Annotated in this window: 46 protein-coding genes (2 of these 46 running past the window's edge); 21 read left to right on the forward strand and 25 right to left on the reverse strand. The window is 69.8% G+C overall.

The genetic code is table 11. The features are described from left to right. The 4 genes from ACT3CF_RS07210 to ACT3CF_RS07225 all read left to right on the forward strand — a co-directional run. Positions 1 to 1066: the final stretch of a S8 family serine peptidase gene (locus tag ACT3CF_RS07210; RefSeq protein WP_478421560.1), read on the forward strand. 1205 nt of this gene lie to the left of the window's left edge; only the last 1066 of its 2271 coding nucleotides appear in the window; its start codon lies beyond the left edge, outside the window; it ends in the stop codon at positions 1064 to 1066. Between the two features lie 155 nt (positions 1067 to 1221). Further along, positions 1222 to 3501: a nitric-oxide reductase large subunit gene (locus ACT3CF_RS07215; protein ID WP_478421562.1), complete on the forward strand. Its 2280-nt coding sequence runs from the start codon at positions 1222 to 1224 to the stop codon at positions 3499 to 3501. Positions 3502 to 3583: 82 nt separating this feature from the next. Next, positions 3584 to 4783: an NnrS family protein gene (locus ACT3CF_RS07220; protein WP_478421563.1), complete on the forward strand. Its 1200-nt coding sequence runs from the start codon at positions 3584 to 3586 to the stop codon at positions 4781 to 4783. Positions 4784 to 4791: 8 nt separating this feature from the next. Beyond that, positions 4792 to 5451 carry a NifU family protein gene (locus ACT3CF_RS07225; RefSeq protein WP_478421565.1) on the forward strand — a complete coding sequence of 220 codons (660 nt, stop codon included), beginning with the start codon at positions 4792 to 4794 and terminating at the stop codon, positions 5449 to 5451. 30 nt (positions 5452 to 5481) lie between these two features. Here the strand turns inward: ACT3CF_RS07225 and fixJ are convergent, their stop codons facing one another. Beyond that, positions 5482 to 6093, reverse strand: a complete 612-nt coding sequence (gene fixJ, locus ACT3CF_RS07230) for a response regulator FixJ (protein ID WP_478421566.1) — start codon at positions 6091 to 6093, stop codon at positions 5482 to 5484. After that, positions 6083 to 7606, reverse strand: a complete 1524-nt coding sequence (locus ACT3CF_RS07235; protein ID WP_478421568.1) for a PAS domain S-box protein — start codon at positions 7604 to 7606, stop codon at positions 6083 to 6085. Before ACT3CF_RS07235 ends, fixJ begins: the two co-directional genes overlap by 11 nt. Before the next feature lie 119 nt (positions 7607 to 7725). Between ACT3CF_RS07235 and ACT3CF_RS07240 the strand changes: the two genes are divergently transcribed. Together ACT3CF_RS07240 and ACT3CF_RS07245 are read left to right on the forward strand one after the other, a co-directional pair. Next, positions 7726 to 8415 carry an alternative oxidase gene (locus ACT3CF_RS07240; RefSeq protein WP_478421569.1) on the forward strand — a complete coding sequence of 230 codons (690 nt, stop codon included), beginning with the start codon at positions 7726 to 7728 and terminating at the stop codon, positions 8413 to 8415. A gap of 54 nt (positions 8416 to 8469) precedes the next feature. Beyond that, the gene (locus tag ACT3CF_RS07245) at positions 8470 to 8853 is read left to right on the forward strand and encodes a response regulator transcription factor (protein ID WP_478421571.1); all 384 of its coding nucleotides are present in this window, start codon (positions 8470 to 8472) and stop codon (positions 8851 to 8853) included. A 14-nt stretch (positions 8854 to 8867) separates the two neighbouring features. On the opposite strand, the gene ACT3CF_RS07250 is transcribed toward ACT3CF_RS07245, so the two are convergent. Next, positions 8868 to 9365, reverse strand: a complete 498-nt coding sequence (locus tag ACT3CF_RS07250) for a hypothetical protein (RefSeq protein ID WP_478421572.1) — start codon at positions 9363 to 9365, stop codon at positions 8868 to 8870. Positions 9366 to 9449: 84 nt separating this feature from the next. On the opposite strand from ACT3CF_RS07250, the gene ACT3CF_RS07255 reads away from it, so the two are divergent. Further along, the gene (locus tag ACT3CF_RS07255) at positions 9450 to 10178 is read left to right on the forward strand and encodes a Crp/Fnr family transcriptional regulator (protein WP_478421573.1); all 729 of its coding nucleotides are present in this window, start codon (positions 9450 to 9452) and stop codon (positions 10176 to 10178) included. 121 nt (positions 10179 to 10299) lie between these two features. Next, on the forward strand, positions 10300 to 11385 hold the full coding sequence (gene nirK / locus ACT3CF_RS07260) for a copper-containing nitrite reductase (protein ID WP_478421575.1): 1086 nt from the start codon (positions 10300 to 10302) through the stop codon (positions 11383 to 11385). A 347-nt stretch (positions 11386 to 11732) separates the two neighbouring features. Here nirK and ACT3CF_RS07265 read toward each other — a convergent pair whose 3' ends face one another. Continuing rightward, a complete protein-coding gene (locus ACT3CF_RS07265) occupies positions 11733 to 12200 on the reverse strand; it encodes a pseudoazurin (RefSeq protein WP_478421576.1) in 468 nt (155 codons plus the stop codon). A 185-nt stretch (positions 12201 to 12385) separates the two neighbouring features. Here ACT3CF_RS07265 and ACT3CF_RS07270 point away from each other — a divergent pair, with 185 nt between their 5' ends. Further along, complete coding sequence (locus ACT3CF_RS07270) at positions 12386 to 14665, forward strand: adenosylcobalamin-dependent ribonucleoside-diphosphate reductase (RefSeq protein ID WP_478421578.1); 2280 nt, start codon at positions 12386 to 12388, stop codon at positions 14663 to 14665. A 5-nt stretch (positions 14666 to 14670) separates the two neighbouring features. Next, the gene (locus ACT3CF_RS07275) at positions 14671 to 16062 is read left to right on the forward strand and encodes an alginate export family protein (RefSeq protein ID WP_478421580.1); all 1392 of its coding nucleotides are present in this window, start codon (positions 14671 to 14673) and stop codon (positions 16060 to 16062) included. A 232-nt stretch (positions 16063 to 16294) separates the two neighbouring features. Here ACT3CF_RS07275 and ACT3CF_RS07280 read toward each other — a convergent pair whose 3' ends face one another. The 9 genes from ACT3CF_RS07280 to ACT3CF_RS07320 form a co-directional block, all read right to left on the reverse strand. Then, positions 16295 to 16759, reverse strand: a complete 465-nt coding sequence (locus tag ACT3CF_RS07280; RefSeq protein ID WP_478421581.1) for a hypothetical protein — start codon at positions 16757 to 16759, stop codon at positions 16295 to 16297. A 5-nt stretch (positions 16760 to 16764) separates the two neighbouring features. Further along, positions 16765 to 16950, reverse strand: a complete 186-nt coding sequence (locus tag ACT3CF_RS07285) for a hypothetical protein (protein WP_478421583.1) — start codon at positions 16948 to 16950, stop codon at positions 16765 to 16767. A gap of 2 nt (positions 16951 to 16952) precedes the next feature. Next, on the reverse strand, positions 16953 to 17147 hold the full coding sequence (locus ACT3CF_RS07290) for a DUF4238 domain-containing protein (protein ID WP_478421584.1): 195 nt from the start codon (positions 17145 to 17147) through the stop codon (positions 16953 to 16955). Between the two features lie 283 nt (positions 17148 to 17430). Further along, positions 17431 to 18588 (reverse strand): PepSY-associated TM helix domain-containing protein, encoded by a 1158-nt coding sequence (locus ACT3CF_RS07295; protein ID WP_478421585.1) that lies wholly within the window; start codon positions 18586 to 18588, stop codon positions 17431 to 17433. Between the two features lie 18 nt (positions 18589 to 18606). Further along, entirely contained in the window at positions 18607 to 20703 is a 2097-nt protein-coding gene (locus ACT3CF_RS07300; RefSeq protein ID WP_478421586.1) for a TonB-dependent receptor, read from the reverse strand. Between the two features lie 171 nt (positions 20704 to 20874). After that, positions 20875 to 21717 (reverse strand): DUF6671 family protein, encoded by an 843-nt coding sequence (locus ACT3CF_RS07305; RefSeq protein WP_478421587.1) that lies wholly within the window; start codon positions 21715 to 21717, stop codon positions 20875 to 20877. Further along, positions 21714 to 22100, reverse strand: coding sequence for a P-II family nitrogen regulator (locus ACT3CF_RS07310; RefSeq protein ID WP_478421588.1), 387 nt, complete (start codon positions 22098 to 22100; stop codon positions 21714 to 21716). The genes ACT3CF_RS07305 and ACT3CF_RS07310 overlap by 4 nt, the downstream gene beginning before the upstream one ends. 24 nt (positions 22101 to 22124) lie before the next feature. Beyond that, the gene (locus ACT3CF_RS07315; RefSeq protein WP_478421589.1) at positions 22125 to 24761 is read right to left on the reverse strand and encodes a putative inorganic carbon transporter subunit DabA; all 2637 of its coding nucleotides are present in this window, start codon (positions 24759 to 24761) and stop codon (positions 22125 to 22127) included. After that, positions 24758 to 26152, reverse strand: a complete 1395-nt coding sequence (locus tag ACT3CF_RS07320) for a proton-conducting transporter transmembrane domain-containing protein (RefSeq protein WP_478421590.1) — start codon at positions 26150 to 26152, stop codon at positions 24758 to 24760. The genes ACT3CF_RS07315 and ACT3CF_RS07320 overlap by 4 nt, the downstream gene beginning before the upstream one ends. 105 nt (positions 26153 to 26257) lie before the next feature. On the opposite strand from ACT3CF_RS07320, the gene ACT3CF_RS07325 reads away from it, so the two are divergent. Further along, the gene (locus ACT3CF_RS07325; RefSeq protein WP_478421591.1) at positions 26258 to 27121 is read left to right on the forward strand and encodes a LysR substrate-binding domain-containing protein; all 864 of its coding nucleotides are present in this window, start codon (positions 26258 to 26260) and stop codon (positions 27119 to 27121) included. Positions 27122 to 27136: 15 nt separating this feature from the next. Here ACT3CF_RS07325 and pyrC read toward each other — a convergent pair whose 3' ends face one another. From pyrC to ACT3CF_RS07340, 3 genes are all read right to left on the reverse strand, one after another. Next, the gene (pyrC, locus tag ACT3CF_RS07330; RefSeq protein WP_478421592.1) at positions 27137 to 28213 is read right to left on the reverse strand and encodes a dihydroorotase; all 1077 of its coding nucleotides are present in this window, start codon (positions 28211 to 28213) and stop codon (positions 27137 to 27139) included. A 127-nt stretch (positions 28214 to 28340) separates the two neighbouring features. Next, positions 28341 to 29783 carry a M16 family metallopeptidase gene (locus tag ACT3CF_RS07335; RefSeq protein WP_478421593.1) on the reverse strand — a complete coding sequence of 481 codons (1443 nt, stop codon included), beginning with the start codon at positions 29781 to 29783 and terminating at the stop codon, positions 28341 to 28343. Then, positions 29783 to 31171 (reverse strand): M16 family metallopeptidase, encoded by a 1389-nt coding sequence (locus tag ACT3CF_RS07340; protein WP_478421594.1) that lies wholly within the window; start codon positions 31169 to 31171, stop codon positions 29783 to 29785. The genes ACT3CF_RS07335 and ACT3CF_RS07340 overlap by 1 nt, the downstream gene beginning before the upstream one ends. Before the next feature lie 136 nt (positions 31172 to 31307). Here ACT3CF_RS07340 and ACT3CF_RS07345 point away from each other — a divergent pair, with 136 nt between their 5' ends. From ACT3CF_RS07345 to ACT3CF_RS07360, 4 genes are all read left to right on the forward strand, one after another. Continuing rightward, positions 31308 to 32222, forward strand: coding sequence for an ROK family protein (locus ACT3CF_RS07345; protein ID WP_478421595.1), 915 nt, complete (start codon positions 31308 to 31310; stop codon positions 32220 to 32222). Between the two features lie 112 nt (positions 32223 to 32334). Beyond that, entirely contained in the window at positions 32335 to 33585 is a 1251-nt protein-coding gene (locus ACT3CF_RS07350) for a putative DNA modification/repair radical SAM protein (protein ID WP_478421596.1), read from the forward strand. A 2-nt stretch (positions 33586 to 33587) separates the two neighbouring features. Continuing rightward, complete coding sequence (locus tag ACT3CF_RS07355) at positions 33588 to 35003, forward strand: UdgX family uracil-DNA binding protein (protein ID WP_478421597.1); 1416 nt, start codon at positions 33588 to 33590, stop codon at positions 35001 to 35003. Between the two features lie 80 nt (positions 35004 to 35083). Continuing rightward, positions 35084 to 36079, forward strand: a complete 996-nt coding sequence (locus tag ACT3CF_RS07360) for a bile acid:sodium symporter family protein (RefSeq protein ID WP_478421598.1) — start codon at positions 35084 to 35086, stop codon at positions 36077 to 36079. 16 nt (positions 36080 to 36095) lie between these two features. On the opposite strand, the gene ACT3CF_RS07365 is transcribed toward ACT3CF_RS07360, so the two are convergent. From ACT3CF_RS07365 to ACT3CF_RS07380, 4 genes are all read right to left on the reverse strand, one after another. Next, a complete protein-coding gene (locus ACT3CF_RS07365) occupies positions 36096 to 36599 on the reverse strand; it encodes a hypothetical protein (protein ID WP_478421599.1) in 504 nt (167 codons plus the stop codon). Positions 36600 to 37258: 659 nt separating this feature from the next. Then, positions 37259 to 39361, reverse strand: a complete 2103-nt coding sequence (locus ACT3CF_RS07370) for a TonB-dependent receptor (protein WP_478421600.1) — start codon at positions 39359 to 39361, stop codon at positions 37259 to 37261. A gap of 100 nt (positions 39362 to 39461) precedes the next feature. Further along, positions 39462 to 39899, reverse strand: a complete 438-nt coding sequence (locus tag ACT3CF_RS07375; protein WP_478421601.1) for a hypothetical protein — start codon at positions 39897 to 39899, stop codon at positions 39462 to 39464. 215 nt (positions 39900 to 40114) lie between these two features. Next, positions 40115 to 41002, reverse strand: a complete 888-nt coding sequence (locus tag ACT3CF_RS07380; RefSeq protein ID WP_478421602.1) for a DUF1521 domain-containing protein — start codon at positions 41000 to 41002, stop codon at positions 40115 to 40117. 193 nt (positions 41003 to 41195) lie between these two features. Between ACT3CF_RS07380 and ACT3CF_RS07385 the strand changes: the two genes are divergently transcribed. The 3 genes from ACT3CF_RS07385 to ACT3CF_RS07395 all read left to right on the forward strand — a co-directional run bounded on the left by ACT3CF_RS07385 (position 41196) and on the right by ACT3CF_RS07395 (position 45799). Further along, positions 41196 to 42164 (forward strand): Tle-like phospholipase domain-containing protein, encoded by a 969-nt coding sequence (locus ACT3CF_RS07385; RefSeq protein ID WP_478421603.1) that lies wholly within the window; start codon positions 41196 to 41198, stop codon positions 42162 to 42164. Positions 42165 to 42261: 97 nt separating this feature from the next. After that, positions 42262 to 43131 (forward strand): hypothetical protein, encoded by an 870-nt coding sequence (locus tag ACT3CF_RS07390; RefSeq protein ID WP_478421604.1) that lies wholly within the window; start codon positions 42262 to 42264, stop codon positions 43129 to 43131. Between the two features lie 205 nt (positions 43132 to 43336). Then, on the forward strand, positions 43337 to 45799 hold the full coding sequence (locus ACT3CF_RS07395) for a TonB-dependent receptor (protein WP_478421605.1): 2463 nt from the start codon (positions 43337 to 43339) through the stop codon (positions 45797 to 45799). Between the two features lie 134 nt (positions 45800 to 45933). Here ACT3CF_RS07395 and infA read toward each other — a convergent pair whose 3' ends face one another. Together infA and ACT3CF_RS07405 are read right to left on the reverse strand one after the other, a co-directional pair. Further along, positions 45934 to 46194: a translation initiation factor IF-1 gene (gene infA, locus ACT3CF_RS07400; protein ID WP_478421606.1), complete on the reverse strand. Its 261-nt coding sequence runs from the start codon at positions 46192 to 46194 to the stop codon at positions 45934 to 45936. Between the two features lie 10 nt (positions 46195 to 46204). Further along, complete coding sequence (locus ACT3CF_RS07405) at positions 46205 to 46378, reverse strand: hypothetical protein (protein WP_478421607.1); 174 nt, start codon at positions 46376 to 46378, stop codon at positions 46205 to 46207. 407 nt (positions 46379 to 46785) lie between these two features. Between ACT3CF_RS07405 and ACT3CF_RS07410 the strand changes: the two genes are divergently transcribed. Together ACT3CF_RS07410 and ACT3CF_RS07415 are read left to right on the forward strand one after the other, a co-directional pair. Further along, on the forward strand, positions 46786 to 49107 hold the full coding sequence (locus ACT3CF_RS07410) for a methyl-accepting chemotaxis protein (protein WP_478421608.1): 2322 nt from the start codon (positions 46786 to 46788) through the stop codon (positions 49105 to 49107). A gap of 198 nt (positions 49108 to 49305) precedes the next feature. Beyond that, a complete protein-coding gene (locus tag ACT3CF_RS07415) occupies positions 49306 to 50226 on the forward strand; it encodes a hypothetical protein (protein WP_478421609.1) in 921 nt (306 codons plus the stop codon). Positions 50227 to 50278: 52 nt separating this feature from the next. Here ACT3CF_RS07415 and ACT3CF_RS07420 read toward each other — a convergent pair whose 3' ends face one another. From ACT3CF_RS07420 to ACT3CF_RS07430, 3 genes are all read right to left on the reverse strand, one after another. Further along, on the reverse strand, positions 50279 to 51715 hold the full coding sequence (locus ACT3CF_RS07420; protein WP_478421610.1) for a glucoamylase family protein: 1437 nt from the start codon (positions 51713 to 51715) through the stop codon (positions 50279 to 50281). An 81-nt stretch (positions 51716 to 51796) separates the two neighbouring features. Continuing rightward, positions 51797 to 54868, reverse strand: a complete 3072-nt coding sequence (locus tag ACT3CF_RS07425; RefSeq protein WP_478421611.1) for a TonB-dependent receptor domain-containing protein — start codon at positions 54866 to 54868, stop codon at positions 51797 to 51799. Then, a complete protein-coding gene (locus tag ACT3CF_RS07430) occupies positions 54865 to 55857 on the reverse strand; it encodes a LacI family DNA-binding transcriptional regulator (protein ID WP_478421612.1) in 993 nt (330 codons plus the stop codon). The genes ACT3CF_RS07425 and ACT3CF_RS07430 overlap by 4 nt, the downstream gene beginning before the upstream one ends. 217 nt (positions 55858 to 56074) lie before the next feature. Between ACT3CF_RS07430 and ACT3CF_RS07435 the strand changes: the two genes are divergently transcribed. Then, on the forward strand, positions 56075 to 57671 hold the 5' portion of the coding sequence (locus ACT3CF_RS07435) for a glycoside hydrolase family 3 N-terminal domain-containing protein (protein WP_478421613.1). Its footprint extends 689 nt past the window's final position; 1597 of the gene's 2286 nt are visible here — the first part of the coding sequence; its start codon is at positions 56075 to 56077; its stop codon lies beyond the right edge, outside the window.

Genomic DNA, 57671 nt, shown 5'->3' on the forward strand with positions numbered 1-57671 from the left:
GAGCCTGCAGGCATCGGTCATGGCCGTGCCGGAGGCGATGCGCATCACCGCGCTGCGCGCGGCGCTGTCGCACGTCACCGTGCTCGACGAATATGGTCGCGACTTCAGCGGTTCGATTGCGGGCATGGTGCTGCAGCCGCACGGCGCGGGCGATCGCCGGATGGAGCGGCGCGTCCGGCAACTGGGCAACCAGACCGCGCTCGCGTTCGGCGGCTTCACGGGCAATCTCGGTTTCGCCGCCTGGCGCGTCGGACCGGGGCGCGACGATGTGCGCACCGCGCCGCTTGCCGGCAGCTTCGGCTATGCGGCCGACGGGTTCGGCGTGCGCGCCGCGTGGAACGCGGCGGACTCGCTTCAGTCGGACATCATGGGGCTCGCCCCGTTCGCCGACGGCGTGCTGGCCTATGTGCCGCAGGCGGATACCAGCCTTGCCGTCGACCGCTATTTCCGGGACGGGCGGCTCAGCCTGACGGTCAACACCGGCCGCAATGCCGGAAGCCGCGCGCAGGCAGTGTCGCTCGGCTGGTCGCGCGGGCGGACCGACCTGCGTGTCGCGCTGATCGACGAGAGCGGGACGCTGATGGGCGTGCCGACCGGCACCGGGGCACTCCGGCTGGGACGCGGCGCCAGCACGGTGATGGTAGAGGCGCACCGTTCGTTCGCGATCGCCGACCGCTGGTCGATCGAGGGTTACGGCTCGCTGGGCTTCACCCGGCTGAAGATCGACCCGCAATCGTTGGTCACCGCGGCGTCGCCGATCCTCGGCAGCCGGCTCGGCATCCAGGCGAACGGGGCGATATGGGGCGGCCTGTTGAGCTTCGGTGTCGCCCAGCCGCTGATGATCGAGGCGGGCGACGCGCGGCTTACCTATGGCAACGGCTATGACCTTCAGCTGCGGGCGCTCACCTATGCCACCGCGCGGGCCAGCCTGACCGGCGAGCGACGGCTGCAGTTCACCGCAGGCTATGCCGCGGGCGGTCCCGGCGCCTCGTTCCGGTTGGGCGTCATGCAGGACGTGCGCGACGGCAGCACGAGCGCGCTTGCCGGCTGGTCGCGGCGCTTCTGATCGCGCACGCCATGGGGATCGCGGCCGGGCGATCCGGCGGCACGCCTATGGGACTTCCCCTCCGGCATGCACCCTAGGTCGCGCTCCCGAATGGTGGCGGCGGCGCGCCGATCCTACCCGAATGCCTCCTCAATCGCTGCAATGGGGGCATCAAGATGATCCACTCCAAAAAGCTGTGGCTGTGGCTGGGAGCGATATTCCTGCTCTCATTCGCGGCCCTCGGCCTGATCGGCCGGGAAATCTATGTGAAGGCACCGCCAGTGCCCGAAACGGTCGTGATCACGAACGGCCAGACCGTCTACACGCGCGCCCAGATCGAATCCGGGCGCGAAGCCTGGCAGACGCTGGGCGGGATGGAACTGGGCTCCGTCTGGGGCCATGGCGGCTATGTCGCGCCCGATTGGGGCGCCGACTGGCTGCACCGCGAATCGATGGCGTTGCTCGACATCTGGGCTCGGCATGACGCCGGCAAGCCCTTTGCGGCGCTCGACGCCGAACGCCAGGCGGCGCTGACGGCGCGGCTGCGCGACGAACTGCGCACCAACCGCTATGACCCGGCAACGGGCGCCATCACCGTGTCGCCCGAGCGCGCCGCGGCGATCGCGCAGGTGGCCGATCACTATGCCCGGCTGTTCAGCAGCGATCCGGCGCTGCGCAAGCTGCGCACGCAATATGCGATTCCCGAACGCTCGCTGACCAACGCGCAGGATCGTTCGGATCTGGGCGCCTTCTTCTTCTGGACCGCCTGGACCAGCGTCACCAACCGTCCGGGCGAGACGATCAGCTATACCAACAACTGGCCGCACGATCCGCTCGTCGGCAACACGCCGTCGGCGGCGCTGGGCATCTGGTCGATCGCCAGCGTCCTGTTCCTGATCGCGGGGGTGGGCTGGCTCACCTGGTATCAGGCGCGTCAGGGCGAGGAAGCGCATGTCGCCGCGCCGGCGGCCGATCCGCTGTTCGCGATGAAGCCGACCCCTTCGATGAAGGCGACGACCAAGTATTTCGTCACCGTCATCGGCCTGTTCCTGACGCAGGTACTGCTCGGCGCGATCACGGCGCACTATGCGGTCGAAGGCCAGGATTTCTATGGCATCGCCATTTCCGACATCATTCCCTACGCGCTCACCCGCACCTGGCACACCCAGCTCGGCATCTTCTGGATCGCGACGGCGTGGCTGGCGACCGGGCTTTACGTCGCGCCGATGCTGTCGGGCCATGAACCGCGCTTCCAGCGGCTCGGCGTCAACCTGCTGTGGGTCGCGCTGCTCGTCGTCGTGATCGGCTCGTTCGCGGGCGAATGGATGGGCATTCAGCAAAAACTCGGCCATGGCGCGAACTTCTGGTTCGGCCATATGGGCTATGAGTTCGTCGATCTCGGCCGTTTCTGGGCGATCCTGCTCTTCGCAGGGCTGATGATCTGGCTGACGCTGGTGGGGCGTGCGCTGTGGCCCGCGCTCAAGACGCCGTCCGAAAGTCGCGGCCTGATCGGCATGGTGTTCGTTTCGACGATCTGCATCGGGCTGTTCTTCGGCGCGGCGCTCACCTGGGGACGGCATAGCCCGTTGTCGCTGATCGAGTATTTCCGCTGGTGGGTCGTCCATCTGTGGGTCGAAGGCTTCTTCGAGGTGTTCGCGACCGCCGTGATCGCGCTCATTTTCGCAGGGCTCGGACTGGTGCGCGCCCGTGCGGCGAACACGGCGGTGATCTTTTCGACCGCAGTGTTCCTGACCGGCGGCATCCTGGGGACGCTCCACCACCTCTACTTCGCCGGCACGACCACGCCGATCATCGCCTGGGGCGCCATGTTCTCCGCGCTCGAAGTGGTGCCGCTGGCGCTGCTGGGGGTGGAGGCGCTCCACAACTATCGCATGACCAAGGCGGCGCCGTGGGTTCAGACCTACAAATGGCCGATCCTGTTCTTCGTCGCGGTGTCGTTCTGGAACCTGGTGGGCGCGGGCATCCTGGGTTTCTCGATCAACCCGCCGATCTCGCTCTACTACATCCAGGGCCTCAACATGACGCCCAGCCACGGCCACGCCGCGCTGTTCGGGGTCTATGGCATGCTCGGCATCGGTCTGATGCTGTTCTGCCTGCGCACCGGCTTCCGCGAGGCCGCCTGGTCGGACGCGCTGCTCAAGCCGACCTTCTGGGCGCTCAACCTGGGGCTCGCCATGATGGTGTTCCTCAGCCTCGTCCCCTCGGGGCTCTACCAGGCCTATCAGAGCGTCACGCACGGCTTCTGGTACGCCCGCTCGCCCGCCGTGGTGCACAGCCCGGTGATGGAGACGCTGGTGTGGATGCGCGTGCCCGGCGACATCGTCTTCGGCATCGGCGCGGTGCTGCTGGCGCTGTTCGTCACCCGACTGCTCGTCGGCGGTCGCCGCACCCGCACCGCCCGCTATCCGCGGCCCGTCCTCGCCCCCGCCGAGTGACGCCGCGGCCGGGGTCGCCCGCGCCACGGCGTGCGGGCGGCCCCGGACCCCTTTCTTTTCGCGACCATTGGGACTTTTCGAAATGCACCCCGAAAGCGAACGCCACCAACGCCTGATGCGGCTGCCGCCATTGCTGCGCGGCGGCTTTCGTCCATTTTTCCTCGGCGGCGCGCTGTGGGCGGTGCTTGTCGTCGCCCTGTGGGTGCTGGCGCTGGGCGGCCAAGTCACCCTGCCGACCGCAATGGATCCGCTCGCCTGGCACCGGCACGAGATGCTGTTCGGCTATCTGGGGGCGATCGTCGCAGGGTTCCTCCTTACCGCCATCCCCAACTGGACCGGCCGCCTGCCCGTTTCGGGGACGCGCCTCGCGCTGCTCGCCGGACTATGGCTGCTCGCGCGCGGGGCGGTGCTGTTCTCGGCGCTGACCGGGCCGATCGTGCCGGCGCTGCTCGACATCGGTTTCCTCGCCACCATGACCATCCTCGCGGCGCGCGAGGTGATCGCGGCGAAGAACCGCAACGTGCCGATCGTGGTCGCGATGGCGCTGTTCACCACCGCCAGCGCGATCGACCAGGCTGAGGCGCTCGGGCTCACCGCGCCCGCCGGTCATGGCTGGCGGCTGGGGGCGGCGGTCGTGTTGCTGCTCGTCGCGCTGATCGGCGGCCGGATCATCCCTTCGTTCACGCGCAACTGGCTCGGCCGGCAGGGCGTGCAAACGGGGCTGCCCGAACAGCCCGGCCGGTTCGACATCGCGACGCTGGGGGCGACCGCGCTGGCGCTGGCGGTCTGGGTCGCCGCCCCGGGCTCGGCGGCCGCAGGGGCGCTGCTGGTGGCAGCCGGCCTCCTCCAGGCGGTGCGGCTGGCGCGCTGGCGCGGGCACCGGACGCTGGCCGAGCCGCTCGTGTTCATTCTTCACCTGTCCTACGCGTGGTTGCCGCTGGGCCTGCTGCTGCTCGGCGGGAGCAGTTTTGTCTGGTGCATTCCGGCGTCGGCGGCGTTCCATGCGCTGGCGGCGGGGGCGATGGCGTCGATGACGCTGGCGGTGATGACGCGTGCGACGCGCGGGCATACCGGGCGGACGCTGACCGCCGACCGCGGCACCCGGGCGATCTATGCGCTGGTCACGCTGGGGGCGCTGGTGCGCGTCTTTGCGCCTGCCCTGCCCCTTGACTACGGCACCACGATCGCGGTCGCGGGGCTGTTGTGGGGCGGTGCTTTCCTGCTGTTTGCCGTGCTTTACGCGAAAATGCTGGTTGGACCGCGGCCCGATGGTCGGCCATGAGCGCCGGCATGACCCCGATCGAGTTCGAATCCACGCCCAACCCCGACGCGCTGCGCGTGCGGGCGCCGGGGGTCGGCGCGCCCGGCGCGCCGCGCAGTTTTCTGGCCGGAACGCGGGTCGCCGACCCGCTTGCGGCGGCGCTGCTGGACGTGCCCGGGCTCGTCCGCGTGATGATCGCGCGCGATTTCTTGACGGTCATACGGCGCAGTTCGAAGGACGAATGGGCCCCGATCCGCGCAAAAGTCGCGCTGATCCTTGCCGATGCGGGCGAAAAAGCCGCCGTTGGCGAGACGCCGATGACGGACCCCCTTTTGTCGACTGCACCGCAGCATGAAAGGGGCGAGATCGAGGCGCAGATCGAGCAGGTGCTCGACCGCTGGGTCCGCCCGCTGCTCGCGGCCGACGGCGGCGAGGCGGTGCTCGTCCGCTTCGATCCCGAGGACGGCACCGCCTGGGTGCGGATGGAAGGCGCGTGCGGCGGCTGCCCGTCGGGCGCGATCACGCTCAAGCGCGGGATCGAGCAGGCGATCCGCCGCTGGGTTCCCGAAGTCACCGCCGTCCGGGCGGCCAAGGCCGACGATGCCGACGAGGACGACGACCTCCCCCGCGACCCCCGCGCGCGCTTCCGCGCCTGGATCGCCGCCAAATGGGGCGGCCGAAAGGATTGAGGGCCGAGCCGAAGCCGGCGGCCGGCAAGTTCAGGCGAGGCGGGCGATCATCACCATGCGGACGAGTTCGGAGAGCGTGCGCGCGCCGAGCTTGGTCATCACATTGGCGCGATAGACCTCGACCGTCCGCGCGCTGATGTCGAGATCATAGGCGATCACCTTGTTCGCCTTGCCCTCGATCAGCCCCTCCATTACCTCGCGTTCGCGGCCCGACAGCGTTGCGATCCGCGCGACGATCTGGTCGCGCTCGACCGCGATCTGGTCGCGGTCCTGCTGCTTGGCGAGCGCGGCGCGAACCGCGAGCAGGATCGCCTCGTCGCTGAACGGCTTTTCGATGAAGTCCGACACCCCGGCATGGAGCGCCTGGATCGCCATCGGCACGTCGGCATGGCCGGTGATGACGATCACCGGATCGGGCACGCCCATCGCCTTGAGCTTGTTGAGCAGTTCCATCCCCGACATTTCGGGCATGCGGACATCGGTGATGATGCAGCCATGCACCATGTCGGGCACGGCGCGCAGGAAATGGACGGCCGATTCATAGGTGCGCGTGGCGATTCCCGAACATTCGAGCAGGAAGGCGAGCGACCCGCGCACGCCGTCGTCGTCGTCGATCACATGAACCACCTGCTCAACCGCCATCGTACACATCCTCCCTGCCCACGCTGGGCACGGTAAAGTTGAACACCGCGCCGCCCCCGGCCGCCGGCTCTACCCAGATTCGTCCGCCATGTGCTTCCACGATCGTCCGGCAAATGGAAAGCCCCACCCCCATTCCCGTGCGCTTCGTCGTGACGAAGGGCTGGAAGAGCTGGTCGGCGACGTCGGCACGGATGCCGGGGCCGGTATCGGCCACCGTCACCAGCGCCATTTCGTCGGGGTGCGGCGTCACGCGCACGGTGAGTTCGCGCGCGCCGTCCCATTCGCCCATCGCGTCGACCGCGTTGCGGATCAGGTTGAGCAGCACCTGCTGCACCTGGACCTTGTCGACGAGCACCAGATCGACCTCGGCGCTGAGGTCGAAGCGCACGCGGATGCCGTGTTCCTTGGCGCCGACCAGCGCGAGCGCGCTCGCCTCCTCGATCAGCTTGGGCAGGCTTTCGACGCTGCGTTCGGTCTCGCCGCGCGAGACGAAGTCGCGCAGCCGCCGGATGATCTGGCCCGCGCGCAGCGCCTCCTTGCTCGCCAGCTCGACCGCCGAGGCCACCGTCTCGTGCGGGACCACCTCGCGTTCGAGCAGCATCTTGCTGCCCATCAGATAATTGCCGATCGCGCTCAGCGGCTGGTTGAGCTCGTGCGCGAGCGCCGACGCCATTTCGCCGAGCGCGGTGAGGCGCGAGACATGGACCAGCTCGGTCTGAAGCTCCTGCAGCCGCGTCTCGGTCTTTTGCCGTTCGGTCAGGTCGCGGACGAAGCCGGTGAAGAAGCGCCCCTCGGGCAGCCGCATCTCGCCCACCGCGAGTTCCATCGGAAAGGTCGAGCCGTCCTTGCGCTCCCCCACCACGACGCGCCCGACGCCGATGATCCGCCGCTCGCCCGTGCGGTAATAGCGCTGGAGATAGCCGTCATGCGCCTCGCGATAGGGCGAGGGCATCAGCATGTTGACGTTGCGCCCCGTCACCTCCTCGGCGGTCCAGCCGAACTGGCGCTCGGCGGTGTCGCTGAAGTCGCGGATCAGCCCCGCCTCGTCGATCACGATCATCGCGTCGGGCACGGTCTGAAGGATCGAGGTCAGATGCGCCTCGCGCTGCGCCAGTTCGCGCGTGCTGGCGGCGGCGCGGACGCGCACGCGCTTCAGCCACGCGCCGCCCGCCGCGATGACGGTGCCGATGAACAGGAACACCGTCACCGCGATCCAGTCGCCGAACAGCACCTGGCCGGTGAGCCCGTCGGCGAGCGTGCCGGCGAGCGCGGCGGCGACGGTGACGATCAGCGCGGGCCAGAAGCCGCCGAGCGCGCCCGCGACCACGCCGGGGACGAAAAAGATGAAGGTCGCGCGCCGTTCGAGCAGCGCGTCGAGCCCCATGCGCGCGGCAAAGCCCAGCCCGACCACGACGAGCCCGACGATCGTCGCCGTCGCCGCGTCGATCCGTTCGACGAGCAGCGGGCCCGCCCGCCCGCGCAGCGCCGGTTCGAGCGTCCGCCCTTCCGGCATCTCACTTCCGGTACGTGCCGTAGGATGAAGACCCAAGTTCCCGCCCTCCTGCGCGAAGCCTAGATTCCGGCGGAACGAAGCAAGTCGCCGAAGTGGCGCAGCGACGGAGAATTTTCAACATGATCCAGCATCTGACGCAAGCGGGCGTCCACCATCGCCCGCGCGGGGTTTCGGACCGCATCGCCTTTGGTTTCACCAAGATGCTGCGCTGGGTTGCCGACACGTTTTTCGCCAAGCGTTACGGCCATCGCGCCGTCGTTCTGGAAACCGTGGCGGCGGTGCCCGGCATGGTCGGCGCGACGATCACGCACCTGCGCTGCCTGCGCCGCATGTGCGACGACCGCGGCTGGATCCGCACGCTGATGGACGAGGCCGAGAACGAGCGGATGCACCTGATGACCTTTATCGAGGTGTGCCGGCCGACCTGGTACGAGCGCGCGGTGATCCTGGGCGTGCAATGGGTGTTCTACCTCGCCTTTTTCGCGCTGTACCTCGTCAGCCCGCGCACCGCGCACCGCGTCGTCGGCTATTTCGAGGAAGAGGCGGTCATCAGCTATACGCACTATCTCGCCGAGATCGACGAAGGGCGTTCGGCCAATGTCCCCGCCCCCGCGATCGCCCGCCGTTACTGGGGGCTGGCCGAGGATGCGACGCTGCGCGACGTGGTGCTCGTCGTCCGCGCCGACGAGGCGCATCACCGCGACGTCAATCACGGCTTTGCCAACGAACTCGCCGGGCTGCCGCAGGGCGAGGTGGCGCCGTGCCCGCCGCACGTCGCGCTGGAGCCCAACTGGAAACGCGCCGCCTGATCGCCGGCCGGCGGCGCCCGTCGCGGCGCCGCCCCTTTCCGAAGCAGAGGTGCCATGCCCCGCGCAATCATCCTTCTGGTGGACGACGACCCTGCGGTCCGATCCTCGATCGTCTTTTCGCTGGCGGTCGAGGGGTTCGACGTCGCCGCCTTTGCCAGCGCCGAGGCGATGCTGGCGGCGGGGACGGCGGGCGCCGACTGCGACTGCCTGGTGTTCGACCAGCGGCTGCCGGGGATCGACGGGCTGGCGCTGCTCCGCCGGTTGCGCGCCGGGGGCACCCGCGCGCCCGCGATCGTCATCACCAGCAACCCGTCGCCGACGCTGCGCGAACGCGTGCAGGCCGCCGGTGCGACGCTGGTCGAAAAGCCGCTGCTGTCGGGCACGCTGGCCGCGGCGATCCGCACGCTGATCGCGCCCGCACCGGGGGCGATGGCATGACCGCGCGCGCCGCATCATTGCGCCGGATAGAGTTCCGCCGCGCTTCCCGAATGGGCGGGGCCGCACGCGCAGCCCGGCCCGCGGCTCGCCGCCCGCTCGCCGGGGCGGATCGGCAGCGTCAGGTGGTTGTGGAGCGCCGCGAGCCCTTCGGGCGCATCGGGCCGGCAGCCGATCACCTGGCGCAGCCGCGTGCAGCCGCGTTCGGCGCCCAGCGCGGCCAGCGCCTCGGCAAGGCAGCGGCGGCCGGGCGCGGCGGCGTTGATCTCGATCGTCACGAAGCTGTCGATGCACAATTCGCGCGTGCCGTCGGGCGCGGCGGCGACGCGCCACGCCGCCATTCCGAGAAAGTCGCCGCCCGCGCCGCGCAGCCCGAGGATGCCGCCCGCCGCGAGCTGGGTCGCCGCGGCGGCGGCCCAGTCCTGCGGCGCGGTTTCGGGCGCGAAGGTGCGCACGAGTGCGAAGAGCGACGCGACATCGCCGGCGCCGACCGATGTTGTTGAGAAGATGGACATGACTGGCACCCCGTCTGTGTGCCCGACCGATCTAGCCGCCCCTTTCCCCCAACGCCTTGACCTGCCTCACTTCGGAGCCCGCCCATGTATCTGAGCGACAGCCCGCGTCCCGAGACCCCGCTCGACTGCGACCATCCCTGTTTCGACTGTCCCGCGCGCGCGCTGGCGGTGTGCAACGTGCTCGACACGCCGACGCTGGCCGCGTTCCGCCATGGCGGCAGCACCAAGCGGCTGGCGGCGGGCGAGCCGCTGTGCTGGGAGGGCGACGCGGCGGGCGCGGTGTTCACCGTGACGCAGGGCGTGCTGCGCCTGTCGAAACTGCTTCCCGACGGGCGGCGCCAGGTCGCGGGTTTCCTGTTTCCCGGCGACTTTCTGGGCATCACGCTGGAGGACCGCCACCCCTTTACCGCCGAGGCGGTATGCGCGGCGACGCTGTGCCGCTTTTCGCGCACGCGGTTCGACGCGTTCGTCGCGGGGCATCCCGAGATGGAGCGGCGGCTTTACGCCGTCGCGGCGGGCGAGCTGGCGGCGGCGCGCGAGCAGCTTGTCCTGCTGGGGCGCAAGACCGCGGCCGAGCGGCTGGCGAGCTTCATCCTCCAGATGATGCGCCACACCGAACAGCATGCCGAACAGCCGCCGCGCGCGTGCCTGCCGATGAGCCGGATCGACATCGCCGACTATCTGGGGCTGCGCATCGAGACGGTGAGCCGCGAGCTGGGCGGGCTGAAATCGGCGCGGCTGGTGCGGATGCTGGGCATCCACGAGCTCCAGATCCTCGACCTCGCCGGACTCGAGGCGCTGGCCGAGGGGTGATGCCGCCGAAGTGAGGCAGGTCAAATTCACCGACGCTGCCGCGCAATTGATCCGCCGCAACCGGGCGGCGCCAAGTTCTCCTATCCCGGTCGCCAACAAGTTCGAAGAAAGGGCAAAGACGATGTTCAGTAAAAAGATGCTATTGGTCGCCGGCGTCGCGATGCTGGCCATATCCGGGGCGGCGAATGCCGCGGCGCTGGACGAACAGCATGTCCATGGCGCGGCGACCGCACCGGCCGCGGCGGGTACTGCCGCCGCCGTGACGGGCGACGTGGTGCGCGACGCGACCGACCTGCCCCCGCCGATCACGCGGCGCAACCCCGAGACGGTGCGCGTCAACCTGGAGACGACCGAAGTCACCGGCAAGCTCGACGACGGCACGACCTATCATTACTGGACGTTCAACGGGAAGGTGCCGGGGCCGTTCGTCCGCGTGCGCGTGGGCGACACCGTCGAGGTGACGCTGAAGAACGCCGCCGACAGCGTGATGATGCACAATGTCGACTTCCACGCCGTGACCGGACCGGGCGGCGGCGCGGTGGCGACGATGGCGGCGCCGGGCGAGAGCAAGGGCTTTACCTTCAAGGCGCTCAATCCCGGCCTGTACGTCTATCACTGCGCGACGCCGATGGTGGCGCAGCACATCGCCAACGGCATGTACGGCATGATCCTGGTCGAGCCGGCCGAGGGGCTGCCCAAGGTCGATCACGAATTCTATGTGATGCAGGGCGAAATCTATACCGACGAGGCGCACGGCACCAAGGGCGAGCTCAACGAGAGCATCGACAAGCTGCTGGCCGAGACGCCCGAATATTATGTGTTCAACGGCGCGGCGAACGCGCTCGCCAACCGGCCGCTGAAGGCCAGGACGGGCGAGACGGTGCGCATCTTCTTCGGCGTCGGTGGGCCGAACAAGACGTCGAGCTTCCACGTCATCGGCGAGATTTTCGACCGGGCATGGCCGCTTGCCTCGATCACCTCGGCGCCGATGACCGACGTGCAGACGATCACCGTGCCGCCGGGCGGCGCCGCGATGACCGAGTTCAAGGTCGAGGTGCCGGGCAAGTTCGTGCTCGTCGACCATGCGCTGTCGCGGATGGAGCGCGGGCTGAAGGGCCTGCTCGTCGTCGAAGGCCCCGCCGACCCGGCGGTGTTCCGCCCCAACCAGGCGATCGACGCCGCGGCGGCAGCGAAGAGCGGACACTGATCCGTCCCCCCTTGCGGGGTGCGCATCGGCGGCGGATCGGGGAAGCGGGCGGAAATCAGCCCCCCGCCTCTTCCCCGATCCGCCGCTTTCCTGCGTGCGGCGGTGACGCAGGCGGCCCTGGCCGCGGTCCCGGCGCAGATGTTGCCGGGCTCCCGATCGCGGCCAGAGCATCAGCATGCCGACGCGTGCCGCGAAAATGGGCCGCCCGAAACCATGTCGGCGGTTCGGGCCGGTGGGGAATCGTTCGCATCTGAACGAGCGGCACGGAAAAGGGGCGCCGCCCGGGTTCCGGACGACGCCCCTCAACTGCGGGCGTGTGCTGCGCCCGGCCGGTTCGTGCTTGCGCCTCAATGAATGCCGGCAAGGAGCCCGTTCATCACCTGGCGGGCGCGGCCGGGGAGCGTTACCGCCTTGGCCTGGGCGAGATTGACCGGGTTGCCGACGACGACGACGCCGACCATGCCCATCGAGAAGTGCGGGTTGCACTTGAAGCCATAGACGCCGGGCTTGGTGAAGGTGACGGTGAGCGGCTTGCTCATCTGTCCCTTGAACGGCTGGGCGCCCGCGGGGAGCATGCCCGGGATGCTTTCGGCATTGTGGCCGGCATCGACGGGAACGAAGGTGACGCTCTCGCCCGGCTTGATCCGGACGACGGGGCTGTCGAACACCATCATGCCGCCGGGGCCCTGGTTGAGCATCTTGACGTTGTGCGCGCCTGCGGGCGCCGGGGCGGGCGCGCGGAGCGACAGCGCCGCCGCCGGGGCGGCAATGGCGACGGCCATGGCGGCCCCGAAAATCATCGTCGGAATACGCATCTGAAACCTCCTTGAAGGGTCGGTCGGGCGCTTGCCCGGTCGCCTGATCGGCCTAGCCCCCATCCCCGCTTTCCGGCGTGAGGCACCTCAAAAAAAGCGCGGAGAACCGCCATTTGAGGCAGGTCAAGCGCCTCGTCCCGCCCGGCCCCAAACGCATCGCGAACACGTTGCCAAAGGGGACGCAAATGCCTTTCGACAATGCGCTGGCCGAAGAGATCTGGTCGGCCAAATACCGTTTCCGGCCCGGCGCCGGCGCCGAGGATTCGGGCGGCGAGCCCGGCGTCGCGGGCGACGAGACGATCGAGGACACGATCGCGCGCGTCGCCGACGCGGTCGCATCGGTGGAGGCCGAGCCGGTGCGCGCGCGCTGGCGGGCGCGGTTCGAAACGGCGCTGACCGATTTCCGCTTCATCCCCGCCGGACGCATCCTGGCCGGCGCGGGCACGGCGCGCGCGGTGACGCTGTTCAACTGTTTCGTGATGGGGACGATCCCCGACAGCCTGGGCGGCATTTTCGAGCATCTGCGCGAGGCCGCGGTGACGATGCAGGCGGGCGGCGGCGTCGGCATGGACTTTTCGACGATCCGCCCGGCGGGAAGCCCGGTGCGCGGCGTCGGCGCGCAGGCGTCGGGACCGCTGAGCTTCATGGACTGCTGGAACGCGATGTGCCGCACGGTCGAATCGGCGGGCCAGCGGCGCGGCGCGATGATGGGGTGCCTGCGCATCGACCATCCCGATATCGAGGCGTTCATCGACGCCAAGCGCGATCCGGCGCGGCTGCGCAACTTCAACCTTTCGGTGCTCGTCACCGATGCCTTCATGCAGGCGCTGGCGGCCGATGCCGAATGGCCGCTGGTGTTCGGCGGCGTCACGCATCGCAGCGTGCCCGCGCGCGCGCTGTGGGAAAGGCTGATGCGCGCGACCTATGACACCGCCGAGCCGGGCGTGATCTTCATCGACCGCGTGAACGCCGCCAACAACCTGGCGCATTGCGAGACGATCGCGGCGAGCAACCCGTGCGGCGAGCAGATGCTGCCGCCCCATGGCGCCTGCCTGCTCGGTTCGATCAACCTCGCCCGGCTGGTCGACCGGCCGTTCGCCGCCGACGCGGCGCTCGACGAGGCGGCGCTTGGCGAGCTGACCGCGACGGCGGTGCGCTTCCTCGACAATGTGATCGACCTGTCGCGCTATCCGCTGTTCGACCAGGCGGCCGAGGCGCGCGCCAAGCGGCGCATCGGGCTGGGCATCACCGGCCTTGCCGACGCGCTGCTGTTCTGCGGTGCGGTCTATGGATCGAGCGAGGCGGTGGCGCTGACGCGCCGGTGGCTGTCGGTCATCAAGCGCGAGGCGTATCGCGCCTCGGCCCGGCTGGCCGAGGAAAAGGGCGCGTTTCCGCTGTGGGACGAGGAGATGCTCGAACGGCCCAACATCGCCTCGCTCGACGACGAGACGCGCGCGCTGATCGCGGCGCACGGGCTGCGCAACGGCTGCCTGACCTCGATCGCGCCGACGGGCACGACCTCGCTGCTGGCGGGCAATGTCTCGTCGGGGATCGAGCCGGTCTTCGCCTATGCCTATACGCGCCGCATCCGCCAGCCCGACGGGTCGACGCGCGAGCAGGCGGTCGAGGATTATGCGATGCAGGTGTGGCGGCGCGAGCGCGGCGACACGCCGCCGCCCGAGGCGCTGTTCGTCAGCGCGCAGACGCTCACCCCGTCCGACCATCTGACGATGCAGGCGGCGGCGCAAGCGCTGGTCGACAGCTCGATCTCCAAGACGGTCAACTGCCCCGAGGACATCGGCTTCGACGCCTTTGCCGACGTGTATATCGAGGGATATCATCTCGGCTGCAAAGGCCTGACCACCTATCGCCCCAATCCGGTCACGGGATCGGTGCTGAGCGTCGCCGCGCCCGAAGCAACCGCCCCCGCCGTCCCGGCGGCGGAAATCGGCGAAGCGCCGCTGGCGCCCCGCGCCGAGGCGCTGACGGGCACGACGTACAAGCTGCGCTGGCCCGACAGCGCGCACGCGGTCTATGTCACGATCAACGATGTCGAGGGCGATGCCGGGCGCCGGCCGTTCGAGATCTTCGTCAATTCGAAGAACATGGAACATTATGCCTGGACGCTGGCGCTCACGCGGATGATCTCCGCGGTGTTCCGGCGCTCGCGCGATGTCGGCTTCGTCGCCGATGAGCTGAAGGCGGTGTTCGATCCGCGCGGCGGCGCATGGATGCAGGGACGTTATGTCCCCTCGCTCCCCGCGGCGATCGGCGGCGTGATCGCGCGCCATCTGGGCGAGGCGTCCCCGGCCGACGGCGACGCCCCGCCGCCCCCGCACCTTCCCGCCGCCACGGCCACCGCAACGACCACGCCCCTCGCCTGCCCGCAATGCGGCGCGGCTTCCCTGATCCAGTCCGAAGGCTGTGCAACCTGCCTCGACTGCGGCTTTTCAAAATGTGGATGAAACCGATGACCCCGAACAATCGCAAGACCCTGATCGCCCTGCTCGGCGCCGGCACGATGCTGGCCGCGAGCCCCGCGCTGGCGCAACAACAGGCGCCGCTGCCCGGCTTCAAGCCCGATCGCACCGCCGAGGATTATTCGAGCCTGCGCGACCGGACCGACGCACTGCCGCTCGACGCGCGGATCAAGTTCGTGCCGATCGACCCCGACCGGCAGGCCTATCTGAGCCTGGGCGGCGAGATCCGCGAGCGCGCCGAGAGCCTTGACCGGCCCGCCTTCGGGATCGGCGGGCACGACCCCGAAACCTATCTGCTCCAGCGCGTGCTGGCGCATGCCGACCTGCATCTGGGCAGCGCCGTCCGCGTGTTTGCGCAGCTCGGCAGCGAAGCGGCGTTCGGCAAGCAGACGCTCGCGCTGCCCGACGAGGATCATCTCGACCTGCGCCAGCTTTTCGTCGAGGTGAAGCCGCTCGCCGCGCTCACGCTGCGGCTGGGACGGCAGGAACTGGCGTTCAACCCGGCGCAGCGCTTCGTGTCGTTCCGCGACGGCACCAACGTCCATCAGAATTTCGACGGCGGCCGCGCGACGCTGGGGCTCGGGCGGCTCAAGCTCGATGCGTTCCTCGTCCGGCCGGTGACGCTGCGCCGCGGCGTGTTCGACGATGTGAGCAACCGCCAGCAAGGGTTCGGCGGCGTCTATGGCGCCTATTCGCTGGGGCCGCAGCCGGGGGCGAGTGCCGACGCCTATTGGTTCTATCTCGATCGCGACGTCGCGAGCTTCGGCGGCGTGACCGGCGCCGAACATCGCCACAGCCTGGGGCTGCGCACCGGCGGCGCGGCGAAGGGCTGGGACTGGGACGTCGAGGGGCTGGTCCAGCGCGGCAGCTTTGCCGGCCAGTCGATCCGCGCCTGGGGGCTTTCGGCCGACCTGGGCTATACGCTCGCGACGACGATGAAGCCGCGGCTGGCGGTGCGGTTCGACTCCGGATCGGGCGACCACCATGCCGGCGACGGCAAGCTGGGCACGTTCAACCCGCTGTTCCCCAAAGGGCCCTATTTCAACGAGGCGAACGTCACCAGCTTTGCCAACCTCGTCGCGGTGCGTCCCAGCCTGCGCTTCCAGCCGGTGCGCAAGCTGACGCTCGAGGGGGCGGTGCAGTGGAAGTGGAAGGAAGCGCGCGCCGATTCGGTCTATCTCGGCCCGGCGGCGGCGCTGGCGGGGACGCGTGGCGGCCCGCAGGCGATCGGCGAGGTCTATTCGGCCGACGCCAACCTGGCGCTCGGCCGGCACTGGAGCCTGCGCGCCTATTATCTCCACCACAGCGCCGGCGACGCGATCCGCGCCGCGCACGGCAGCGCGATCGACTTCGGCATGGCGAGCGCGCAGTTCCGCTTTTAGGCGTAGGGGAATCAATGTGGAGCGACCGAAAGCGGCCCAGTTGCGCCGTTCGTCGGTCGGGCCTTCAACGACAGCTTCTGCCAGAAGCTGCCGCTCAGTCGGCGTCAAACCATCTGGCAGCAACGCGCCTCAATTTCAGTCGTTCGGGCCGCGCGCCCGCGGTCCTGAAATCTGCCGTCCGTTCATTTGGCGGTCGCGGGTCGGTTTGCGGGCGAAAACCTGCCATTCGAGTTTAACCCGCCGCCGGGCTGCGTCTCTCGAACTTGATGGCGTTTTTACAATTGATCCACGCCACCACTACGAGAATTGCAATCAGCGCCGACGACGCCGCGCCGATAATCAGCGCATTTTTGACTGTCGTTTGCGCCTTGATCAGATCTCGGCCCGCCCGTTCGACTGTTCGACGACGATCTACATCTCGGAGATAACAATCAACCCGTAAGCGATCATTCGCACTCAATTTCAAACTGTTGACCGTTGCAAGCTGTTCAAGATGCAATGCCTCCGATGATGTGAAATCACCGAAGCATTCACGCTTGCCCTCCAGCGCCACAATCCAACTTGCCGCGACAGCCTCATCTCGCCAAGCCTGCAGTCCAATGATGAACTGGCTTGTCAGAATCAACGTCAGGAGTCCAAGCAGAACACGCCTTAACCAGACCATCAGACCAGCCCCTCCTCCAAAGTTTGACGTCATTTCTCTTACATGGAGCGAGTTCCGGCAAGGAGCAGCTCGGTCAGTTGGTCGTGGAGCAAAATATTCGAGAGGTTGGAGATCAGGCTCTGCGTCTCTATTAAGCCGGGATAATGTGTGTCGAGCCATTGCTCCGACGAGGGCCAGCCCTCCGGCAAGGCAACATCGCCCTCGGCGAGGAAGTCTTTCAGCATCGCTATGCCTTTATTACGGAGATGATCGAGCACGTCGGGTTTGCGCCGACGGCATATAGGCCATCCTCATAGCCGGTATATTCTGGAGCAAGGGCATTCGCGTTGACATGGCCGTTCACGACTCTGAAGCTCTGGAGCCGACCTTGCGCGTCGCACCAGCGTCGCAGCAGGAATTGCGGGACATAATGGTGTTTCATGGCCACGCAGACTGATGCGAAACCGTCGCAATCAGAAGCATGGCTAACACGGAGTTTATCGGGAACAAGCAAACCCCGAATGTCCGCTCCTGGCAAGGCCTGACATTAGACATGTTGCTCGGGAATGGCAGAATAGCCCCAATTCCGGACAGTCAGTCGGCTCGCCAACAAAGGCTGTCTATTTGCGCACGGCCAAGTGCGTTTTCACCTGGGGCGAAGACGCTCCGCCCTTGAGCACCGCATTTTCCGAGCTGTTGGCCGAAAAAGGTCAGCTTGAAATGCCCTAGGCGAGCGAGGGGCGCGTCGTTCCGGACGGGGCGGCGCGTCGCCGGGCCGCAGCGGTTTGCCGGGCGCGCTGCTTGTGCCGGTGCCGCAGCCAGCCGGTCGCGAACAGCATCGCGGGCACCAGCCCCGACACGAACACCAGCACGCGCCCGACCATGCCGAATGCCTCGCCATTGTGGAGCGGGTGAAGCCAGTTGAGCAGCCGGTCGCCCCAGCCGTCGCGGCGCGGGTCGCGCACGGCGAGCACGCGCCCGCTGGCGGCATCGACCCAGACGCCGGTGCGCGGGAAGCGCCGGCTCGGCTCCCAGCGCTGGGCCAGCGTGATGCGATAGACGCCGCCGGTTCCCGGCGTCTCGATCCAGGCGAGCCGGGCGTCGGGAAAGACGCGCGCGGCGATGGCGGCGGCGCCGTCGGCGTCGATCGCGCGCGCGCCGCACATGCGGAACGCGGGCGCGCGATAAAGCGGGCTGACCGCGCCGATCGCCGGGCGGACCTGATCGGGAAATTCGAGCAGGATGCCGGTCGCCGTCACCAGCACGAGCAGCAGCGCGGGATAGACGCCGCAAAGATTGTGAAGGTCATAGACACGGCGTTGCGGCCCGGCATGGCGTTTCCAGCCGAGCGCGCTCGCGAGCCGCGCGCGGCGCGGCCACCACAGCGCGAGCCCGGAGCCGATGAGCAGCAACAGCCCGATCCCGATCGCGCCGACGACGCGCCCGCCCGCCGGGCCGGCGAGCAGGCGGTAATGGAGGTCGTAGAGCCAGGTCATGCCGTCGTCGCCCCATTGCGCGGTGCGAACGACGCGCAGCGACACCGGATCGACCCAGGCGAGCCGCGGCGCAAAGCCGCGTGCGGCGGCCTGGGGCGTGGCGAGATAGCGCGCGGGGATGACGCCGCCGTCGGGCGTCACCTCGATCCGCCACGCGCCGGTGCGGTCCGGATCGGCGGCGCGCAACGCGGCCTCGACCGCCGCCCAGCGCGGCGGCCGGACGCCTTGATGCGCCTGCACCGCCGGGTGCGCCGTCGCGTCGAGCCCGCGATAGGCGACGAGCGCGCTTCCCGTCAGCCCGAGCAGGACGAAGGCAAGCCCCAGCCCCAGCCCGGTCCAGCGGTGGAGCCGGGCGATCCACGGGCGCGCGGGGTGCGATCCTTCCATGATTCCGGCCCGCCCGCGTCAGAAATGCGCGGCGACCGCGCCGAACACGCTGCGCCGCTCCATCGGGGCGTGGAGCGCCTGCGTCCCGTCCCACCAGACATATTCGGCGAAGCGGTTGCCGAGATTGCGCAACTGGAGCTGGACCTCGATCGCCGGAGTCAGCCGGTAGCTCGCTTCGGCATTGACGATCAGATTGTCGCCGTAACGCCCGGTGCTGTTGGTCTTTTCGAGATAATAGCTGCCCTGCGCGCTGCCCCACAGCGACAGCCGCGCGCGCGGCGTCGCCTGCCAGGCGATCCCCGCCGAGGCGAGATAGGGCGGGACATGGTCGATCCGCTTGCCCCGCGTGTCCGGGCTGGCGGGATCGGGGGTGACGATGCGCGCCGACTGCCAGCCGATCGCGCCCCAGGCCTCGATCGTCGATGTCGGGTGCGCGGTGAACTGAAGGTCGAGCCCGCGGCGGAGCGTGGCGCCGACATTGTCATAATCGCCGCCGGGGTCGTTGAGCCGGCGCCGGACCTCGCCCGAGGCGCGCTGTTCCCAATAGGCGATGCGCGCCTCGAGCCCGTGGCCGGGCGCGAACTTGGCCCCCGCCTCCCAGCCGTCGTTGATCGAGGGGGCGAGGTCGCGCGTGCGCGGCGGCACCTTGTAGCTGCCCGCGCCGACGCCGATCTGATAGCTGCGCCCCCAATTGGCATAGAGCGTCAGTCCGGCGAGCGGCATCGCCGCGACGCTGATCTTGGGCTGTTTGATCGCGCCATAGTCGTTGGCGGCATAGCGCTGCTGCGTCAGCGCGTCGGTGAGCGTGCCGCCGACCCAGTCGATCCGCAGCGCGGGGACGAGCTTGATCCAGCGCCAGGGCTGGACGACCGCCTGGACATAGGCGCCGGTGACGTCGAGGTCGAAATCCTGATCGCGCGTCCGGCGCGTGCGCACGCGATCGGCGGTGTTCCAGCGCAGGCTGCGATTGGCCTGGTGCTGATAATCGCCGCCGGTCTCGATCGTCAGCGCATAGATGCCCGCCCATTGCGGTTGCCAGGCGAGCCGCCAGACGAGGCCGCTCTGCTGTTCGTCGGCATAGCGTTCCTGCTGCGGGACGGCCGCGCTGAAGCGGATGAAGCGGCGATCGTCGAGCGTGTTGCGATAGGCGCGCAGCACCGCCTCGACCCCGGCGGCGGGGGTGACTTCGGCATGGAGGCTGTATTCGCCGACGCGGCGCGTGCCGCCGTCGCTCGCCGAGGTCGGATAGGAGAGGCGCGGGGCGCGGCGGGCGTCGGCATCAGTCAGATAGCCGGGCTCGTCGGCATTGGCGCGATAGACGCGCGCGATGGCGCCGAGCCGCAACCCGCCGTCGGACCGCGTGTAAAACCATTTCCCGCCAACGGTCCAGCGGTCATAGCTCGCATGATCGCGATAGCCGTCGGAGCGGCGCCACGCACCGAACAGGTTCTGGCTGAACCCGTCGCGGGTGAGCGCGACGGCGGCCTGACCCTCGACCGTCCGGTCGCTGCCATAGCCGAGCCGCGCGTCGAGCCCGTTGCCGCCGGTGCGCGTGTCGATTTCGGCGCTGCCGCCGATCGCGTGGAGCCCCCAGCGCGGGTCGCTGGTGCCGCGAACCGTCTCGATCGACGCGATATTGAGAGGAAAGATCACGTCGATGAACGGCATGTTGCCGTCATTGGCGTTGCTGGGGATGCCGTCGATCAGCAGCTTGACGGCGTTGACCTCGCCCTCGCCGTTGAACCCGCGCAGCGAGAACTTGCCCGAGGTCGTGCCCTGGTTGAAGCTGGTGAGCGCGACGCCGGGCATCCGGCCGAGCAATTGCCAGGCATTGTCGACATTCTCGCGCGCGATCACGTCGCCGCCGAGCCGGTCGACCGAGGTGAGCGCCGGCGCGTCGCTGGCGCTCAGGCGCCGCCCGGTGACGACGATCTCGCCCAGGCTGAGCGTCGCGTCCTGGCCGTCGGGACCGGCGGCGGGCGCCGTCGCCCCCGCCCCCGCTGCCGCGCCCGCCGCGCCTGCCGGGCGCGTGTCGTCGGCGCACGCCGGGAGCGCGCAAAACGCCATCGCCGCGGCGCCAGCACAGGCCGCGGCCCGCAAGGAAGCGGACTGCATCGATCAAACCCCTATGGTTGCCGGAACCGTCGTCCGGCCCCGATCCCGCCCGCCGGCGGCCGCAAACGGCACCGCGGGCATGACGCTCCTTCGCGCAGACGGGGCGTCGCCCACAACTTCGGTAGCGAGCCTAGGGTGATCTACCAATGGCGGGGAACGGGCGGCGGGGCGTCAGGGATTGCAGGTGGCGCAATGCCCCGGTTCGGCCCGGCGATCGGGATCGATGCAGCGCGCCGAAAGGTGCCCGCACCCGACACAGCGACAGGTTTCGACCCATGCCTCGATCGTCGGATCGCCGCAGGCGGCACAGGGGCGGCCGGGCAGATAGCGCGGCGTCCAGTCGGGATAGCCGCATTGCGGACAGCGCGCGAGCAGCCGGCGGACGAGATCGGTGGTCGCGACCGCGATCGCCCGCATCCGCACCGGGTTGCGGTGCGCGCGCATGTCGGTTTCGAGCCACGCGGCGCCCGCCGCCGCGAGCAGCGGCGCGACCGCGGCGTCGAGCGCGGCGGCGTCGGCAATCCCCTTGGCGACTACCGGGCCGTCGCTGCCGTGCATCACCACCACCGCCTGATCGGGAAAGCCGACCTGCGCGGTGAAACGGGCGATGTCGTCGGCATCGCGCACCTCGGTCTGCGCGAAATTGGTGTGGGTGGTGAGGTCGCGCCCCACCACCGCGCGCCCGCCGGCACGTTCGACCAGCGCGACCATCTCGTAGCCCGAGGGGAGGAACGGGATCTGCGGATGCGGGCCGAACGCGCCCTCGCTCGCCACCGCGAAATCGGCCTCGGGCACCAGCGCCAGCGCCGCCTTTGCCTTGGCGAGCAGCGCGTCGTGCTGGCTGCCCGCGCGCGCGACGTCGCGGGTGAAGGTGCCGAAGCGATCGGTGTCGAGCGGCGGCACGGGCAGGAACTCCAGGCCGAGATCGGCGAGCGGCGGTTCGATCACGCGCGCCTTGCCGTGCATCGTCGCCACCACCGCGCGCCGCCCGGCAAGCGCAAAGCCGCCGGTCACCGCGCGACGGCCGCCTTTGCGCCGGCCGCGGCGGCGTTGCCCGATTGCGCGAAATAGTCCGAACGCATCACCGCGACATCGGACAGGAAGGTCACGCCCGGCCGGTGCGCGAACAGCCGCGCGAGCCCGCGCGCCGCCTCGGCCACCGCACCCGCATCGGCGACGCCGATGAACATCAGGAGCCCGCTCTGGTCGTTGAAGATCGTGCGCCCCTGATGAAAGCCGCGGTGCCCCATCCCCGCGACGTCGCGCAGCATCGTCCAGCCGCCGACGCCCGCGGCGGCGAGCAGTTGCTCGACGGCCTGGCGATCCTCGGCATGGACGACGATCTCGATCTTGCGGAACTGGGAGAGCGGCAGGCCGGTATCGGCGGGATGGGTCATGGTCGGGTTCCTTGTTCTGAGGGTTCAGCGGACGTCGGGGGGCGAGAGATCGGCGGCTGCTGCTGCTGCGTCGAGGTCGGGAGTCGCGCCCGCGGCATCGTCGCGGCGCCAGCGCAGCGCGCGGCCGGTTTCGGGGTCGATCACGACGAGCGTGACCCAGCCGTTGCCGAACAACCGGGCGAGCAGGTCGTTGGCGGTGACGACCGCCTCGACGCGCTCGAACGGGGCGAGCACGACGGTGAGCAGCCGCTGGGGGACGTGATAGGGGGTGCCGTCGTCGGCGAAGAGCGACTGGCGCGGCAGGCCGATGCGCAGGTCGCCGCCATTGCCCTGGATCACGCCGATCCCGCCGAGCACGTTCTGCGTCGTCTTGTCGCCCGAGCCATAGGCATGGTTGTCGAGCGTCGAGAACAGATACTGGCCGTTGATCCACTGGGCGACGACCATCGGTGCGGCGAGGATCGTCGCGAGCGCGGTTCCGTCGGGGTCACGCCGCCAGTCATAGCTGTGCAGGAAGGCGCGGCCGTCGAGGTCGAGTGCGCGCGTCAGCCAGCGCGGCCCGGCGATGAACGCGGCGTTGCGCGCCAGCCCCCATTCGGGTCGCACCTCGCCCCAATGCACCGATCCGGTGAGCAGATCGTCGGGCGCGCGGCCCAGCGTCGCGGCGCGCCGCCGCCGGTTGGCGGTGCCCGCGCGCGCCAGCGCCGCGGTGAGCGTGCGGAGATCGGCCCGGTGGCCGGCCGGCAGCCGGTCGCGATCGAAGATCGTCACCGCATCGGTGGTGGTATTGTGTTCGGCCGCGACGAACAGGCTCGTCTCGGGCACGACGATCCCGCGTTCGGCGAGCCCGGCGCGCACCGCAGGATCGTTGAGCATCGCGGCAAGGATGCGCGCATTCGCGCCCCCGGCATGGCCGCCGCACGCACCGCAATCGAGCGCGGCGGCATAGGGGTTGTTCACCGCCTGGGCGCCGTGGCCGACAAGCACCACCAGCCGCGCGGTCGGCGTCGCCAGCCCGGTCAGCCGGAACAGCGCCTCGGCATAGCCGACCTTTTCGGCGAGCGTGAACGGCGCCGCGGGGATGTCGGCGGCGTGATCGTGCGCGGCATGGTCGTGCGGCGCCGCGCCATGGACGGCGCAGCCCGCGCCGGCGCCGCCGAGCGTCGGGGCAACCACCGCGTCCCGCGCGGGCGACAGCCGTGACCCGAGCCGATGGACGAGCCGCGGCGCGAGCGTGCGCGCGGCCATCATCAGCCCGGCGAGCGGCCCCACCGCCTCGGCCGTGGCAAAGGCGGTGGCGGGGCCGCGCTTCGCCGCGTCGAGCAGCGCGGCGGTGCGCCGGCTGCGTGCTTCTGCCCCCAGCAGCCGCGCGGCGGCGGCCTCGTGCCCCGGCGCGGGCGCCTCGCGCACGTCGTGCTGCGGCGCGAGCAGCACCGGCAGCATCCGCCGCCGCCCGTCGCCGCCCAGCGGGTGCAGCGCGATCGGCACGCCGAAGAAACCGGCATAGCCGAGCGTTTCGTACCGCCCCTCGGCCTCGATCGCGCGGCGGAAGGGTTCGGAGCGCACGTCGATGCAGAAGACGAGCTGGGCGTCGGGCGGTGCCGCGGCGGCTTCGGTCGCGGCACCGCTGCGCGCCGCCGCCTGGAGCCGAGGCGCGAGCGCGTTGGCATAGCTCCATTCGGTCGCGAGCATGAACATCGCCGAGAGCGCGCCGTCGTCGAAAGCCGTCACCGCCGCCAGCGCGTCGGCGTCGATCGCCTCGACCGCCACGCCGAAATGCGTCGCCAGCGCGCCCGCAACGGCGGCGGGTTGCGGCCTGGCGGGCGCCGGGGCGGGCGCACAGGCCCCGGCGCGATCGAGCAGCAGCCACAGCGCGAGCAGATCCGCCATCGTCGCCGGCGTCGCGGCGGTGAGCGCGGCGTCGGCATGCGCCTCGCGCCAGCGGATATGTCCCGCCCAGCCGGGCAGCCGCGCCACCAGCCGCGCCAGATGGTCGACCGGATCGGCGATGCGCGGGGCGAGCGCGACGAGCGCCTCGGCGATCGCGTCGAGCGGGTCGCGCGGGACGTGAAGCAGCAGTTCGGCCCCCGCCGCGCCTGTGAGCGCGCCGAAATCGGGATCATGCGCCGCCAGCGCGAGCACCGCCGGATAGAGGCCAGCGTCGCGATTGGGCATCGCACTGGCCGCCATGCCCGATTCGAAGAATGCCGCGCACCATTTGGCGACGAAGGCCGCGTCGGGCGCAATCGGCGCGGGCGCGGCGGGCGCATCGGCGGCGGGGAGCGCGCACAGCCGCGCCATCAGCAGGTCGAGCCGCGTCACGCCCGGCGCGGCCGCGACGAACGCGCGTCCGATCCCGCCGAGCCGGCCGATCGCGACGTCGCGCAGCACGCGCGCGTCGATCGCCCCCCGGTCCATCAGCGTCCGCCACTGGCCGAGCGGCAGCCCGGCCGCGGCGCCGAAACGGCGCGCCGCTTCCGCCACGCCCTGTTCGAAGGGCAGATGTTCGAACCCCGACAGCGGATTGACCGCGATGGCGCTTTCGAGCGGCCAGAGCGGTGCGACGGTGCGCGCCGCCAGCGCGACCATGCCCGCGACCTCGCTGCGGCTGGGCCGCGGATCGGCGTCGGCCCGGGCCTGGATGGGGGCGATCATGTTCATTTGCGGTCTCCCGAAAGCGCGGGCGTCAGCGCCCCCGCGTTGAGCAGGCGGACATAGAGCGGCGTGGGCAGCGCCCGGCCGCGGCCGAGGCGATGTTGCTGCCACGCCCAGCCGCCCAGAAAGGCGGCGAGGATCGCGACCAGCGACCAGCCGGGGAGCAGCGCGGGGCCGTCCGGCCCGGCTGCGGCATGGGCAAGCGCCAGTCCGCCGATCTGGAGCAGCGCGAGCAGCGCCAGTCCGGCGACAAGGCCCAGCCGCTCGCGCAGCGGCAGCGGCGGGCGCAGGCTGGCGGCGAGCGTCGCGAGCCCGGTCGCGGTGGCGAGCAGCAGCGGCACGAGGCTGCCCGCCCCCTGCCCGCCGCGCGCGGGGACCAGCGCGAGCGCGACGCCGAGCGTGCCGAGCGCGATCAGCAGCGGCAGCGCGGTGCCGAACGGCGCCGGGCGCGGCCCGGGGCGCATCCCCACCGCCGATCCCGAACCAAGGAACAGCCACGCCTTGAACAGCCCGTGCGCGACGAGGTGCCACAGCGCGGCGGCATAGGCGCCCAGCCCGCAGCTCATGATCATGAACCCCATCTGCGACACGGTCGACCCGGCCAGCGCGCGCTTGATGTCGGGGCGCACCATCATCACGCCGATGCCATAGATGGCGGCGACCAGCCCGACCGCGACGGCGGCGAGCCGCACCGCAGGCGCAGCCTCGAGCACCGGGGCGAAGCGGATGAGCAGGAAGCCGCCGGCGTTGACCAGCCCGGCATGCATCAGCGCCGATACCGGGGTCGGCGCCGTCATCGACGAAAGCAGCCACCCGGCAAAGGGCGGCAGCGCGCAGCGCACCGCGGCGGCGACCAGCAGCAGCGCGGCAACCAGCGCCGCCTGTGCGCCCGAAAGCTGCGGCACGGCGGCGAGCGCGCCGGCAAGGTCGATCCGGCCGGTCCACCAGCCGAGCAGCGCGAGCGCGGCGACGAGCGCGGTGTCGCCGATCAGGAAGGCGGCGGCGGCGCGACGGCGGGCGGCCCGGGCCTCGGCCCAGTCGCGGCCATGGCCGATCAGCCGCGCGAGCAACAGCCCGCTTGCGCACCAGCCGAGTGCAAAGCCGATCAGCCCGGCGGCAAGGACGAAGGCCAGCACCGCGCCGACGAGCAGGGCCATCGTGCCGAAGAACGCGCCGCTGCGCGGATCGGCGCGCATGTAGCGGCGCGAGAAAGTGGCGACGATCGCCGCGACGAACAGCGTCAGGGCGCCGATCGTCGCGGCGATGCCCCGTGCGCTGCCGTCGCTCACCAGGGGGAGCCTGAGCGTGGCCAGCGGCACGAGGGGAAGCGCGATCCAGAAGAGCGCAGCCACTCCGCTTCCCGCCGCGCGGCGGGAAGGATCGATTGTCAGCGTCATGCAATGTCCCTTTCGGGGCGCGCTATGCCGCGCTGGCAATGATTGCAGAAACGAGTTATCGAAATGCCATATATTGACGTTTCAAATGATAGGCAGGCCGCCGCGATGCCCGGTGTTCGCAACCTCGACCTCGATCTGCTCCGCGCGTTCGTCACGATCGCGGAAACCGGCAGCTTTACGCGCGCCGGCGACCGGCTGGGCCGGACGCAGTCGACCGTCAGCCTTCAGGTCAAGCGGCTCGAGGAATTGCTGGGCCGGACGGTGTTCGTGCGCACGCCGCGCAGCCTGCATCTGACGCCCGACGGCGAGCGGCTGCTCGGCCCGGCGCGCCAGTTGCTGCGGCTCAACGACGCCGCCGTCGCCGAGCTGTTCGAACCCGAAATGGCGGGGCGCGTGCGGCTGGGCGTGCCCGAGGATTTCGCGACCGCGCACCTGCCCGCGGTGCTTGCCGCCTTTGCCAAGGCGCATCCGCGCGTCGAACTGGAGGTGACGTGCGACCTCACGCTCAACCTGGTGGAGAAATTCCACGCCGCGGCGTTCGACCTGGTGCTCGTCAAGCGCGAGCCGTCGGCGGCGTTGGAGGGCGTGCGGGTGTGGCGCGAGCCGCTGGTGTGGGTGGCGCGCGACCGGCTTGCCGCGACCGAGCTCGACACGGTGCCGCTCGTCTGCTCGCCCGAGCCCTGCGTCTATCGCAAGCGCGCGATCGACGCGCTGGAGGCGGTGGGGCGCAAGTGGCGCGTCGCCTATACCTCGACGAGCCTCGCGGGCAGCCAGTCGGCGGTCAATGCGGGGCTGGGCATCACCGTGCTGCCGCGCGCGATGGTGCCCGCCTATCTGACGCCGATCACCGACGATCCGGACCTGCCGCCGCTCTATGACACCGAGATCGCGCTGATCGAGGCCCCGGGCCTGTCGGCGACCGCACGGCGACTGGCGCAGCATATCGTCGCCGCGCTCGAACGCGGTTGAAGTCGGCGCGCGGCGTCAGTCGTCGACCACCCCGTCGAACGACCAGTCGAGCGTCGTCCCGGCGTGATAGGGGACGACCGGCGTCCCGCCCAGCGTCAGCGTCTGTGGCACCGCATGCGCGCGGCGGACCAGCCGGACGCGGCGCGAATTGACCGGCAGCCCGTAAAAGGCCGGGCCGTGCAGCGCGGCAAACCCCTCGAACCGGTCGAGCGCGCCTTCCTCGTCGAACACGGTGGCATAGGCTTCGAGCGCGACGGGCGCGTTGAAGATGCCCGCGCAGCCGCAGCCGCTTTCCTTCGCCGTCACCGCGTGCGGCGCCGAATCGGTGCCGAGGAAGAATTTGGCCGAACCCGAGGTCGCGGCGCGGCGCAGCGCCAGCCGGTGCGTCTCGCGCTTGGCGACGGGCAGGCAATAGAAATGCGGGCGGATGCCGCCGGCGAACATCGCGTTGCGGTTGATCTGAAGATGGTGCGGCGTGATCGTCGCGGCGACATTGGCGGGCGCGGCCTCGACAAAGGCGACCGCCTCGGCGGTGGTGATATGCTCGAACACCAGCTTGAGCGCCGGGAAGCGCTCGAGCGTCGGGATCAGCACGCGCGCGATGAACGCCGCCTCGCGGTCGAAAATGTCGATCGCGGGGTCGGTGACCTCGCCATGGACGAGCAACGGCATCCCGATCGCCTGCATCCGTTCGAGCACCGGCGCGATCCGCGCGATGTCGGTGACGCCGTGCTGCGAATTGGTGGTCGCGTTGGCGGGATAGAGCTTGCACGCCGTCACCACCCCTTCGGCAAAGCCGCGCGCGACGTCGTCGGCATCCGACTGGTCGGTCAGGTAAAGCGTCATCAGCGGCTCGAACCGCGTGTCGCCGGGCAGCGCGGCGCGGATGCGGTCGCGATAGGCGACGGCCTCAGCAGTGGTCCGCACCGGCGGCGCCAGGTTGGGCATCACGATGGCGCGGGCGAACTGGCGCGCGGTCCAGCCGGCGATGTCGGCGAGCATCGCGCCGTCGCGCAGATGGACGTGCCAGTCGTCGGGCTGGCGGATCAGGATCTGGTCGGGGCTGGTTGCGGCGGGGCTGGCTTCGGACATGGCGCCCTGATGCCCCAGCCGGGGCCGCCGCGACAAGCGCTAAAGGCGCGGGAAAAGCGGGCGCGACGTGCGGTGCGCCCGCCCTTCCCCGCCCGCCGGGCCGGGAAAGGACGGGGCAAACGCACCGTCAGGGCACGGTCGGGCGGACGACCGGCAGGTTGGCCAGCTCGGGCTGCGCCTTGAGCTGGGGTTCGACCGTCTTGAGGTCGCCGACGACGACCAGCGTCGCCTTGTCGAGCGGCAGGTTGGTCGCCACCGCCGCCTGCATCTGGGAGGGCGTCACCGCGAGCACGGCGGGGACATAGCGTTCGGTCCAGTCGGCGGGCAGGCCGAGCACGTCGCGCTGGGTGAGCGTCGACACCACCGCCGCCGCGGTCGAATTGCGGATCGCGAAGCTGCCCGCCATATAGGTGCGGATGCCGCGCGCCTCGTCCTCGCCCGGCGCCTCGGTCTGCATCCGGCGGACCTCCTTGAACACCTCGTGCAGCGCCGCGCCGGTGTCCTTGGTCGTCACATCGGCCTCGAACGCCCACAGCGCCTCGCCCGGGTTGAAGTCGATCCCCGACCCCGGCGAATAGGTATAGCCCTTGTCCTCGCGGATATTGGTGGTGATGCGCGAGCTGAACGCGCCGCCGAGCAGGTCGTTGGCGACGCGCATCGGAATGTCGCCCGCACTGCCGGCAACCGGCGCGTCATAGACGAGCCGCAGCGTCGTCTGCGGCGCGCCCGGTCGGTCGACCAGCACCAGCTTCGGCCCCGGCTGATGCGGCGCGTCGATCCGCGTTGGCGCCGGCCCCGCGGCCCATCCGCCGAACACGCGCGTCACCGCCGCCTTCACCGCCGCCGCGTCGAACCGGCCGGCGATGTAGAGGCTGGCGCGCTTCGCCCCGAACTGGTCGCGATAGAAGCTGCGCACCGCGTCGATCGAATAGCCCTGGAGCTGCGCCGGCGTCGGCACCACGCGGCCAAAGGGATGGTCGGGGCCATAGACGGTGCGAACCATCGCGATGTTCGCCAGCGTCCCCGGCTGCGACAGCGCGACCGACAGGTTGCGGCCCAGATTGGCCTTCACGCGGGCCAGCGCGTCGGCGGGCAGGTCCGCGCGCATCGCCACGTCGCCGATCAGCGCGATCGCGTCGGCGGCATGTTCGGACAGCACGTCCATGCGGACGCTGGTGCCGAGCAGCCCCGCCCCGACATCGAGGTCGCTGCCCATCGCCGCCGCCGCGGTCGCCAGATCGGCCGCCGACCGGCCGCCCGCACCCTCGCGCATCATCTCGGCGGTCAGCCGGGCGAGCCACGGCTGGGGCGCCATCGCGTCGCCCGCGCCGATGCGCAGCGACACCACCGTCTTGGGCGCGACGCCATAGGGGATCAGCGTCACCGTCATGCCGTTGGGCAGCGTGAAGCGTTCGGACGCGGGAAGCGTGAACGGCTTGGGATCGGCGATCGGCGGCGCGGGCGGGAACGCATCGGCCGCCGGCGCCTGGGCCTGACCTTGCGCAAACGCCGGCACCGCGGGGATCGCGGCGGTCGCCGCCAGCAGGATCGCGAACAGACCGGGCTTCATCACTTGCCTCCCTTCGGCGCGGCGCCCGGCTCGATGACATAGATCGAGCGATTGGTGCGCCGCAGATATTCCTGTGCGGTCTTCTGGATCAGTGCGGGCGTCACCTTGGCAAAGCCCTGTTCGATGCGGTTGACCGCCTCGGGATCGCGATCGAACAGCGCATGGACCGCCAGCAGGTCGATCAGCCCGATGCGCCCCGCCCCGTCGATCGTGCTGTAGAGCGACGAACGCAGCTTGGTCCGCGCGCGCTCCAGCTCGGCCGCGCTCACCGGATGCGTGCGCAGATCCTCGATCACCGCGTCGACCGTGCGCGTGATCGCCTCGGTGCTGTGCGACGGATCGTGGACGAAGCTGAAGCTCCACAGCATCGGCCCGCGATAGTTGAACATGTTGCCCAGGTCGGCATTGATCCCGCCGCTCACCTCGCCGGCGATGCCGGTTTCCTGCACCAGCTTGCGATAAAGGCGGCTGTCGTTGCCCTGGACGAGGATCTGGTCGATCAGTCCCATCGCATACCATTCGGGCGTCCCGCGTTCGGGGACGTGATAGCCCGCGGCATAGCCGGGCTTGGGCGCCAGCGCGTCGACGCGGCTCTTGAACTTTTCGGCGGTCTGGCGCGGCTCGGCAATGTCGGGCAGCGCGACCGGCTGCGCCGCCGGGATGGCGGTGAAATATTTCTCCACCATCGCGCGCGTCGCGGCATAATCAATGTCGCCCGCGATCACGAGCACGGCGTTGTTCGGGCGATAGAACTGGCGCGAGAAGCTCTGGGCGTCGGCAACGGTCGCCGACTCGATCTCCTTCAGGTCGCCATAGAAATTGTGGCTGTTGTACCAGTTGGTGTTGGCGAGCATCGGCAGGTCGATCCACGGCCAGGTGCTGTACGGCTGGTTGAGCACGTTGACCTTGACCTCGTTGCCGACGACGCCCTGCTGGTTCTTCAGCACGACATCGTCGATCACCGGGTTCGCCATCCGGTCGGCCTCGAGCCACAGCATCCGCTCGAGCGCGCCCGACGGCACGATCTCGTAATAGTTGGTATAGTCGAACCGGGTCGACCCGTTGTTGAACCCGCCGGCATTGGTGATCGTGGTGTCGAACACGCCCTTGGGCGCGTGCTTCGACCCCTGGAACATCAGATGTTCGAACAGATGCGCAAAGCCGGTGCGGTCGCGCGGCTCCACCCGAAAGCCGATGCCGTAATAGACGCCCACCGTCACCGTCGGCGCGACATTGTCCTTGCTCAGCACGACGCGCAGCCCGTTGGGCAGCGTGAAATATTGCAGATCGACCTTGAGCTGCTGCGTCGCCGCGCGCGGAGCCTGCGCGGACGCCGGGGTGGAGAGCGCAGTCGCGGCAAGCGCGAGCGCAAGGCTCCATGGCTTCATTCGGGGTGCCCTCCCTGGGGGTGAATCACTGTGTGTTACGCTATCAGTACGCCTGGGCGGGGGGAAGGGGGCTTGGTCGCCGGTATTCGGGGGGGCGCGGTTGCGGATTTTCGCCGCGCGGCCCATGCTTGCGCGCATGATCGGTATCGCGCCCTCCGGTCCTGCCCCCCGCCCCGCACGCCTCGCCGGGGTCGAACTCGGCGGGACCAAGTGCATCGTCACGCTTGCCGCCGCCGACGGCTCGCGGATCGAGCAGGTGCGTGTCCCGACCACCACGCCGGCGGAAACGCTCGCCGCGATCGAGGCGGTGCTCGACCGATGGTGGGCCGCGGCGCGTTTCGGGGCGCTCGGCGTCGCGAGTTTCGGACCGATCGCGCTCGACCCGGCGGCGCCCGATTACGGCCATCTGCTCGCGACGCCCAAGCCCGGCTGGGCGGGGGCCGATGTCGGCGCGCGCTTGTCACGGCGCTTTCCCGTGCCCGCCGCGGTCGATACCGACGTCAACGCCGCCGCGCTGGCGGAGATGCGCTGGGGCAGCGGGCGGGGGCTGGCCGATTTTGCGTACATCACGGTCGGAACCGGCATCGGCGTCGGGCTGATCGTCGACGGCCGCCCGCCGCGCGGGATCGGCCATTGCGAACTGGGGCATCTGCGCGTGCCCCGCCGTGCCGACGACGATTTCGGGTCGGCGTGCCGTTTCCACCCCGATTGCGTCGAGGGGCTCGCTTCGGGCACCGCGATCGGTGCCGCGCTCGGCGGCCGGGCGATCGACACGGTGGCGCCCGACGATCCCGTCTGGCGACGCGTCGTCGACGCCCTTGCCTGTCTTTGCCATGCGCTGCGGGCGACCGGCGGTCCGCGCCGCATTGCGCTGGGCGGCGGCGTCATCCTTCGCCAGCCGCACCTGATCGCGCGGATCGACACCGCCTTGCGGGCCAGCCTCAACGGCTACCTCACCCTTCCCGCGCACGACTATCTCGTCCCCGCCGCGCTCGGCGACCAGGCCGGTCCGCTCGGCGCGATCGCATTGGCGCTGGACGCCGCTACCTGACACGCGCGACACGGCCGCCGACATGGCCGCGGGGTCAGGGTTGACGCGCGAACAAATGGCGAACATAACCGCTCGGGATCCCCGTTGAGCACCGGATTCCCAGGGCATTGGCATGGCGCAGTTAGACACGGCCGAAAAACTCTCGATCCTCGCCGATGCGGCCAAATATGACGCATCATGCGCCTCGTCGGGCGCGCGGCGACGCACGTCGCGCGGGGGCAAGGGGGTGGGATCGACGCTCGAGGGCGGCGGTATCTGCCACGCCTATGCCCCCGATGGGCGCTGCATCAGCCTGCTCAAGATTCTGCTGACGAACAGCTGCATCTTCGATTGCCATTATTGCATCAACCGCAAGTCTTCGAACGTCCGCCGCGCGCGGTTCACCGCCGCCGAGGTGGTTGACCTCACGCTCGATTTCTATCGCCGCAACTATATCGAGGGGCTGTTTCTCTCGTCGGGGATCATCCGGTCGCCCGACTATACGATGGAACAGATCGTCGAGGTGGCGCGCAGCCTGCGCGAGGACCATGACTTTCGCGGCTATATCCACCTCAAGACGATTCCCGACGCCGATCCCGCGCTGATCGCGCAGGCGGGACGCCATGCCGATCGCGTCTCGATCAACGTCGAGCTGCCGACGACGCGCGGGCTCGAGCGACTGGCACCCGAAAAGTCGGCGCCCCGGATCGAGGGGGCGATGGGCTTCATGCGCGGCGCGATCGAGGACGGCACCGACGCCCGGCGCCGCTATCGCTCGGCACCGCGCTTCGCGCCGGCGGGCCAGTCGACGCAGATGATCGTCGGCGCCGACGCCGCGACCGATCGCGACATCGTCGCGCGCGCCGCCGCGCTCTATTCGCGCTTCGATCTCCGCCGCGTCTATTATTCGGCGTTCAGCCCGATCCCGGCGGCGAGCGCCGTACTGCCGCTCCAGCGCCCGCCGTTGCTGCGCGAACATCGGCTCTACCAGTCCGACTGGATGGTGCGCTTCTATGCCTATAGTGCGGCGGAGGTGAGCGCCGCGGCCGATCCCGTGACCGGAATGCTCCCGCTCGACATCGACCCCAAGCTCGCCTGGGCGCTGCGGTTTCGCGATCAGTTTCCCGTCGACGTCAACCGCGCCCCGCGCGAGCGGCTGTTGCGCGTGCCCGGGCTCGGCCCGCGCGCGGTCGATGCGATCATCGCCGCCCGGCGCTGGCGGACGCTCCGGCTCGACGATGTCGCGCGGCTCACCGTTTCGGTGAAGAAGCTGCGGCCGTTCCTCGTCACCGCCGACTGGCGCCCCGTCGCGCTTGCCGATGCCGCCGACCTGCGCGCGATGCTGACGCCGCGCCCGCGCCAGCTCGAGCTGTTCGCCGCCTGACGATGCGCGTCGTCCGGCTTGCGGCCGAGGATGATTTCGACGGATGGCGCGGCGCCGCCCGCGCGCTGGTCGCCGGCGGCGTACCCGCGCAGGACGTGCTGTGGCAGGTCGGCGACGCGCCCGTCGACCTGTTCGGCGGCGACGCGACGCCGGCCGATGCGGTCGCGGCGCGTGACGGGGCGTCTTCGTTCACCGTCCCGCGCGACTTCCTCGCGCTTGCCGCGCGCGCGATCCTGCATCGCACGCCCGAACGATTTGCGCTGCTCCACGCCCTGTTGAGCCGCGTCGCGGCGCGGCCGGCGCTGCTGCGCGATCGGGCCGACCCGGCGGTGGCGCGGATCGTTGCGCTCGCCCAGGCGGTGTCGCGCGACATCCACAAGATGCGTGCCTTTGTCCGCTTTCGCGAGGTCGAGGACGCGGGCGCGCGTCGCTACGTCGCCTGGTTCGAGCCCGAGCACCACATCCTGCGCGCCAATGCCGCCTTCTTCGTCGATCGTTTCGCCAACATGCGCTGGTCGATCCTGACGCCGCGGGGGACGCTCCACTGGGACGGCGCGCGCCTGGCCGAAGGGCCGCCCGCCGAACGCGGCGATGCGCCGGGCGACGACCCGGTCGAGGCGGTATGGAAGACCTATTATGCCGCGATCTTCAACCCCGCCCGGCTGATGCCGCGCGCGATGCTGAAGGAGATGCCGCGCAAATACTGGCACAACCTGCCCGAAACCGCGCTGATCCCGTCGTTGATCGCGGGTGCCCGCGCGCGCGAACGCGCGATGCTCACGGCGCCGCCGTCCGCCCCCGCCCCGGCAGGCGCCGCGCGACCCGCCAGCCTGGCGCTGCTCGCGCGCGAGGCCGGATCATGCCGGCGCTGCCCGCTCTGGCAACCGGCGACGCAGACGGTATTCGGCGAAGGGCCGGCCGACGCTGAAATCATGGTCGTCGGCGAACAGCCCGGCGATCAGGAGGATCTGGCCGGCCGTCCCTTTGTCGGCCCCGCGGGTGAATTGTTCGACCGTGCGCTCGTCGAGGCCGGGATCGACCGCGCCCGGCTTTATGTCACCAATGCAGTCAAGCATTTCAAGTTCGAACCGCGCGGGCGCCGGCGCCTGCACGCGCGGCCGTCGAGCGGCGAGGTCGAGGCGTGCCGCTGGTGGCTCGACCAGGAACGCGCGCTGCTTCGCCCCCGGCTCGTCATCGCCATGGGAACGACGGCCGCGCGCGCGCTTACCGGCCGGCAAGTCGCCGTCGCCGCCGAGCGCGGGCGTCCGCACGCACGCGACGACGGAAGCACGCTGTGGATCACGGTCCACCCCAGCCACCTGCTCCGCCTCCCCGACCCCGCCGCGGCGGCCGATGCGTTCGCAGACTATGTCGCGGACCTGCGCGCGGCGGTGGCGGGGCTCCGCGGGGACGGCTGAGCGGATCGGGGGCTTGCGCGTCCCGCGCAAACCGGCTTGGGCTGGCGCGCCCCACCCCTGCTGCCTTGAGGTGCCCGCGCGTGCTTCGTTCCTTTCTTGCGATCTTCGAACCCTTCGTCCTCGCGCTGCTCGGCACGGTGCTCGTCGCGTCGTTCGTTCCGGCGCGCGGCGCGGCCGTGCCGGTGTTCGAAGGGATCACCGACGCCGCGATCGTGCTGCTGTTCTTCCTGCACGGCGCCAAGCTGTCGCGTGAGGCGATCGTCACCGGCGCGCGGGCGTGGCGGCTGCATCTTGCGGTGTTCGCGACCACCTTCATCGTCTTTCCGCTGCTCGGGCTCGCGGTCGGCGCGATCCCCGTGCTGCCCCCCGCGCTCGCGGCGGGGATGCTGTTCCTGACGCTGCTGCCCTCGACGGTGCAGTCGTCGATCGCCTTCACCGCGATCGCGCGCGGCAATGTCGCGGCGGCGGTGTGCAGTGCGTCCTTCTCCAACCTGATCGGGATCGTCATCACGCCGCTGCTCGTCGCGCTGCTGATGACGCACGGGTCGGCCGGCGCCGGGCTCTCGCTCGATTCGGTCGAAAGCATCGCGCTTCAGTTGCTGCTGCCCTTCACGGCGGGACACCTGCTGCGCCCGTGGATCGGCGGCTTTGTCGGCCGTCACCGCCGTCTGCTCGGGCTGGTCGACCGGGGTTCGATCCTGCTCGTCGTCTACACGGCGTTCGGCGCCGCGGTGGTCGAGGGGCTGTGGCATCAGGTCAGCCTCGGCACGCTCGGCTGGATCGTGCTGCTCTGCTGTGCGCTGCTCGGACTGGTACTGGGCTTTACCCACTGGCTCGCCGGCCGGCTCGGCTTCGCGCGCGAGGATGCGGTGGTGCTGCTCTTCTGCGGGTCGAAGAAAAGCCTCGCCTCGGGCGTGCCGATCGCGGGCGTGCTGTTTCCGGTGGCGCAGATCGGCAGTATCGTCCTGCCGCTGATGCTGTTCCACCAGATCCAGCTCATCGCCTGCGCGGTGATCGCGCGCCGCATGGGCGCCGCCGCCAATCGCGCCGAAGCGATCGACACGCAGGGTTATTGAACCCGCCCCCGCTGCGTCAGACGAGCACGTCGCGCCGCCGGAGCGCCGCGGACACATCGGCATCGAGCACGCACACCAGGTTGCGCAGCCCGCCGCGATTGGTGTGGTTGGTGCGATACCCCTCGTAAAAGCGCGAGAGATAGCCCGCGCGTTCAAGCTCGGTGACCACGCGGCTGAAATTGTCGGCGCCCGTCGCACGGACATGCGCCTCGACCGCGGCATCGACGATGCGCTGCGCCTCGATCAGGTCGTCGGGCAGTTCGTCCGCCAGCGCCTCACGTACGCGCGCCTCCAGCGCCTTGCGCCGCCGGCTCCGCCCCGAAAGCCGCGACAACCGCTTGCCGACCCAGGCGCGCAGCGGCAGCACCTCGCCCTCGTCCTGCACGAACGGCCCGACACGCGCGCCCGGCCCGGCCTGTTCGGCGAGCAGGTTGAGCACCGCAAAGGCATAGCGCGGGCGCGCCGACACCTCAGAAAGCCGGTCGAGGATCTGCCCCACATTGGTCGCCGATTTCGCCATGGCTGCCGATCTCCGCTGCGCTGCTCGTGTAGGATTCCTTGGCCAGCCCGGCCGCAGATTGCAAGCGCCCCAAATCCTACAAACCTGTCGTAATGACAGTTTGCCTGAAGCGAACCACCAAGCCCCGACACCAAAACCAACCGCCAACCCCACCCCAGCAGCAAGACAAGAACCAAGCCCCAAACACTGCTCACCAACGAAAGGTTTTCGACTTTCGGCAAACTGTCATTGTGGCAGTACCCGTGATCCGTCGACTTTGGACGCCGCGAATGACAATCCGCCCCCCTTCCCACGCCGATCCGGAATATTGTGCGCCCGAACGATCGGTCAGCCGCGTTCGCCGGAGCGGTGCTCCGTCGGCGAGGGATGCACCATCCGCGACAGCCTCCCCGCCGAGCACGGCCGTGCCGCCGGGCCAGACCAGCGCGGGCTTTCACGCGTCGGCCGCTTCGCGACGCCGCAAGATCCGTCCCGCGCAGGAGAACGACACGACGAATACCAACGCCCATGCCGGCATCAGCGCGAACACGGTTTCGGCCCAGCGCGATGCACCGCATCACCGCCCGCCGCGGCAGGCCTCAATCGGGTCGCGCGCGATCACCGGCTCCACGCCGGGATCGGCGCGCCGCCGCGGCTCGGCCCCGCGGCGGCGCCTTCCGTCAGAACGCTGCGCGCAGCATGAAGCGGACGGTGCGGCCCGGCATCACGACATCGTCCTTGTTGAACGCCGACGCATTGCGGATCACGGCGTCGGTCAGGTTCTGGCCGACCACCGCCAGCTCCAGCCCGGGATGCGTCTTGAACGGCCGCACCGCCGCCTGCGCGCTCAGCGCGTCATATCCCGCGGTCGCGGTGTCGAAGACGCCGAACTTGTCCTGCCGCCCCACATGCATCAGCAGGAACCCCGCATCGACGCGCTCGCTCGTCCACGACAGCCCGCCGCCGATCCGATAGGGCGGGATCCGCGGCACATTGTCGCCGTCGTCGAGCTTGGCGCGGGTATAGTCGCCCAGCACGCGCGCCTCCAGCCCGCCCGCCGCGGTCCGGATCACGCGATAATGCGCCTCGCCCTCGACGCCCCAGAACCGCGCGCCCTGCTGACCATAGATCAGCTCCTTCAAATCGCCCGCATCGCCCGGCGCGCACACGCCGTCGTCGTCGCATGTCCGCCCGGTGAGATTGCCGTAGATATAGTTGTGGAACCAGGTGCCATAGACGCTGCCCGCAAAGCGGAAGCGCCCCGTCTCGACGCGCACCGTTCCCTCCAGCGAATTGGCGCGCTCGATCTTCAGCCGGGGGTCGCCGGTCTCGAACGTCTGCGGTCCGTCGTGCCCGCCGCGCGCGAACAGTTCGGTGATCGCCGGCGCGCGGCCCGTGCTCGAAAAGGTGACGCCCAGCTTCACGCCCGGTGCCGCGTCGAACAGCGCGCCGACCGCGCCGCTCACCGGGGTAAAATCGCGCCGGGTGAACAGTCCGGACGCGGGCGTGCCCTCGATATGCACCGTCTCGACGCGCCCGCTCGCCTGCAGATGAAGCGCGCCGACCGGCACTTCGGTGAACAGATAGGCGGCCTCGCTCTGCGACGTCGCGGGTGCCAGATAGGCGCTGTCCTCGCCGATCGCCGAAAAGTCGCGATGGCTCACCTGGACGCCCAGCGCCGTCTTGTCCAGAAAGCCGACGCGGCCGAACAACAGCTCGGCATGGCTGTCGAACTCCTTGTTCCGGAACGTCGTGTTGACCGATCCGTCGGGGTTCTTCTCCTGGTGCTGGTAATCGCCATAACTCGCGTCGACGTCGAGCGACCGGAGCACGCCGTCGCCCAGCGCGAACGACGATCGGCCGATCACCTTGGTCTGGTGCATGTCGATATAGGCGGTGTCGGCGGGGATGCCGTACTGGCTGTCATAATGGATCACCGCCGCGCCGACATGGCTGTCCTTGTCCGCGCCGAAGAAATAGCTGCCGCCCAGCGATCCGCCCCAGCCGCGCAGGAACGAATTGCCCTGCCGTCCCAGCGGCGTGTCGTAATCGTCCGCATGGCGATAAAAGCCGTCGGCGTGGAGCGCCACGTCGCCGCTGCGCGCGTCGATCAGCCCGGCGGTCTGCCAGGTGTCGGCGTTGGTGCCATAGCTGCCGCTCCACTCGCCGGTCAGCGGCTTGGTCGGCAGGTCGGTCGGCACGCGGTTGTTGAGCACGTTGACGACCCCGCCGATCGCCTGGCTGCCGTAACGCAGCGTCGCCGCGCCGCGCACCACCTCGATCCGCTGCGCCGAGAGCGGGTCGATCGGCACGCCGTGGTCGGGGCCGATATCGGAAACGTCGGACGCGCTGCTGCCGTCCTCCAGCATCCGCACGCGCGTCGCGTCCATGCCGCGGATGATCGGCCGGCTCGCGCCCGAGGCAAAGCCCGTCCCCGCGATGCCCGGCACCTCGGCGAGCGCGTCGGCGACATTGCCGCCGCCCGCCGTCAGGATCTGGTCGCGGCGGACGGTCGCGACGATCGTCGCCGTGTCCGAACCCAGCGGCGATCCGGTGACGACGATCTCGCGGTTCCTCGCGCCGTCGGGGCCGTCATCGGTATCGGCGGGGGTATCGGCGGGGGCATCGGCGGGCGCCGCCGCAGCCGTGCCGGGGCCGCTCGCGGCCGCGGGACCGGGGACGGCGGGGGCATCGGCCGCGCGGGCCGGTGCGGCGATCAGTGAGGGGGTCAAGGCGGCCGTCAGCGCGGTCAGCGCCGCGCCGGTGCAAAGCAGTTTACGCATCGTTTCGGAACTCCAGGAACTTGGGTGCCGGGGCGTCGGACGCGCCCGGCCACGGCATGGCGCACGGGGCCGCGGCCCCGCGCCATGCGCTTGCGATCGTTCAGGGCTGGAGGATCGGCGGCGCGCGACTGCGCCAGATGTGCGATCGCTGGCGCAGCGCCGCGACCAGCGGGTCAACCGCGGCAAACCAGCGCGCGGCGGGCGGCGGCGGCGTAAAGCTCGCCGGTGCCGCCGCCAGATAATCGCCCGCCGCGACGAGTTCGCGGCACAACGGGCATTCGTCGGGCCTGTCGACCGGGGCCTCGGCCCCGGCGATCCGCGCGCCGCCCGCATCGCCGCGCCCGCTATGGGCGGCGGCACTGCCGCCCATAGCGGGCGCCGGCGCGAGCGTGCGCGTCTCGCCATGCACATGCGTCTGGACGACGAAGCTCTGCGACGAAAAGGCGAGCAGCGCGAGCAGCAGCGCCGCCCATTGCCCGACCCGCAGCCGCCGCATCGCCCACGCACCGCGCCCGCCCGCGCCCTTCGGCGCCGGCATCGCCCGTGCTGCGTTGGTTCGGCGGTTGCGCGTCATGCCCTCGTCACCCGCGCCGGACCTGGCGCTCGGCCTCGGAGCTATGTGACAATGTCACACAAATCAAGCGCGATGATGGGGCCGCCAACGGCCGCCGTGCCCGCAAAGAAGCGGCCCGTTCGCCCGGGAGATGGCGAACGGGCCGAGCGGGGCGCGCACGCCCCTCCGGATGGCGAAGGTCAGCCGACGAGCAGATGGCGGAGCAGCGCCGCGCCCGCCACTTCGCGCGCCGCCGACCGGCTGGCGGCATCGACCGCGACGCCCAGCACCGCGCCGAAGAACAGGAAGCTGCCGATCGCCTGCCCCGCCTCGGCCAGGCTCGGCGCGTCGCTGCCCGGGCCGTACAGCGCGCCGGGGCGGGTGATGTCGGCTTCCTTCTGCGTCACCACCTGATCGAGCTCGGTCCGCCACCCCGCGGCGCTTTCATGGACGGTGAAGCCGTCGCGATGCACGGCGTCGAGCACCGCGCCGTTGGTCGACACGCTCACCGACAGGTCACCCAGCTCGTTCTGGCTCAGCCCGTCGATCACCACCGCGTTGTCGCCGCGCGTCACCACCACCTGCGCGGCGTAATAAACATTGGGATTGCCCTTCGCCGCCTCGGTTTTGATCGTCAGCTTGGTGCCGTTGTCGAGCTCGAAGGTGGTGGTGCCATAGAAATCGAACTGGCGCTTGCCGTTCACGTCGACATGCGGGTCGCCCCACACGCGCGTGCGCTGGCCGGTCTTGTCGTTGAAAATCGTCATCTCGCTGCTGCGCTCGTCGATCTCGAGCCGGTATCCGTCGCCCAGGTCGACCTTGGCAGTGTGCTGTCCCGTCACCTGCGCGGTAAAGGCGGCGACCGGCTGGATCTGGCTCGGCAGCGCGCCCGCCGCCAGCTTGCCCATCTGGATCAGATACGCGGCCGGCAGCGCCGCCAGCGCCAGCGGACCGGCGTTCAACGGCTGCATCGCGCTCGCCATGATGCCCGCGGCGCCCATCAACTGCGCGCTGTTGCCCAGCAGTTCGGCGCTCGCGGCGAATTGCGCGCCGAAAGACGCCGCTGCATTGCCCGAAACCATCGTCATGCCCCTGTTCCTCCTCGCGTTGCGCTGGCCGGAAGCGGCCATTCCATGCCTTGGCGTCGCACAGGCGCGGGGGCGCCACACTCGACGGATCGATGAGGCCATCTAAACGAATCGTCTAGCGACGGGCGCGCGCGGCCATGGCATCCCGCCGTCGACCAATCCCCCGTCCGACCGGGCCACAAGCGAGACGCCGATGAGTATCTCCCCCGCCATCCAGCGCCCCGACAGCATCAACCCGATCGGCCCGCTTGCGCAGCGCGCCGGGCATCCGCCGATCGCCGCGCTCCGCGATGTTCCCGCGCGCGAGCTGCTCGCCTGGGCGCAGCCCCAGCCTGCACAGGTCGCACCGCCGCGCGTCGAGCCGACGCGGATCGACGGCGCGACCGCCGCGGCACCGGCCACGCCCGCTGCCGCTGCCGGTGCCGGTGCTGCCGCGCCCTCGACGCACGAACTCGCGCTGATGGCGGCCGACGTCTATCACGACATCCCCGCGCCGCCGCCGGGCTATCGCGTCGCGGGCGACGCCGACCTGGCGCGCATCGGGCTCGATCCGGCAAACCTGTCGTCGCCCGAAAGCGCGTTCCGCGCCCACGTCTATGTCCGCGACACCGCTCAGGGCACCCGGTTCGTCGTCAGCTTTCGCGGCTCGACCGACGCCAGCGACTGGAAAGCCAATGCCCAGCAGGCGCTCGGGCTGCCGTCCGACCAGTATTCGCGCGCGCTGATGATCGCCCGTGCGATCGGCCGTCATCCGGAAGCCGATGTGACGATCACCGGCCACTCGCTCGGCGGCGGGCTCGCCTCGGCCGCGGCGCTGGCCAGCGGGCGCAGCGCGACCACGTTCAACGCCGCCGGGCTCAGCGATGCGACGATCCGCCAGGCCGAAGCGATCCGGTCGGCCAATGGCGGCGCGCCCGAACCCGCGATCGCCGCCTTCTATGTCCGCGGCGAGGTGCTGTCGGCGCTTCAGGACGGCGGCGACCGCGTCGTCGGCGCGCTGCTGGGCGGGCTCGTCGGCGGTATTCTCGCCGATGCGCCCGAAGCCTATGGCACGCGGATCGGGCTCGACGCGGTGCGCCCCCAGGGAACGCACTGGTATCAGGACAATCCGGTCGCGCGCCACGGCATGGACTGGGTGCTGAGCAGCCTTGGCGCCAATTGACGCGCGCGCCCGCCGCCCGGTACACCGGCGGCCGATGACGATGCGCCTGTGCCTCGCGACCGCGACGTTGCTGGCGCTGGCGCCAACCGGGGGATGCATGGCCCGCGAACCTTCGTGCTTTACCAGGCGCCCTTCGGTCGTGCTGCCCGATCGCAACCGGGTGCTCACCAATCTCACGCACGGCGCCGCCGGCCAGGCGCTCGCCGAGGCGATTCTCGACGGACGGCTCGACGATGCCCGCGCGATGCTGCGCCACGATCCGCGGCTGATCGACACCGCCGTTCGCCCCGACCCGCGGATGCCGCAACAGCCCGCGGGGCAATATGGCGACCTTCTCACCTTTGCCGTCGCGCGGTGCGACGGCGACGCGATCGCGATGCTGCTGGGGGCGGGAATGTCCGCCAACGGCGTTCGTCCCGGCGGCGCGCTGTCGCTCGCGGTGCTCGCCGACACGCCGGCGCTGGCCGAACAGTTGCTCGGCGCCGGTGCGTCGCCCGATCCGCAGGCATTGCCCGGCGGCGAGGATCCGATGCGCAGCGCGATCGCCTTCTCCAATCTCGGCGCGGTGATGACCTTGCTGCGCCACGGCGCCGATCCGCGCTGGACCGACCGTTTCGGCGTCGACCGCGTCCGGCTCGCGCTCGATGCCGAGCAGGCGGTGATCGCCGAACTGCTCGTCGAACATGGCGGCACGTTGTTCGGCGTCGCCGAGGACGGCAGCACCGCCGCGCACCTGCTTGCCGAACCCGCGCTGATCTTCAACGACGCCGAACAGCGTGCCGCGCGCGATCGGCTCCGCGCGCGCGCCGAACGCGGGCCGCTCGGCTGGCCGCTTCCCGACCGGGCGACGATCCGCGCCCGCATCGCCGCCGGGGAGTGGCCGACACCGGCCCAGGCACAGGCCGGGCTGCACATCGCCCCCGCGCTCCGCGACCGCCTCCGCGCCGCCGCCGCGACGACGCACTGAGCCCAGCCGCACGCCCACCCGCACGCACGCACGCACCGCGCTGCAACATTCCTCGTGCTATGGTCACATTAGTTACACAAACCCGGCCTAGGCGCGCCCTACCGCCAGCGTAACGGCAGTATCAATTCAATATTGCCAGATAATCTCGACGCCCTTCACGGGCGAACGGGTCGCAAAAGGCGTGCATATTCGGGGGAATATTGTCATGCGCACGACTTATTCGGCGCATCCGCTGTTCATGGGCGGGTGCCGGCTGTTCTTTACTGCAAGCCTTCTGTCGATCGCCAGCGCCGCGCTTGCCGCGCCGGCAGCCGATCCGGTGCCCGCGAGCGATCCCGCCGCCGCCGATCAGCAGGCCGCCACCGCCACTGCCACCGCCGACGCGCCCGGCGAGATCGTCGTGGTCGCACGCAAGCGCGCCGAAAACGTCCAGCAGGTGCCGATCCCCGTCACCGTCATCGGCGGCGCCGAGCTGACGCGCCAGAACCTCGTCAACTTCACCAACTTCCAGAACAAGTTTCCGGCCTTCTCGGTCTATCTGACCAATCCGAAACAGCTCAATCTCGGCATCCGCGGCATCGGCAACAACGGCTTCAACACCGACGGCATCGACGGGTCGGTGGGCGTGTTCGTCGACGGCGTCTATACCGGCCGTCAGGGGATGGTCTCGAACGATTTCAACGACATCGCCGATGTCGAGCTGCTCCGCGGCCCGCAGGGAACGCTGTTCGGCAAGAACACCACCGCCGGCGCGGTCATCATCAACACGCTCAAGCCCAGCTTCGATTTCGGCGCCAGTGCCGAAGCGAGCGTCGGCAATTTCGGCTTCCACGAGTTCAAGGCCGGGATCACCGGCCCGATCGTCGCCGACAAGCTCGCCGCGCGCATCTCCGCCTTCTACAGCGATCGCGACGGCACCTATCCCAACCTGTTCAACGGCCAGGCCCAGAACGGGCGTCAGGGCTGGGGCGTGCGCGCGCAGTTGCTCGCGACGCCTGCCGACAATCTTTCGGTCCGGCTGATCGGCACGCACGGGCACCAGCAGTTCCCGACGATGTCGCCGGTGATCCTGTCGGTCTACAACCCCGCCGCGCTTCAGGCGCGGATGGCCGCGGCGGGCTATACGCTCACCACCAGCAACGCGCGCGATCGTCAGGTCAACATCAACAGCCCGCTCAACGCGCGCACCACCTTCGATTCGGTCAGCGGGCATCTCGACTGGGGGCTGGGCAGCGCGGGCGATCTCACCGCGATCACCGCCTATGAAAACTGGTCGTGCTTCACCAACAACGACAACGACTATACCCAGCTCGACGCGATTTCGGACTATGGCTCGTGCAACAAGGAACGCCAGTTCTCGCAGGAACTGCGCTGGGCCAGCGCGCGCGATCGTCCGGTCGAGGCGACCGTCGGCGGCTTCCTCAGCCGTCAGCGGCTCCAGGTCGACTCGCGCGTCCGTTTCGGCAGCCAGTATCACATCTGGGCGGCCAACCCCTCGGCGACGCGCTTCCCCGCGATCAACGGCAAAACCTGGGCGCAGGGGGCCTATGCCGCCGCGCTCACCGGCGCGGGCTTCGACAGCCAGGCGGTGTTCGAAACCGATACCGAGGCGCTGTTCGGCAACGTCACCTGGCATCCCGACGCCGCGCGCCGGCTCGCGTTCGACATCGGCCTGCGCCAGACCTGGGAACGCCGCTCGCAGCTTTACGACGGCCGCGTCGCCGCCAATCCCGGCGGGCTCAGCGCGGCGCAGCTCAACGCGCTGTCGCCCAGCGGCGCCAATGCCCAGCTCGGCCATGTCGACACGCATCTGACCGACAGCGCGCTCTCGGGCGAGGTCGGCGTCAGCTACAAGCCCGCGACCGACATCTTCGTCTACGCCAAATATGCGCGCGGCAACAAATCGGCGGGCTTCAACCTGCTGCCCTATAACGACAGCAATCCCGACAGCGGCGTTGCCTCGGCGATCGCGCTCGGCGCCAAGCAGACCGTCGACGGCGAAAAGGCCGACAATTTCGAAATCGGGATCAAGAGCGAGTTCCTCGATCACCGCGTGCTGCTCAACGTCACCGCGTTCCACACATTGGTGCGCGGCTATCAGGCGAACCAGGCGGTCGGCGTCGGCAACACCGCGCTCAAGTTCCTCGCCAATGTCGGCTCGCTCACGTCGAAGGGGGTCGAGGTCGAGGCGCAGACCTGGCTGTTCCCGGGTTTCCACACCAAGGGCTTCGTCGCCTATGACAAGGCGACCTATTCGTCGTTCCACAACTCGGTCTGCCCGGGCCAGGCGACGACGCTCACCTGCGACCTCACCGGTCGCCAGGTCGCCTGGGCGCCCGAATGGACCGCCGACTTCACCGCGGACTATACCGCCGCCGTCACCGACGACGTGAAGCTCTACGGCCTGTTCGACGTCAACTGGCGCAGCAAGCAGAACACGACGATCACGCTCGACCCGGCGGCGGAAATCCGCCCCTATGCCCTCGCCGGGCTGCGCGTCGGCACGCTGCTGATGAAGGACCGGCTCGACCTGCAATTCTGGGTCGAGAACCTGTTCGACAAGGCCTATTTCATCAACCTGCTCGGCTACACCAAGTCGACCGGCGTGGTTCAGGGCTATCCCGGCAACCCCCGCACCTTCGGCGTCACCGCCCGGTTGAAGATGTAGGCGCGGATACCCGACCCGACCGGCCGCGCGTCCCGCATGTGCGGCCGGTCAACGCCGGGACCGGCGCGTTCCCGGCCTTGTCGCCTATGCCGGTTCGCACCGCGCGCGGCGCCGGGCAAAGCCGCCCGATGCGCTCACCGGCGGTTTCCTCTGCGCGGATTGAAGCCGGCGCTTGCGACGCGCTCGCGATAGACGAGCCGCCCCTTGTCCAGGTCATAGGGCGACATCTCCACCTGCACGCGGTCGCCCACCAGCGTCCGGATGCGGTATTTGCGCATCTTGCCCGCGGTATAGACGATGACGCGGTGGCCGTTCTCCAACGCGACCCGGAAGCGCCCGTCGGGAAGCACCTCCTCGACCAGCCCGTCGAGCGTCAGCAGATCTTCCTTGGCCAATCCCGGTTCCTCAGGCAGCCGCGAGCGAAAACGAACCGGCGCCGAGCAGCGCCTGCGCCGCACGGATGCGCTCGGCATAGCCGCGCGCCAGCGCACGGTGCGCATGTCGCGACGCGCTGCACTTGGCGGCGTCGGCGCGGATCAGCGAGATCTGATGGCGCGACAGAAGATAGTCGAGATCCATGGGACAGCTCCGGCCGAATGTAAGCGGGAGCGCATCTGTCTCTCAGCCGCGGGCGCCTACGAAACGTCTTGCCCGCGATAGCCCCGATATAGGGATGCGACGTCGGTAACGTAACCCCGCAAAGCCCTGTTGCCGCGCCCTGTTGCCGCGCCGTGACCGCCCGCCCCGCTCGGCAACCGCACGTTTCAGGACCGGTCGCCGACCCGCCCCGCCCATTCCCTCCTCCGCCTCGCACTCCCGCCCAAATAGTAAACGCCGGTTAACCCGTTGTTCGGCCGAACTGCTTCTACGCACTGCCCCGTAACGTAAAGCCCGGAACTATCATTTCGCATCCGCAGCAACGATCAACAGACCGTTTCTTGACAAAAGCCATGATTCTTCTTGGCGCATCGGGATCGGGTCGCGCAATGCAACTGATGCAATATCTGGACAATATCAAATCGTTACAACGCAAGATTGCGTTGATCGCGGGGCTTTGCCTCACTGCAACGGTCGTCATCCTCGTCACCGTGGGCGCGCTGTTCGCCTGGGGGTCGCACGCCTTTGTCAGCCGCGAGGTCGGCACCATCGTCAGCAGCCAGGCCAAGACGATGCTCCAGAACCGCGCCGAGGTGGAGGCCCAGGGGGTCAAGACCGCGCTCGACGTCGCCTTCGACGCCGCGCGCACCACCGCGCACAGCTTCGCCGTGCTCGCCGGCGGCGGCGCGGGCGGCACCGGCGCGGGTCAGCGCCGCACCCAGTTCAACGCGCTCCTGCGCCATGTGCTCGAACAGAATCCCACCTTCAACGGCACCTATTCGGCGTGGGAACCCAATGCGATCGACGGTGCCGACAGCGGCTTCGTCAACAATCACGCGATGGGGTCGGACGCCACCGGCCGCTTCCTCGCCTATTGGACGCGCGGCGCGAACGGCAATGTCGCGATCCAGCCGCTCGTCGAATATGACAGCGCCGAACGCCATCCCAACGGGCTGATGAAGGGCGGCTGGTATCTCGGCCCCAAGGCGAACGGCGAGGAAAGCATCCTCGGCCCGCTCCCCTACACCGTTCAGGGCCGGCGCGTGTTCCTCGCCACCATGTCGGTGCCGATCGTCGTGAACGGCCGCTTCATGGGCGTCGCGGGCAGCGACTATAATCTCGACTTCCTGCAACAGGTCGCGACCAAGACCAGCGCCTCGCTCTTCTCGGGCAAGGCCGTGGTGCTGATCGTCAACGACACCGGCCTCATCGCCGCCAACAGCGCCGCGCCCGACACGATCGGCAAGTCGGCCGCCTCGGTCGATCCGCGCTGGGCGCAGCTCGCCGAAACGGTCAAGTCGGGCCAGGCCAAGGTCGTCGACGATCCCAACCAGAAGAATGTCGACGTCTATTCGCCGATCACGCTCGGGCGCAGCAAGACGCCCTGGTCGGTGGTGATCTCGGTCCCGCGCGAACTCGTGCTCGCCCAGGCCGATTCGCTCAGCGCCTCGCTCAGCGCGCGCGCCGTGTCGAGCATGGTGTGGCAGTTGCTGATCGGCATCGCCGTCGCGGTCGCCGCCGTGTTCGGGATCGCCGTCGCCGCACGGCGCATCGCCCAGCCGATCAGCCAGTGCGCCGATTTCGCCAACGGCATCGCCCGCGAACGGATGGACCAGGTGCTCGCCATCCATCAGGCGGACGAGGTCGGCACGCTCGCCGAGGCGCTGCGCAAGATGCAGGAGGACATCAAGTCCAACATCGCGCGCCGCGCCGACGAGGCGGCCAAGACCGAATTCGTCGTCGAAACCGTCTCGTCCAGCCTCGGCGGGCTGTCGCAGGGCGACCTCACGGTCGACATCACCGCGGCATTCCCGCCGGAATATGAAGGGCTCAAGGACAATTTCAACACCGCGCTCGGCAGCCTGCGCGGCCTGATCGGCGCGGTCGGCGAGAGCGCGGCGACGATCCGCAACGGCTCGGTCGAGATCGCCCAGGCGTCGGAGGATCTCGCCCGCCGCACCGAAAGCAACGCCGCCAGCCTCGAAGAGACGAGCGCCGCGCTCGCCCAGGTCGACTCGCGGCTCAAGGCAAGCGCGATCGCCTCGAACGAAACGCTGTCGCGTGCCGATCAGGCGATCTCGACCGTCAACGACGGCCGCAACGTCGCCGAAGAGGCGATGCAGGCGATGTCGCGCGTCAGCACCAGCGCCGAGGGCATCGACAGCGTGATCGAGGGGCTCGACAAGATCGCGTTCCAGACGCGCGTGCTCGCGATGAACGCGGCGGTCGAGGCGGGTCGCGCCGGCGATGCCGGCCGCGGCTTCGCGGTCGTCGCCGATCTCGTCTCGGCGCTCGCCCGCCGCTCGGAGGACGAGGCGCGCGCCGCCCGCGAACAGCTCACCGCGACCCAGACCGACATCGCCGCGGCGGTGCAGGCGGTGCGCAAGGTCGATGCCGCGTTCGTCGGCATCTCGGGCGATGTCGAGGCGGTGCACGGGCTGCTCGGCACGATGGCGGCGGACAGCCGCGCCCAGTCGGCGTCGATGACCGAGATCAGCGCCGCGATCGGCGCGATGGACCAGTCGACGCAGCAGAATGCCGCGATGGTCGAACAGACCTCGGCCGCCGCGCGCAACCTCACCTCGGAGGTCAAGTCGCTCACCGAACAGGCGGAGAGCTTCACCGTCGAAAAGCCCGGCCACGCGGCCACGCGCCGGCACCTGCCCGCGCACGCCGCCCACGCCACGCACGGCGAATACGCCTTCGCCTGACCGGCGATCGGGCGTCGCCACGCGCCGTCGAAGGGCGCGGGAGGAGCAATCCCCCCGCGCCCTTTGTCGTGGGCAGCCCCCCCCCCGGGGGCAGCACCCGCGGGGCAGCACCCCGGCCCTCCGAACGCGATGCGACGCGCCGCCCCGCCGCCGATCCGCGCGCGAAACCCGCACCGGCCCGGCGCGTTGGGACGCCGCATGACGCACCCGCGACCGGCTGTTCCCGCCGCCCCGGCCCCGCCCGCTGCGACCGGCGACGCCACCGCCGACGCCACCACCGACGCCGCGGCCGACGCGTTCCGCCGCCACCCGGGGCTGCGCGATGCGCTTGCCGCCTATTGCGCCGAGGTGGCGCTCGTCGCCCCGGCGGGCTGGCCGATCAACAAGCTGTTCAACCAGCTCGGCCGCTATCTCGTCGGCTATTTCCTGATCCATCATCACCGCGACTGGGCGCGCCATGGCGGCCCGCTGCCCACGCTTGCCCGGCTTCAGCAAAGCTGCCCGCTCAGTCCGCGCCAGACCGCCGGGATCGTCGCGGGGCTGCGCGCCGGGCGGCTGGTCGAAACGCGCGCCGCACCCGCGGGCCGTGCGCGCATCCTCGTCCCCGCCCCTGCGGTGACCGAACAGATTGCGGCGTCGATGCTCGCCTATCTGCGCGCGGTCGATCGGCTCCAGCCCGCTTGCGCGCCGCGCGCGCCCGCGATCGCCGCCGATCCGCAGCGCCAGGACGAGCTGGTCTATCGCTCGGCGGCCGCGCTGATCGCCGATCCGGCGCTGCTCGATCCCTATCCGCGCGTGGTCGCGTTCGCGCGGCGCGACTGCGGCTATCTCGTGCTCGCGGCGGTGATGGCGGCGGTCTATGCGGTCGCGGCGGGAAAGGCGCCGCCGTCGCTCTCCTATCGGCGGCTCGCCGATCATTTCCGGCTGTCGCGATCGCATATCGGCAATCTGCTCGGCGCCGCGACGCGCGCGGGCTGGATCACCACCGATGCGCACGGCCGCCTCGTCGCCGCCGACCCCGCCTTCGTCGCCGAGTTCGAACGCTGGAGCGCGTGGCAGCTCGCGCATCACGCCGCGCTTGCCGACGCGATCCTCGCCGATCGTACCGCCCCGGGCTGACCCGCCCCCGACTCCGGGCTCCCGGCTCCCGGCTCGCGGCCCGGCTGCGGCGCTATGCCGCGCCCAGCCAGCCGCCGCGAAAGCCCGCGCGCGTCAGCCCGTCGCGGATCGCGGGGTGGCCGCGCATGTGCCGCCACACCAGCGCGCTTTGATGGTTGGCGATCATCGTCAGGATCGGCCCCTGGTCGATCCCCAGATATTCGTCGTCGAACCAGCCGAGATGCAGGTCGATCTTGCCCTTCTCGACGCGCAGCCCCACCGCGTCGGCGCCCGCCAGCGTGGGGTTGAAGCTGTCCAGAAAGCCATAACGGCCATAGAGCAGCCGCCCATAGCGCGCGTGCATCGCGTGCGCGCACGGCACGACGATCTCGGGCGCGAACGCGATCGAGCCGAGCGCCGCCGTCGGCGCGATCGTGCCGTCGTCGAATTCGTCGGGCAGCCCCAGCGGCCCGCGCGCCGAATAGGTGCGGAAACTGCGCGGCGCGCCCGCGATCTTCCACGTGCCGCCCAGCGGGCCGTCGCACGCGGTCAGCCCCCAGATGTCGGCCGAATAATGGCGCCAGCCCATCGGGTTGCGGATCGCATAGTCGCGCTGCGCATAGGTCGCGCGGCGGCTGTTCTCGAAATAGTCGAAACCGGCCTCGCGCATCGCGGCGTCGCGGATGCCGCGGAAATCGATCCAGCCATGGCTGTACTGGTGGCCGAAATGCGGCCCGAACGCCAGGTGGCGCGTCGCCCCGCTGCCGCGCCAGCTATGCGGATAGGTCGCGCACCATGCGTCCCAGGCGTCGGCGCTCAGCCGGTGCGCCGGGTCGGGCGCGCCCAGCCCCAGCACATAGACGAGCATCGCCTCGTTATAGCCCTTCCAGTCGGACGGGATGAACCCGCGCTCGGGATGCCATCCCATGCACACCAGCGGCGCGCGCGCCTGCATCCAGCGCCAGTCGATCCGGGCATAGAGCCGGTCGGCCAGGTCGCGCACCTCGCGCTCGGCGGCGGTGTTGCGGTCGAAATAGCGCGCGGCGAACAGCACGCCGCCCATCAGCAGCGCGGTGTCGACCGACGACAGCTCGCTCCGTCCGAAGCGGTGGCCGCGCGTCATGTCGAGGAAATGATAAAAGAAGCCCTTGTGGCCGCTCACGCCCTCGGCGGCGTCGCCCTGCGGCGCGTTCCACAGGAAGCGCAGCGTCGCCAGCGTGCGCGTCAGCGCGGCGCTGCGGCCGATCCAGCCATGCTCGACCCCGATCGGATAGGCGGTCAGCGCAAAGCCGGTGGCGGCGATGCTGCAAAAGCCTGCGCTCGGCCAGCGGTCGGGGGCCAGCCCGTTGGCGGCGTTGGTGGTTTCCCAGAAATAGCGAAAGGTCCGCTCGGCGGTGCGCGCGATCAGCGGGTCGCGCGCGGGTGCGGCGACCGCGTTCGCGGCCTTGGCGGTCGCGGCGGCGGCGATCAGCATCGGCGTGACGCGCACCAGGGTCCGGCGGGAAATCATGATGTCGTTGTTCTCCGTCCAAAAAAAGGGGCGGGACCGGCAAAGGGGGCCAGGCCGGTCCCGCCCTGAGGAGAGAGCAGGTTAGAAGCTGAAGCCGGCCGACAGCTTGAACGTGCGCGGCGGATAGCCTCCGGTCTCGAAATTGGGGTTGAGCTTGCCGAAGTTCGGCGAATTGCCGTCATCGTTGTACGACGTGAAGTTCGCCGTGTTGAACACGTTCAGCACGTCGACGCGCACGCGCATCGCCGCCTCGCTCGACACGAAGTGCAGCGGGATCGACTTGCTCAGCGCAAAGTCGACCTGGCGGAACGCCCACAGGTCGCCCAGGATGAACGGGCGCTTGTTGTCGCCCTCGATCACGCGCGGCCCCTGGTCGGTCGTGCCATAGACATAGACCGGCGAACGCAGCTGCAGCTTGGCCGATGCGGTCAGGCCCCAGGGCAGGTCCGCGCTGCCCGCCATGACGATGCGGTGCTTCGAAACACCCGTCGAACGCAGCGTCGGATAGTCATAGATCGACGGGTAATCGAGCGAGTAATGCTCACCCGACTTCCGGCTCTCGGTCGCCTCGGTATAGGTGTAGACGAAGTTCAGGCTCCACGGCGAGCTCGCCGTATAGTCCTTCTCCAGCTTGAAATAGGCCGAGTCCGCGTCGGTCTTGATGCCGTTCGTGCCCAGGATGATCGCCCCGAATCCGGGCGGTGCGAAGCCCCAGGGCTGGGTGTTGAACTGCGTGCCCGGCGCAAAGAAGGTGCCGTCGGGCCGGCGGTTGCCGAGCAGCCACGCAAAGCCGTCGCGGCTGGCGATGTGGGTATAGCCGATTTCCGGCCGCCACATGCCCAGCTTGCCGCGCACGCCCAGGCTGAACTGGTCCGAATACGGCACCTTCAGGTCGTTGTTGATGAACGTCAGCTCGCGCCCGCCGCCGGTGGTCGAGGTGGCAAGCGTCGCCAGCCCCGCCGGGGTCAGATAGTTCGGATCCCACGCCACGCAGCTCGCATTGGCACAGCTATGCGCCGGGTCGCCGTTGTTGAACTGGAAGCCCAGCGTGCGGAACGCGCCGCTGTTGCGCTCGATCTGCAGGTAATCGAACTGGTTGCGGTCATACGAACGGCCATAGCCGCCGAACAGCGTGAAGCGGCGGTCGGCGTCGAGCGCATAGCTGAAGCCGATGCGCGGCTGGAACGCGCCCGTGAACGCCTTCCGCTCCTTGCCGGTCGAGATATAGTCCGCGATCCGGTAATCGGCGTTGACAAGGTTGGGATAGTTGGCGGGCGAAACCGCCGCCACCGCGTCCGCCGGCGTCACCCAGTTGAGGTAGGACGGCGTGCGCTCGTAATCCCAGCGGATGCCCGCGTTGATCGTCAGCCGGCTGGTCACGTCCCAGTCGTCCTGGATGTACAGGCCGAGCTGGAAGTTGTTCGACCGCACCGAACCGTCGCCGATGCCCGGCACCGGCACGCCGAACTTCACCTGCCACGGCACCGTCGCCGAATAATCGAGGTTGTAATAGAATTGCGGGTTCAGCGAATTGCGCTCGAGCGCGTTCAGCTTCACCCACTTGGTCTTGAAGCCCAGCTTGATCGCGTGGCCGGAAAAGCCGGTATAGGTAAAGTCGTCCTGGAAGGTCCAGCCCTTCTGGCCCTTGTTCTGGTAATTGGCCGACGCGCCATAGTTGAGCAACAGGTCCTGCCGGCTGTTCTGCAGGACGAAACCGTTGCCGAACGCGGTCGGGCGCGGGCTCCACTTGACGTCCTCGTAAGACAGCTTGGCGTCGTTGATCCAGCTGTCGGCGGTGTGCTGGTAACGCAGCAGCGCGCGCTTTTCCTTGACCTCGTTGATCGAGGTATAGCTCTGCGCGGTCTGGCCGCTGTTCCAGTCGATCCCGTCCTCGTTGCGCACCTTGACCGAAAGCTCGATCAGGTCGCGGTCGGTCGGCACGATGTCGATCTTGCCGAAATACAGGTCCTCGTTGAACTTGCGGTTGAAGTTGCCGAACACGCCCTGCAGGTCGCTGGGATAATCGGTGATCGCGCGGCCCTGCGCCGGGGTCACTTCCACCGGCACGCGGTTGCGCTTGCCCTCATACGCGCCGAAGAAGTGCATCACGTCGCGCACGATCGGCCCGCCCAGCGAAACGCCGAACTGCATGTCGCGCGTCTCGGTCTTGTCGCCGCCCTGCGACTTTTCCAGCGCCGTGCGCGAACGCAGGTCCTGGTTGGTGAAGTCGAAGAACGCGTCGCCGTGGAACTCGTTGGTGCCCGACTTGGTCACCGCGGTGATCGCCACCGAGCTCACCTGGTCGAACTCGGCCTTGTAGTTCGAACTGATGACGCGATACTCGCCGATCGCCGACTGCGGGAACGGGTTGCCGTTCGAGCTGTCCTGGCCGGTGATGCCGCTCTTCAGCACATAGTCCTTCTGGCCGACGCCGTCGATGAAGACGTTGACCGAACGGCTCGCCTGCGCGCCGCCCTTGATCGAGACGTTGCCGTTGTCGCCGGTCTCGAGCGAAACCCCCGGCGCCAGGTCGGCAAAGGCCAGGAAGTTGCGGTTGTTCTGCGGCAGCGTGTCGATCATCCGCTGGGTGATCGTCGCGCCCACTTCGCCGCCCTGCAGCGTGCGGATGCGCGCGCCGGTGACGATGATCTCGTCGCCCGCGGGCGCGGTCGCGTCGGCGCCGGTATCGGCGGCCGCGCCGTTCGCGGCGGGCGCCGCGGGCGCGGTCAGGTCGATGTCGAGCTGCGCGCTCTGCCCGACGGTCAGCGTGAAATTGTCGGTGTTGCGCGTGCCCGCGGGCGTCTCGATCGTCAGGCGATAGGTGCCCGGACGCAGCGACGCGAACAGATAGCTGCCGTCAGCGTTTACCGTCGCATTGAAGCGATAGTTGGTGCTCACCTCGGTCGCCGTGACCGAACGCACCTCCACCGGCGCACCCGCCTGCGTCACGCGGCCGCGCAGGCTCGCCTGGCTCTGCTGCGCCTGCACCGGCGTCGCCATCGTCGCGCCGAGCGCGGTGCCCAGCATCAGTGCGGTGGCGATCGCGATCCGGCGGCGCGCCGTACCGGCGGTGCGACCCGTCCCGGTGCGATGCCCGCCATTCCCCTTGCGGTTCATCATCTTGTTGTTTTCCTTCCCTTGGGTGAGCGTCATTGACCTGCGCTCGTGGTTGCGCGCGCCACGATCTCGGGCGCGTGTAGTTCGGTGGTGGCCGCCGCCGGATCGTCCTTCATCCGGGCGATCAGGCGGCGCACGGCCAGCGCGCCGATTTCCGCGATGCGCACGCGCATCGTCGTAAGCTGGAGGTAACGGGCGATCGGAATGTCGTCGAAACCCGCCACCGCGATCGTGCCCGGCACGTCGACGCCCGCCTCGCGCAGCGTCTGCATGCACCCGATCGCCATCATGTCGTTCGCCGCGAACACCGCGTCGATGCGCTGGCGCCCCGCGATCAGCGCGCGCGCCGCCGCCGCCCCGGCTTCCTCGGTGAAATCGCCGGGCAGCACCAGCGGCTGGTCGATCCCGGCATGGCGCCGCATCGACAGGCGAAATCCCGCCAGCCGCTCCTCGGCGTCCAGGTTGCCCGCCGGTCCGGCGATGTGCGCGATGTTGCGCCGCCCGGTCGCCAGCAGGTGGCGGACCATCGTGTCGGCGCCGCCGACATTGTCGACCAGCAGCGCGGGCGTGCCGCGGTCGGCGCGGCAATTGACCAGCACCGCGGGCACGTTGGGCGGCATGTTCGCCATCAGCGCGGCGGCGTCCAGATGCGGCGCCATCACCACCAGCCCGTCGACGCGGCCGCGCATCGAACGCAGCGCGTCGCCCGCCTGCGCCAGGTCGGCATGCATGTTCGACAGCAGCAACAGGAACTTGCGCGCGCGCGCCTCGGTATCCATCCCGCGCACGATTTCGGAAAAGAACTCGCCGTGCAGGTCGGGCAGCACCACGCCGATCGCGTGTGCGCGCGCCATGCTCAGGCTGCGCGCGCCCGCGTGCGGCACATAGCCCAGCCGGGCGGCGGCGGCGAGCACGCGCTCGCGCGTTTCGGGAAGCACATTGTCGGCGCCGTTGAGCGCACGCGACACCGATGCGACCGATACCTGCGCCTCGCGCGCGACATCCCGAATCGTGGCCTGCGCCATGCCCTTCAATCTCCCTGCCCCGCGCATGTCGTCTGCGCTGCGGCTGTGAACGCACCGAACCGGGCAATCGCGCAATCCGGTGCATGAAACCGGTTGCACTCCCGCCGGTGCTGCATGCTATGTAACCGGTTACATGAAACAGCCCAAGCAAAAAATGCGCGGGCCTTTCAGCGCGGTGGCGCTATCCGCCGCGATTCAGGGAGAGGGAGACGATTTGATGGAACAGCTACGGATCTCGCGGCGGGCGGCGCTGATGGGGGCGGCCGCCGTCACCGCCTGGGCGGCCAGCCCGGCGCGGGCGCTGATCCGGGCGGCGGCGGACGCGCCCGTGCCCGCCTTTGTCGATGCGCTGCTCGCGCGCATGACCGTCGAGGAAAAGGCGGGTCAGCTCACGCTCAACGCCGCCGCCTGGGGCGGGGCCGCCGCGACCGCGCTCAACCCGCCCACTGCGGGCGCGACCTTCGACGAACAGCTCGACCAGGTGCGTCGCGGCCATCTCACCGGCGTGTTCAACGGCAACGGCTCCGAAATGGCGAAGCGGATGCAGACGGTCGCGATGCGCGAATCGCGGCTCAGGATCCCGCTGATCTTCGCGGCCGACATCATCCACGGCCACCGCACCGTGTTCCCCGTGCCGCTCGGCGAGGTTGCGAGCTGGGAACCCGAAGTCGCCGAACGCACCGCGCGCGTCGCCGCGACCGAGGCGGCGGCGGCGGGCATCGACTGGACCTTCTCGCCGATGGTCGACGTCGCGCGCGACGCGCGCTGGGGTCGCGGGGTCGAGGGCGGCGGCGAGGACGTGCTGCTCAACCGGCTGTTCGCGGTCGCGCGCGTCCATGGCTTCCAGGGTGCGCGGCTGACCGATCGCGACGCGGTGATGGCCTGTGCCAAGCATTTCGCCGCCTATGGCGCGGCCGAGGCGGGGCTCGACTATAACAGCGTCGACGTGTCCGAACGCACGCTGCGCGAAATCTATTTCCCGCCCTTCCAGGCGGCGTTCGACGCGGGCGCGCTGTCGGCGATGGCGTCGTTCAACGAATTGTCGGGCGTGCCCGCGACGGGCAATCGCTGGCTGCTCGACGACGTGCTGCGGCGCGAATGGGGCTTCGGCGGCATCGTCGTCTCCGACTATACCGGCGACGAGGAGATGATCGCGCACGGCTTTGCCCGCGACGCGCGCGACGCGACGCGGCTGGCGATGCTCGCGGGCGTCGACATGTCGATGCAGAGCGGCCTCTACATGAAGTATCTGCCCGATCTGGTGCAGGCGGGCGACGTGCCGATGGCGCGGCTCGACCAGGCGGTGCGCCGCGTGCTCGCGGTCAAGGCGCGGCTGGGGCTGTTCGACGATCCGTTCCGCCGCATCGACCCGCGCCGCGAAAAGGCGGTGGTGCTGTCGAAGGCGCATCGCGAGGTCGCGCGCGAGGCGGCGCGGCGCTCGGTCGTGCTGTTGCGCAACGAAGGCGATCTGCTCCCGCTCGCCCGCGACCGCAAGGTCGCGCTGATCGGTCCGTTCGCCTCGGGCCAGCACGATCTGGTCGGACCGTGGTGCGTCTATGGCGACGATGCCCAGGCGGTCGATCTCGCCACCGGCATGCGCGCCGCGGCGGCCAATCCGTCGCTCGTCACGGTGACGCCGGGCTCGGGGATCGAACAGCCGCTCGCGGGCGGGATCGAGGCGGCCGTTGCCGCCGCGCGCGCCGCCGATATCGTCGTGCTCGCGATCGGCGAGGGCGCGCGCATGTCGGGCGAGGCGCAGTCGGTCACCGACATCGTCGTCCCCGCGCCGCAGATGGCGCTGGCCGAAGCCGTCG

Source organism: Sphingomonas chlorellae, assembly GCF_056485145.1.

Bases quoted from the DNA above. Each gene is read 5' to 3' on its own strand.
- ACT3CF_RS07215 (WP_478421562.1), top strand. From the start codon at position 1,222: ATGATCCACTCCAAAAAGCTGTGGCTGTGGCTGGGAGCGATATTCCTG.
- ACT3CF_RS07220 (WP_478421563.1), top strand. From the start codon at position 3,584: ATGCACCCCGAAAGCGAACGCCACCAACGCCTGATGCGGCTGCCGCCA.
- ACT3CF_RS07225 (WP_478421565.1), top strand. From the start codon at position 4,792: ATGACCCCGATCGAGTTCGAATCCACGCCCAACCCCGACGCGCTGCGC.
- fixJ (WP_478421566.1), bottom strand. From the start codon at position 6,093: ATGGCGGTTGAGCAGGTGGTTCATGTGATCGACGACGACGACGGCGTG.
- ACT3CF_RS07235 (WP_478421568.1), bottom strand. From the start codon at position 7,606: ATGCCGGAAGGGCGGACGCTCGAACCGGCGCTGCGCGGGCGGGCGGGC.
- ACT3CF_RS07240 (WP_478421569.1), top strand. From the start codon at position 7,726: ATGATCCAGCATCTGACGCAAGCGGGCGTCCACCATCGCCCGCGCGGG.
- ACT3CF_RS07245 (WP_478421571.1), top strand. From the start codon at position 8,470: ATGCCCCGCGCAATCATCCTTCTGGTGGACGACGACCCTGCGGTCCGA.
- ACT3CF_RS07250 (WP_478421572.1), bottom strand. From the start codon at position 9,365: ATGTCCATCTTCTCAACAACATCGGTCGGCGCCGGCGATGTCGCGTCG.
- ACT3CF_RS07255 (WP_478421573.1), top strand. From the start codon at position 9,450: ATGTATCTGAGCGACAGCCCGCGTCCCGAGACCCCGCTCGACTGCGAC.
- nirK (WP_478421575.1), top strand. From the start codon at position 10,300: ATGTTCAGTAAAAAGATGCTATTGGTCGCCGGCGTCGCGATGCTGGCC.
- ACT3CF_RS07265 (WP_478421576.1), bottom strand. From the start codon at position 12,200: ATGCGTATTCCGACGATGATTTTCGGGGCCGCCATGGCCGTCGCCATT.
- ACT3CF_RS07270 (WP_478421578.1), top strand. From the start codon at position 12,386: ATGCCTTTCGACAATGCGCTGGCCGAAGAGATCTGGTCGGCCAAATAC.
- ACT3CF_RS07275 (WP_478421580.1), top strand. From the start codon at position 14,671: ATGACCCCGAACAATCGCAAGACCCTGATCGCCCTGCTCGGCGCCGGC.
- ACT3CF_RS07280 (WP_478421581.1), bottom strand. From the start codon at position 16,759: ATGACGTCAAACTTTGGAGGAGGGGCTGGTCTGATGGTCTGGTTAAGG.
- ACT3CF_RS07285 (WP_478421583.1), bottom strand. From the start codon at position 16,950: ATGCTGAAAGACTTCCTCGCCGAGGGCGATGTTGCCTTGCCGGAGGGC.
- ACT3CF_RS07290 (WP_478421584.1), bottom strand. From the start codon at position 17,147: ATGAAACACCATTATGTCCCGCAATTCCTGCTGCGACGCTGGTGCGAC.
- ACT3CF_RS07295 (WP_478421585.1), bottom strand. From the start codon at position 18,588: ATGGAAGGATCGCACCCCGCGCGCCCGTGGATCGCCCGGCTCCACCGC.
- ACT3CF_RS07300 (WP_478421586.1), bottom strand. From the start codon at position 20,703: ATGCAGTCCGCTTCCTTGCGGGCCGCGGCCTGTGCTGGCGCCGCGGCG.
- ACT3CF_RS07310 (WP_478421588.1), bottom strand. From the start codon at position 22,100: ATGACCCATCCCGCCGATACCGGCCTGCCGCTCTCCCAGTTCCGCAAG.
- ACT3CF_RS07315 (WP_478421589.1), bottom strand. From the start codon at position 24,761: ATGAACATGATCGCCCCCATCCAGGCCCGGGCCGACGCCGATCCGCGG.
- ACT3CF_RS07320 (WP_478421590.1), bottom strand. From the start codon at position 26,152: ATGACGCTGACAATCGATCCTTCCCGCCGCGCGGCGGGAAGCGGAGTG.
- ACT3CF_RS07325 (WP_478421591.1), top strand. From the start codon at position 26,258: ATGCCCGGTGTTCGCAACCTCGACCTCGATCTGCTCCGCGCGTTCGTC.
- pyrC (WP_478421592.1), bottom strand. From the start codon at position 28,213: ATGTCCGAAGCCAGCCCCGCCGCAACCAGCCCCGACCAGATCCTGATC.
- ACT3CF_RS07335 (WP_478421593.1), bottom strand. From the start codon at position 29,783: ATGAAGCCCGGTCTGTTCGCGATCCTGCTGGCGGCGACCGCCGCGATC.
- ACT3CF_RS07340 (WP_478421594.1), bottom strand. From the start codon at position 31,171: ATGAAGCCATGGAGCCTTGCGCTCGCGCTTGCCGCGACTGCGCTCTCC.
- ACT3CF_RS07345 (WP_478421595.1), top strand. From the start codon at position 31,308: ATGATCGGTATCGCGCCCTCCGGTCCTGCCCCCCGCCCCGCACGCCTC.
- ACT3CF_RS07350 (WP_478421596.1), top strand. From the start codon at position 32,335: ATGGCGCAGTTAGACACGGCCGAAAAACTCTCGATCCTCGCCGATGCG.
- ACT3CF_RS07355 (WP_478421597.1), top strand. From the start codon at position 33,588: ATGCGCGTCGTCCGGCTTGCGGCCGAGGATGATTTCGACGGATGGCGC.
- ACT3CF_RS07365 (WP_478421599.1), bottom strand. From the start codon at position 36,599: ATGGCGAAATCGGCGACCAATGTGGGGCAGATCCTCGACCGGCTTTCT.
- ACT3CF_RS07370 (WP_478421600.1), bottom strand. From the start codon at position 39,361: ATGCGTAAACTGCTTTGCACCGGCGCGGCGCTGACCGCGCTGACGGCC.
- ACT3CF_RS07375 (WP_478421601.1), bottom strand. From the start codon at position 39,899: ATGCCGGCGCCGAAGGGCGCGGGCGGGCGCGGTGCGTGGGCGATGCGG.
- ACT3CF_RS07380 (WP_478421602.1), bottom strand. From the start codon at position 41,002: ATGACGATGGTTTCGGGCAATGCAGCGGCGTCTTTCGGCGCGCAATTC.
- ACT3CF_RS07385 (WP_478421603.1), top strand. From the start codon at position 41,196: ATGAGTATCTCCCCCGCCATCCAGCGCCCCGACAGCATCAACCCGATC.
- ACT3CF_RS07390 (WP_478421604.1), top strand. From the start codon at position 42,262: ATGGCCCGCGAACCTTCGTGCTTTACCAGGCGCCCTTCGGTCGTGCTG.
- ACT3CF_RS07395 (WP_478421605.1), top strand. From the start codon at position 43,337: ATGCGCACGACTTATTCGGCGCATCCGCTGTTCATGGGCGGGTGCCGG.
- ACT3CF_RS07405 (WP_478421607.1), bottom strand. From the start codon at position 46,378: ATGGATCTCGACTATCTTCTGTCGCGCCATCAGATCTCGCTGATCCGC.
- ACT3CF_RS07410 (WP_478421608.1), top strand. From the start codon at position 46,786: ATGCAACTGATGCAATATCTGGACAATATCAAATCGTTACAACGCAAG.
- ACT3CF_RS07415 (WP_478421609.1), top strand. From the start codon at position 49,306: ATGACGCACCCGCGACCGGCTGTTCCCGCCGCCCCGGCCCCGCCCGCT.
- ACT3CF_RS07420 (WP_478421610.1), bottom strand. From the start codon at position 51,715: ATGATTTCCCGCCGGACCCTGGTGCGCGTCACGCCGATGCTGATCGCC.
- ACT3CF_RS07425 (WP_478421611.1), bottom strand. From the start codon at position 54,868: ATGACGCTCACCCAAGGGAAGGAAAACAACAAGATGATGAACCGCAAG.
- ACT3CF_RS07430 (WP_478421612.1), bottom strand. From the start codon at position 55,857: ATGGCGCAGGCCACGATTCGGGATGTCGCGCGCGAGGCGCAGGTATCG.